This window comes from Streptomyces sp. NPDC088147 (assembly GCF_044741565.1).
Lineage (GTDB): Bacteria > Actinomycetota > Actinomycetes > Streptomycetales > Streptomycetaceae > Streptomyces.
Map to the genome: position 1 here is coordinate 57,672 of NZ_JBIUSY010000004.1, position 57,010 is coordinate 114,681.

At 72.0% G+C, this 57,010-nt stretch carries 49 protein-coding genes (2 of these 49 only partly in view); 24 read left to right on the forward strand and 25 right to left on the reverse strand.

What is annotated here, in order from left to right; genetic code table 11:
- Both ACIOGX_RS15430 and ACIOGX_RS15435 read left to right on the forward strand, forming a co-directional pair.
- Positions 1–1,403, forward strand: the 3' portion of a protein-coding gene (locus tag ACIOGX_RS15430) for an AMP-binding protein (RefSeq protein WP_356510041.1). Its footprint begins 421 nt before the window's first position; only the last 1,403 of its 1,824 coding nucleotides appear in the window; its start codon lies off the left edge, out of view; its stop codon occupies positions 1,401–1,403.
- Positions 1,404–1,496: 93 nt separating this feature from the next.
- Positions 1,497–2,327 (forward strand): aldo/keto reductase, encoded by an 831-nt coding sequence (locus ACIOGX_RS15435; RefSeq protein WP_356510043.1) that lies wholly within the window; start codon positions 1,497–1,499, stop codon positions 2,325–2,327.
- Between the two features lie 69 nt (positions 2,328–2,396).
- Here ACIOGX_RS15435 and ACIOGX_RS15440 read toward each other — a convergent pair whose 3' ends face one another.
- Both ACIOGX_RS15440 and ACIOGX_RS15445 read right to left on the reverse strand, forming a co-directional pair.
- Positions 2,397–3,350, reverse strand: a complete 954-nt coding sequence (locus tag ACIOGX_RS15440; protein ID WP_356510045.1) for an AraC family transcriptional regulator — start codon at positions 3,348–3,350, stop codon at positions 2,397–2,399.
- Positions 3,351–3,429: 79 nt separating this feature from the next.
- Positions 3,430–3,735 (reverse strand): 4a-hydroxytetrahydrobiopterin dehydratase, encoded by a 306-nt coding sequence (locus ACIOGX_RS15445; RefSeq protein WP_356510047.1) that lies wholly within the window; start codon positions 3,733–3,735, stop codon positions 3,430–3,432.
- A 142-nt stretch (positions 3,736–3,877) separates the two neighbouring features.
- Here ACIOGX_RS15445 and ACIOGX_RS15450 point away from each other — a divergent pair, with 142 nt between their 5' ends.
- Complete coding sequence (locus tag ACIOGX_RS15450) at positions 3,878–4,735, forward strand: helix-turn-helix domain-containing protein (RefSeq protein ID WP_401914202.1); 858 nt, start codon at positions 3,878–3,880, stop codon at positions 4,733–4,735.
- A gap of 66 nt (positions 4,736–4,801) precedes the next feature.
- On the forward strand, positions 4,802–5,950 hold the full coding sequence (locus tag ACIOGX_RS15455) for a serine hydrolase domain-containing protein (RefSeq protein ID WP_401913513.1): 1,149 nt from the start codon (positions 4,802–4,804) through the stop codon (positions 5,948–5,950).
- Positions 5,951–6,005: 55 nt separating this feature from the next.
- Here the strand turns inward: ACIOGX_RS15455 and ACIOGX_RS15460 are convergent, their stop codons facing one another.
- Positions 6,006–7,352 carry a hypothetical protein gene (locus tag ACIOGX_RS15460; RefSeq protein WP_401914205.1) on the reverse strand — a complete coding sequence of 449 codons (1,347 nt, stop codon included), beginning with the start codon at positions 7,350–7,352 and terminating at the stop codon, positions 6,006–6,008.
- Between the two features lie 326 nt (positions 7,353–7,678).
- Between ACIOGX_RS15460 and ACIOGX_RS15465 the strand changes: the two genes are divergently transcribed.
- The 3 genes from ACIOGX_RS15465 to ACIOGX_RS15475 are packed head-to-tail and all read left to right on the forward strand — an operon-like array spanning position 7,679 to position 9,826.
- On the forward strand, positions 7,679–8,956 hold the full coding sequence (locus ACIOGX_RS15465; protein WP_401766591.1) for a molybdopterin-dependent oxidoreductase: 1,278 nt from the start codon (positions 7,679–7,681) through the stop codon (positions 8,954–8,956).
- Positions 8,953–9,531, forward strand: a complete 579-nt coding sequence (locus tag ACIOGX_RS15470) for a hypothetical protein (protein WP_356510529.1) — start codon at positions 8,953–8,955, stop codon at positions 9,529–9,531. The genes ACIOGX_RS15465 and ACIOGX_RS15470 overlap by 4 nt, the downstream gene beginning before the upstream one ends.
- A gap of 43 nt (positions 9,532–9,574) precedes the next feature.
- On the forward strand, positions 9,575–9,826 hold the full coding sequence (locus ACIOGX_RS15475; protein ID WP_356510053.1) for a hypothetical protein: 252 nt from the start codon (positions 9,575–9,577) through the stop codon (positions 9,824–9,826).
- A 94-nt stretch (positions 9,827–9,920) separates the two neighbouring features.
- Here ACIOGX_RS15475 and ACIOGX_RS15480 read toward each other — a convergent pair whose 3' ends face one another.
- The 5 genes from ACIOGX_RS15480 to ACIOGX_RS15500 all read right to left on the reverse strand — a co-directional run bounded on the left by ACIOGX_RS15480 (position 9,921) and on the right by ACIOGX_RS15500 (position 17,697).
- Positions 9,921–12,977: an alpha-mannosidase gene (locus ACIOGX_RS15480; protein WP_401913516.1), complete on the reverse strand. Its 3,057-nt coding sequence runs from the start codon at positions 12,975–12,977 to the stop codon at positions 9,921–9,923.
- 174 nt (positions 12,978–13,151) lie between these two features.
- Positions 13,152–14,435: a glycosyl hydrolase gene (locus ACIOGX_RS15485; protein WP_401913519.1), complete on the reverse strand. Its 1,284-nt coding sequence runs from the start codon at positions 14,433–14,435 to the stop codon at positions 13,152–13,154.
- Between the two features lie 117 nt (positions 14,436–14,552).
- Entirely contained in the window at positions 14,553–15,413 is an 861-nt protein-coding gene (locus ACIOGX_RS15490; RefSeq protein WP_401913522.1) for a carbohydrate ABC transporter permease, read from the reverse strand.
- Entirely contained in the window at positions 15,410–16,387 is a 978-nt protein-coding gene (locus tag ACIOGX_RS15495) for a carbohydrate ABC transporter permease (protein ID WP_129768062.1), read from the reverse strand. Before ACIOGX_RS15495 ends, ACIOGX_RS15490 begins: the two co-directional genes overlap by 4 nt.
- Positions 16,388–16,404: 17 nt before the next feature.
- Complete coding sequence (locus ACIOGX_RS15500; protein WP_356510061.1) at positions 16,405–17,697, reverse strand: sugar ABC transporter substrate-binding protein; 1,293 nt, start codon at positions 17,695–17,697, stop codon at positions 16,405–16,407.
- Between the two features lie 457 nt (positions 17,698–18,154).
- On the opposite strand from ACIOGX_RS15500, the gene ACIOGX_RS15505 reads away from it, so the two are divergent.
- From ACIOGX_RS15505 to ACIOGX_RS15525, 5 genes are all read left to right on the forward strand, one after another.
- Complete coding sequence (locus ACIOGX_RS15505) at positions 18,155–19,171, forward strand: LacI family DNA-binding transcriptional regulator (RefSeq protein ID WP_383970651.1); 1,017 nt, start codon at positions 18,155–18,157, stop codon at positions 19,169–19,171.
- A gap of 65 nt (positions 19,172–19,236) precedes the next feature.
- A complete protein-coding gene (locus tag ACIOGX_RS15510) occupies positions 19,237–20,034 on the forward strand; it encodes a FadR/GntR family transcriptional regulator (protein ID WP_384765011.1) in 798 nt (265 codons plus the stop codon).
- Positions 20,031–20,804 (forward strand): creatininase family protein, encoded by a 774-nt coding sequence (locus ACIOGX_RS15515; protein WP_356510067.1) that lies wholly within the window; start codon positions 20,031–20,033, stop codon positions 20,802–20,804. The genes ACIOGX_RS15510 and ACIOGX_RS15515 overlap by 4 nt, the downstream gene beginning before the upstream one ends.
- 420 nt (positions 20,805–21,224) lie before the next feature.
- Positions 21,225–22,196: an alpha/beta hydrolase family esterase gene (locus ACIOGX_RS15520; protein ID WP_384765009.1), complete on the forward strand. Its 972-nt coding sequence runs from the start codon at positions 21,225–21,227 to the stop codon at positions 22,194–22,196.
- Positions 22,197–22,345: 149 nt separating this feature from the next.
- On the forward strand, positions 22,346–23,875 hold the full coding sequence (locus ACIOGX_RS15525; protein ID WP_240045457.1) for an AbgT family transporter: 1,530 nt from the start codon (positions 22,346–22,348) through the stop codon (positions 23,873–23,875).
- A gap of 110 nt (positions 23,876–23,985) precedes the next feature.
- Here ACIOGX_RS15525 and ACIOGX_RS15530 read toward each other — a convergent pair whose 3' ends face one another.
- The 5 genes from ACIOGX_RS15530 to ACIOGX_RS15550 all read right to left on the reverse strand — a co-directional run bounded on the left by ACIOGX_RS15530 (position 23,986) and on the right by ACIOGX_RS15550 (position 28,164).
- Complete coding sequence (locus ACIOGX_RS15530) at positions 23,986–24,186, reverse strand: hypothetical protein (protein WP_356510531.1); 201 nt, start codon at positions 24,184–24,186, stop codon at positions 23,986–23,988.
- Between the two features lie 368 nt (positions 24,187–24,554).
- Positions 24,555–24,797 carry a hypothetical protein gene (locus ACIOGX_RS15535; RefSeq protein WP_356510071.1) on the reverse strand — a complete coding sequence of 81 codons (243 nt, stop codon included), beginning with the start codon at positions 24,795–24,797 and terminating at the stop codon, positions 24,555–24,557.
- A 96-nt stretch (positions 24,798–24,893) separates the two neighbouring features.
- The gene (locus ACIOGX_RS15540; protein WP_356510073.1) at positions 24,894–25,277 is read right to left on the reverse strand and encodes a hypothetical protein; all 384 of its coding nucleotides are present in this window, start codon (positions 25,275–25,277) and stop codon (positions 24,894–24,896) included.
- Between the two features lie 91 nt (positions 25,278–25,368).
- Positions 25,369–27,657, reverse strand: a complete 2,289-nt coding sequence (locus tag ACIOGX_RS15545; protein ID WP_401913529.1) for a phage holin family protein — start codon at positions 27,655–27,657, stop codon at positions 25,369–25,371.
- A 102-nt stretch (positions 27,658–27,759) separates the two neighbouring features.
- Positions 27,760–28,164 carry a hypothetical protein gene (locus tag ACIOGX_RS15550; protein WP_401913532.1) on the reverse strand — a complete coding sequence of 135 codons (405 nt, stop codon included), beginning with the start codon at positions 28,162–28,164 and terminating at the stop codon, positions 27,760–27,762.
- Between the two features lie 204 nt (positions 28,165–28,368).
- On the opposite strand from ACIOGX_RS15550, the gene ACIOGX_RS15555 reads away from it, so the two are divergent.
- Both ACIOGX_RS15555 and ACIOGX_RS15560 read left to right on the forward strand, forming a co-directional pair.
- Entirely contained in the window at positions 28,369–29,160 is a 792-nt protein-coding gene (locus ACIOGX_RS15555) for an MBL fold metallo-hydrolase (protein WP_356510078.1), read from the forward strand.
- Positions 29,157–29,828: a VTT domain-containing protein gene (locus ACIOGX_RS15560; RefSeq protein WP_356510080.1), complete on the forward strand. Its 672-nt coding sequence runs from the start codon at positions 29,157–29,159 to the stop codon at positions 29,826–29,828. The genes ACIOGX_RS15555 and ACIOGX_RS15560 overlap by 4 nt, the downstream gene beginning before the upstream one ends.
- A gap of 107 nt (positions 29,829–29,935) precedes the next feature.
- On the opposite strand, the gene ACIOGX_RS15565 is transcribed toward ACIOGX_RS15560, so the two are convergent.
- Positions 29,936–31,153 carry an aminotransferase class I/II-fold pyridoxal phosphate-dependent enzyme gene (locus ACIOGX_RS15565; protein WP_356510082.1) on the reverse strand — a complete coding sequence of 406 codons (1,218 nt, stop codon included), beginning with the start codon at positions 31,151–31,153 and terminating at the stop codon, positions 29,936–29,938.
- A gap of 171 nt (positions 31,154–31,324) precedes the next feature.
- Between ACIOGX_RS15565 and ACIOGX_RS15570 the strand changes: the two genes are divergently transcribed.
- From ACIOGX_RS15570 to ACIOGX_RS15590, 5 genes are all read left to right on the forward strand, one after another.
- Positions 31,325–32,842 carry a bifunctional phosphatase PAP2/diacylglycerol kinase family protein gene (locus ACIOGX_RS15570; protein WP_401913537.1) on the forward strand — a complete coding sequence of 506 codons (1,518 nt, stop codon included), beginning with the start codon at positions 31,325–31,327 and terminating at the stop codon, positions 32,840–32,842.
- A 155-nt stretch (positions 32,843–32,997) separates the two neighbouring features.
- A complete protein-coding gene (locus ACIOGX_RS15575; protein ID WP_401766561.1) occupies positions 32,998–33,537 on the forward strand; it encodes a GNAT family N-acetyltransferase in 540 nt (179 codons plus the stop codon).
- 27 nt (positions 33,538–33,564) lie between these two features.
- A complete protein-coding gene (locus ACIOGX_RS15580; RefSeq protein WP_383970612.1) occupies positions 33,565–34,389 on the forward strand; it encodes a VOC family protein in 825 nt (274 codons plus the stop codon).
- A 151-nt stretch (positions 34,390–34,540) separates the two neighbouring features.
- Entirely contained in the window at positions 34,541–35,350 is an 810-nt protein-coding gene (locus tag ACIOGX_RS15585; protein ID WP_401766559.1) for a methyltransferase domain-containing protein, read from the forward strand.
- Between the two features lie 72 nt (positions 35,351–35,422).
- Positions 35,423–35,785, forward strand: coding sequence for a VOC family protein (locus ACIOGX_RS15590; RefSeq protein ID WP_356510092.1), 363 nt, complete (start codon positions 35,423–35,425; stop codon positions 35,783–35,785).
- A gap of 12 nt (positions 35,786–35,797) precedes the next feature.
- Here the strand turns inward: ACIOGX_RS15590 and ACIOGX_RS15595 are convergent, their stop codons facing one another.
- Positions 35,798–36,724 (reverse strand): arginase family protein, encoded by a 927-nt coding sequence (locus tag ACIOGX_RS15595; protein ID WP_401913542.1) that lies wholly within the window; start codon positions 36,722–36,724, stop codon positions 35,798–35,800.
- 80 nt (positions 36,725–36,804) lie between these two features.
- Between ACIOGX_RS15595 and ACIOGX_RS15600 the strand changes: the two genes are divergently transcribed.
- Both ACIOGX_RS15600 and ACIOGX_RS15605 read left to right on the forward strand, forming a co-directional pair.
- Positions 36,805–37,140 (forward strand): DUF6204 family protein, encoded by a 336-nt coding sequence (locus tag ACIOGX_RS15600; RefSeq protein ID WP_401913544.1) that lies wholly within the window; start codon positions 36,805–36,807, stop codon positions 37,138–37,140.
- Positions 37,141–37,363: 223 nt separating this feature from the next.
- Entirely contained in the window at positions 37,364–39,208 is a 1,845-nt protein-coding gene (locus tag ACIOGX_RS15605; protein WP_401914207.1) for an acyl-CoA dehydrogenase, read from the forward strand.
- Between the two features lie 55 nt (positions 39,209–39,263).
- Here ACIOGX_RS15605 and ACIOGX_RS15610 read toward each other — a convergent pair whose 3' ends face one another.
- From ACIOGX_RS15610 to ACIOGX_RS15650, 9 genes are all read right to left on the reverse strand, one after another.
- Positions 39,264–40,196, reverse strand: coding sequence for an LD-carboxypeptidase (locus ACIOGX_RS15610; RefSeq protein ID WP_356510100.1), 933 nt, complete (start codon positions 40,194–40,196; stop codon positions 39,264–39,266).
- Complete coding sequence (locus ACIOGX_RS15615) at positions 40,193–42,217, reverse strand: prolyl oligopeptidase family serine peptidase (protein WP_401913547.1); 2,025 nt, start codon at positions 42,215–42,217, stop codon at positions 40,193–40,195. Before ACIOGX_RS15615 ends, ACIOGX_RS15610 begins: the two co-directional genes overlap by 4 nt.
- Positions 42,218–42,228: 11 nt before the next feature.
- On the reverse strand, positions 42,229–43,569 hold the full coding sequence (locus ACIOGX_RS15620; RefSeq protein ID WP_401914210.1) for a M20/M25/M40 family metallo-hydrolase: 1,341 nt from the start codon (positions 43,567–43,569) through the stop codon (positions 42,229–42,231).
- Position 43,570: 1 nt separating this feature from the next.
- Positions 43,571–44,404 (reverse strand): M55 family metallopeptidase, encoded by an 834-nt coding sequence (locus tag ACIOGX_RS15625; RefSeq protein ID WP_129768085.1) that lies wholly within the window; start codon positions 44,402–44,404, stop codon positions 43,571–43,573.
- A 61-nt stretch (positions 44,405–44,465) separates the two neighbouring features.
- Positions 44,466–46,523, reverse strand: coding sequence for a GTP-binding protein (locus tag ACIOGX_RS15630; protein ID WP_401913550.1), 2,058 nt, complete (start codon positions 46,521–46,523; stop codon positions 44,466–44,468).
- A 244-nt stretch (positions 46,524–46,767) separates the two neighbouring features.
- On the reverse strand, positions 46,768–47,487 hold the full coding sequence (locus ACIOGX_RS15635; protein ID WP_383970587.1) for a class I SAM-dependent methyltransferase: 720 nt from the start codon (positions 47,485–47,487) through the stop codon (positions 46,768–46,770).
- Positions 47,488–47,635: 148 nt separating this feature from the next.
- A complete protein-coding gene (locus tag ACIOGX_RS15640) occupies positions 47,636–50,158 on the reverse strand; it encodes a SpoIIE family protein phosphatase (RefSeq protein ID WP_401913553.1) in 2,523 nt (840 codons plus the stop codon).
- 135 nt (positions 50,159–50,293) lie between these two features.
- Complete coding sequence (locus tag ACIOGX_RS15645; protein WP_401913556.1) at positions 50,294–52,801, reverse strand: MFS transporter; 2,508 nt, start codon at positions 52,799–52,801, stop codon at positions 50,294–50,296.
- 312 nt (positions 52,802–53,113) lie between these two features.
- Positions 53,114–53,569, reverse strand: coding sequence for an SRPBCC family protein (locus ACIOGX_RS15650; protein WP_129768089.1), 456 nt, complete (start codon positions 53,567–53,569; stop codon positions 53,114–53,116).
- A 136-nt stretch (positions 53,570–53,705) separates the two neighbouring features.
- On the opposite strand from ACIOGX_RS15650, the gene ACIOGX_RS15655 reads away from it, so the two are divergent.
- Both ACIOGX_RS15655 and ACIOGX_RS15660 read left to right on the forward strand, forming a co-directional pair.
- Positions 53,706–54,782 carry an Rv2578c family radical SAM protein gene (locus tag ACIOGX_RS15655; RefSeq protein WP_401913560.1) on the forward strand — a complete coding sequence of 359 codons (1,077 nt, stop codon included), beginning with the start codon at positions 53,706–53,708 and terminating at the stop codon, positions 54,780–54,782.
- A gap of 60 nt (positions 54,783–54,842) precedes the next feature.
- Positions 54,843–55,256: a RidA family protein gene (locus ACIOGX_RS15660; protein ID WP_356510118.1), complete on the forward strand. Its 414-nt coding sequence runs from the start codon at positions 54,843–54,845 to the stop codon at positions 55,254–55,256.
- An 81-nt stretch (positions 55,257–55,337) separates the two neighbouring features.
- On the opposite strand, the gene ACIOGX_RS15665 is transcribed toward ACIOGX_RS15660, so the two are convergent.
- Positions 55,338–55,904, reverse strand: a complete 567-nt coding sequence (locus tag ACIOGX_RS15665) for an adenylosuccinate lyase (protein ID WP_356510120.1) — start codon at positions 55,902–55,904, stop codon at positions 55,338–55,340.
- Between the two features lie 398 nt (positions 55,905–56,302).
- On the opposite strand from ACIOGX_RS15665, the gene ACIOGX_RS15670 reads away from it, so the two are divergent.
- A protein-coding gene (locus ACIOGX_RS15670) for a 3-hydroxyacyl-CoA dehydrogenase family protein (RefSeq protein ID WP_356510122.1) crosses the window boundary here: on the forward strand, positions 56,303–57,010 show its 5' end (the start). Its footprint extends 1,074 nt past the window's final position; only the first 708 of its 1,782 coding nucleotides appear in the window; the start codon lies at positions 56,303–56,305; its stop codon lies beyond the right edge, outside the window.

Below are 57,010 nucleotides of genomic sequence, written 5' to 3' on the forward strand. Positions count from 1 at the left end.
CCCGGCTCAAACGGCTCTGGCAGCTGGACGCCGACGCGGTGGGCGAGCTGTTCGCGGCGGGCGCCGGGATCGACGACGAGGTGGTGCACCGGCACCGCAGGGCGGTGACCCCGGACTCCGTGGCCACGGTCATCTACACCTCGGGCACCACCGGACGCCCCAAGGGCTGTGTGATCACCCACGCCTGTTTCATGTTCGAGGCGGACACGGTCCTCACACGCTGGGAGCCCGTCTTCCGCGCGAAGGCCGGTGGCGAGACATCGACCCTGCTCTTCCTGCCGCTCGCGCATGTCTTCGGGCGGATGATCGAGATCGCGGCGATCCGCGGCCGGGTGAAGCTGGGCCATCAGCCCGTCCTCCAGGCGAGCGCGCTGCTGCCCGATCTGGTGGCGTTCCGGCCGTCGTTCATCCTGGCCGTGCCGTACATCTTCGAGAAGGTCTACCACGCGGCGCGCCGCAAGGCCGAGACGGACGGCAGGGCCGGGCCCTTCGACAAGGCCGTGGAGGTGGCGGTGCGGTACGCGGAGGCGCTGGAACACCGCGCCTTCGGCCTCGGTCCCGGCCCCTCGGCGACGCTGCGGGTACAGCACCAGTTCTTCGAGAAGGCCGTCTACAGCAAGGTCCGTGAGGCGATGGGCGGCCGGGTACGGCACGCCATGTCGGGCGGTTCGGCGATGGACCGGCGGCTCGGGCTGTTCTTCGCGGGCGCGGGCGTCACCGTCTACGAGGGGTACGGGCTCACCGAGTCCTGCGCGGCGGCCACCGCCAACCCGCCGGAACGCACCCGCTACGGCACGGTCGGCCAGCCGATCCCCGGCACCTCGGTGCATATCGCGGCGGACGGCGAGGTGTGGCTGAGCGGCGACCAGCTCTTCTCGGGCTATCTCAACGACCCCAAGTCCACCGACGCCGTCCTGCACGACGGCTGGCTGGCCACCGGTGATCTCGGGTCGCTCGACGAGGACGGCTATCTGACCATCACCGGCCGGAAGAAGGAGATCCTGGTCACCTCCGGCGGCAAGAGCGTCTCGCCCGGCGCGCTGGAGGACCGGGTACGGGCGCATCCGCTGGTGTCCCAGTGCATCGTGGTCGGCAACGACCGGCCGTACATCGCGGCGCTGGTGACCGTGGACCGGGAGGCCGTCGACCACTGGCTGTCCATCCAGGGCAGGTCACCGCTCAAACCCACCGATCTCGTACGGGACAAGGACCTGGAGACGGAGATCCGGCGTGCGGTGGTGGCCGCGAACACGGCGGTGTCCCAGGCCGAGTCGATCCGTACGTTCCGGATCCTCGCGCATCCGTTCAGCGAGGAACAGGGGCTGCTGACACCGTCGCTGAAGCTCAAGCGCAAGGCGATCGAGGCCGCCTACGCGGTCGAGGTGGACGCGCTCTACCGATGAGGTGCCCAGCGACTCGGCACGCGCGGGAATCCGCCCGCCGCCGTGACCGTTGTCCTCAGGAGAAGCTACCGACGACGTTAGGATCGACCGCTCGTGAGCAAGGTCCCCACCCTCACTCTCCACAACGGCATCGAGATGCCCCAGCTCGGCTTCGGCGTCTGGCAGGTTCCGGACGACGAGGCGGCGAGGGCCGTCGGCACCGCACTGGAGGCCGGCTACCGCAGCATCGACACCGCCGCCATCTACGGCAACGAGGAGGGCACGGGCAAGGCCATCGAGTCCTCCGGCATCGCCCGTGAGGAACTCTTCGTCACCACCAAGCTGTGGAACAGCGAGCAGGGGTACGACACGACGCTGCGCGCCTTCGACGCCTCGCTGGAGAAGCTGGGCCTGGAGTACCTCGATCTCTATCTGATCCACTGGCCGAGGCCGGCCGTCGACGCCTACGTCGACACCTACAGGGCGTTCGAGAAGCTCCTGAGCGACGGCCGCGTCAGGGCCATCGGTGTCTCCAACTTCCTTCCGGAGCACCTGGAGCGGCTGCTCGGCGAGACCTCCGTGGTCCCCGCCGTCAACCAGATCGAGCTGCACCCGCAGCTCCAGCAGGCGGCGTCCCGCGCCGTGCACGCGAAGCACTCCATCGCCACCGAGGCGTGGTCGCCGCTCGGCCAGGGCAAGGGGCTGCTCGACGTCCCGACGGTGGTCGCCATCGCGCACAAGCACGACAGGACCCCGGCGCAGGTCGTGCTCCGCTGGCACATCCAGCTGGGGAACGTGGTGATCCCCAAGTCCGTGACCCCGTCCAGGATCCGGGAGAACATCGACGTCTTCGGCTTCGAGCTGGACGCCGACGATCTGGCGGCGTTCGCCGCGCTGGACGAGGGCAAGCGCCTCGGTTCCGACCCGGCGGAGGTCAACGACTGACCCCTCCCCCGGACTCCCTGGCGCCGTCGGCCGGTTCCGGCCGGCGGCGCCGTGGTGCGCGGGCTCTCTCTAGAACGAGCCGACCGGCAGCGCGCCCGTCCGGTACTCCTGGGGGCTGACGCCGCGTACCCGTTTGAACGCCGCGCTCAGCGCGAACGAACCGCTGTAGCCGACCTTCCTGGCCACCGACTCGACCGTCGCGTCCGAGCCGCGCAGCAGGTCCCCGGCGAGCGCGAGCCGCCAGCCGGTGAGATACGCCATCGGGGGCTCGCCGACCAGCTCGGTGAAGCGGCGGGCGAGCCCGGCCCGTGAGACACCGCAGGCGGTGGCGAGCGAGGCGACCGTCCAGGGACGGGCCGGCTCGCTCTGGAGCAGCCGCAGGGCGTTGCCGACCGCCGGATCGGCCATGGCGCGGTACCAGCCGGGTGCTTCCGCGCCGGGCCGCGAGAACCACGCCCTGAGCACGGCGATCAGCATCAGATCGAGCACCCGGTCGAGCACCACGCTCTGGCCCGGCTCGTCCCGGGAGATCTCGTCGTCGAGCACGGGCATCAGCGGGCAGTTCCAGACATCGGCCGGCAGATGGAGCAGCGGCGGCAGCGCGTCCAGCAGCCGTCTGCTGACCTCGCCGTCCATCTGGTACGTACCGATGAGGACGCTCGTCCCGCCGTCGGGGGCGTTGCCCCAGGTGCGTACGCCCAGGTGCATGGACTGCGCGAGCGGCTCGCCCGCCAGGGTGCGGCAGGCGCCGCCGGGGCCGATCAGCGCGCGCGGAGCGGTGCCGGGGCTGTCGGCGGTGATGTACGGCTCGGGGCCGCGGGCGATCGCGACATCCCCGGGGCGCAGCGGCACCGGATCACCGCCCCCGTCGGGGACGATCCAGGCCTCGCCGCGGGTGACACACATCAGACACAGCGGGGCCCGGTCCTCGATCCGGACGGACCACGGCGGCTCCATCACCATGCGCAGCAGAAAGGCCCCGCGCGCCCGCGGCCCGTCGAGGAGTCCCGCCAGTACGTCCATGGTCACCAGCGTAAATGGACCGGCCGGAGGGCCGGTCGCGGGACCTGCGAGGGACCGGCCACGGGACCGGCGGCGTGCGTCAGGAGGCGCCGTGCGCGGGGGCGAACGCCTCGACGCGCCGCGCCAGTTCGAAGTCCCGGCCGGTGAGCGCGCCGCCCGCGTCATGCGTACTCACCGCCAGGGTGACGGTGTGGTAGCCCAGGGTCAGAGCGGAGTGGTGGTTCAACTCGTCCTGGATCCCGGCGATATGGACGACCATCGCGGTCGCCGCGAAGTGCGTGCCCAGCCGGTAGGTACGGGTCAGCGGACCGTTCTCCACGGACCAGCCGGGAAGCTCCCGCAGCCGGTCCTCGATCTCGTTCTGCGACAGCGGCTCGGTGGCCATGGCCGGGCTCCTTACGGGAACGGGCAGCGACGCGGCCGACGATACGTCGTCTCCGCGCGCCCCCGGGTCCGCCGTGCCGCGCGCACCCCGTACGCCCCTGCCGGGACCGGTGCATTACGGTCCTCGTATGGCAGCTCACGGTATGACGGCACAGGTCACGGCACCCGGCGTCACGCCGGCTCGTGCCGCCGGGCCGGGCGTCGGCCCCCTGCTGCGCGACTGGCGCAAGCGGCGTCGGGTCAGCCAGCTGGAGCTGTCGCTCCGGGCGGATTCGTCCGCCCGGCACATCAGCTTCATCGAGACGGGCCGGGCCCGTCCCAGCGAGGAGATGGTGCTGCGGCTCGCCGACCGGCTCGACGTACCGGTACGGGAACGCAACACGCTGCTGCTGGCGGCGGGTTACGCGCCCCGGTTCACGGAGACGGCGCTGGACGACCCGGCCATGGACGCCGTACGTGAGGGCCTGGACCGGCTGCTCCGGGGGTACGAGCCGTATCCGGCGGTCGTCGTGGACGGCACGTACACCGTGGTGGCCGCCAACCAGGGCGTCGCCATGCTGCTGGAGGGGGTGCCCGAGAAGCTGCTCGCTCCGCCGCTCAACTCGATGCGGCTCACCCTCCATCCGGAGGGTCTCGCTCCGCGCATCCGCAATCTGCGGGAGTGGCGCGGGCATCTGCTCGACCAGATGGAGCGCCAGCTCGCGCTGCACCGCTCCCCCGCGCTGCGCGCGGTGTACGACGAGGTCGCCGCGTATCCGCCGCCGGGGTCCGGGGCGTGGCGGGACGAGCCGCCCGAGGACGCGAGCGCGCTCCGTTCCGTCGCGGGGCCGAGCTTCGCGCTGCCGATGATCATCGAGCACTACGGGCGGGTGCTCTCCTTCCTGTCGTCCATCTCCACCTTCAACACCCCGATGGACGTGACCGTCGCCGAACTGGCCATCGAGACGTTCGTCCCGGCGGATCCGGCCACGGTCGCCTATCTGACCTCGCGCGCCGCGTGACGCACCGCGATGAGTTCTTGCCGTGTCGGGAGTCTCCCCTCCGACCGCACACGGGAAGGTGGACCGATGACCACTCTGCACAACACCCTGGAGAAGCATGTCGCCGACGGCTCGATGCCGGGAGCCGTGGGCCTGGTGGCCCTCGACGACCGGGTCGAGGTGGCGGCCGTCGGCTCCACCGACTTCGGTGGCACGTCCCCGATGGCCAGGGACTCGATCTTCCGTATCGCCTCGATGACCAAGCCCGTCACGGCGGCGGCGGTCATGATGCTGGTCGACGACGGGCTGATCGCGCTGGACGACCCGGTCGCGCCCTGGCTCCCGGAGCTGGCCTCACCGACCGTCGTCCGTACGCCGGTCGGTCCGGTGGACGACGTGATCCCGGCCGTCCGGGCGATCACCCTGGCCGATCTGCTCACCTTCCGCGCCGGGTACGGGTTCCCGTCCGACTTCTCGCTGCCCGCCGTCGCGCTGCTGTTCAGCGAGCTGATGCAGGGAGCGCCGCAGCCGCAGCACGTGGCGGCGCCCGACGCGTGGATGGCGACGCTGTCCCGTATCCCCCTGCTGCACCAGCCGGGAGACGTCTGGCTGTACAACACCTGCTCCGACATCCTGGGCGTGCTGATCGCCAGGGTCGCGGGCCGTCCGCTGTCCGAGTTCCTGGCGGAGCGGCTGTTCGAACCGCTCTCCATGACCGACACGGGATTCGAGGTACCGGCGGGCAAGCTCGACCGGTTCACCGGCTACTACGGGGCGGGTCCGACGGGCGGCCCCGAGCTGGTCGACGCCCCCGACGGCCAGTGGAGCAGCCCGCCCGCGTTCCCGTCCGGCGCCGGCGGGCTGGTCTCGACCGCCGACGACTGGTACGCCTTCGCCCGCATGCTGCTCGCCGAGGGGACGTTCGACGGCCACCGGCTGCTGTCGCCCGCGTCGGTCCGGCGGATGACCACCGACCACCTCACCCCGGCCCAGCGCGCGGCGAGCACGCTGTTCCTGGAGGGCCAGGGCTGGGGTTTCGGCGGCTCGGTCGATGTCGCGGAGACCGATCCCTGGACTGTGCCGGGACGGTACGGCTGGGTCGGCGGTACGGGCACGGCGGGGCATCTCGTCCCGTCCACCGGGGCGGTCACGATCCTGCTCAGCCAGCGGGCGATGACCGGCCCGACCCCGCCGCCGCTGATGCGGGACTTCTGGCGGTACGCGGCCGGCGTCTGAGCCCACGCCGCCCCGCGAGCCCCGGCGCCGCCCCGCGAGCCCCCGCGCGGCGCGGTCACCAGAGCGTCAGCAGCAGATGGTTGACGAGGAGAGCCAGGCCGGCCTGGGCCGCGAGCCAGCCGCGGTGGTCACGGCCGGGCAGCAGCGCGGCGGCGGCCGGCAGCCAGAGCGTGAACGGCAGCCAGATGCGCTCCGTCTCGGCCTTGCTCATCCCGGACAGATCCGCGACCAGCAGCGCCAGGAGCACGGCGGCCACCACCAGGGCGACCGTCCGGTCGGCGCTCCGTGGCCCCCGGCCGGTGCTGCGGTGCCCTCGCCCCGGACCCCGGGCGCCCCGGACGGCGGCCGGCAGGCGCCGGATCCCGGCGACGGCGGCGAGTCCCGCCGTGATCACCACACCGGCTCCATTGGCCCAGACCCAGTAGCCGTAGGGGCGGTCCCTGGCCACGCCCTGGTAGTAGCGCTCCACCAGCAGTCCGTACGCCTCCCACCACCGGAACCCGGCCAGCAGGAACACCACCGCCACCATCGCGAACCCCAGGGCAGCGAAACCCAGCACGGGCAGCGGCCGTGCCCGCCGGGCGAGGACGAGCACCGCCACGGCCGGGACGACCATCAGCGTCAGCCCGTACGACAGATGGACCGTCACCCCGAACAGCAGGCCGGAGCCGAGCGCGGCGGCCCGGGGCGCGCGGACGGTACGGGTGGCCGCGAGCGCCAGCAGGGCGAGCGCCCAGGCGGCGACGGCCGCGAAGTACCCGTCGGCGGAGGCGCCCACCCATACGGCGCCCGGGGCGAGGACGAGGAAGGGGGCCGCCGCGCGTGCCGCACGCCCGGCGCCCAGCGCGCGCAGCGTGACAAGGACGGCGACGGCCGTCGAGGCGCCGGTGACCACGCAGAACGCGCCGGCCCACGCGCCGCCGCCGAGCCCGATCCGGTCGAGTCCGACGAACGTCAGGACGGCGCCCGGCGGATGGCCCGCGATATGGGTCGGCCAGTTGTCCGGCGGGCCGATCAGGATGTGCCGGGTGAAGTCGCGCAGGGTGGCGGGGATGTCGTCGAACCGGTCGACACCGCTGAGATACTCGTGCCGGGTGGTCAGCCGGCCGGCCACGCCGCGCTGCCAGCCGTCCACCAGCGCCAGTGACCAGGTCCAGGCCAGCGCGGCGGCCCAACTGGCCCAGGTCAGCCGTCGCCAGGACAGCCGGGCGGCGAGGGGCGGACCGTACGCGGTCACCGCGACGGCGGTCAGCAGCGCCGGGAGCGTGCCGGGTCCGAGGTGCGGCATCCACTGGGCCAGCAGGGGCGGCCAGCTGACGTGAAGGGTCCCGTCGTAGTGGTCGATCAGGGTGCCGGCCACGGCGGCGACGGCGAAGAGCAGCGCGCCCGCCCCGGCCGCCATCAGGTCGGGCCTGCGGCCGGAGCGGTCCCCGGGGGCGGGCGGGGCGCACGCGGCGTTCGCCAATTCTGGGGCTTCCGGCGTTCCTGGGGCTCCTGGGGCTCCGGAGCCCGCGCCGGGGCGGGGTAGCAGGGTCACGGCGTCACGTTAGGCACGCGGTCCCGCGTCCGGGGGCGACCGACAGGCCACGTCATCGAACCGTCAGACTCTCCCGCCGTCCCGTCCCCCGCCGTCCGGTCTCCCGCCGTCCGGGTCGACGAGGACGGCGTCAGGGTTTCGTCATGAGTCGAAACCGCCTCCGGCTCGTTCCGCGCCCTACGGTCGCCGGTATGAAAGTCCCCGCCCGCCTCCTCCCGTCGTGGCGCAGCCCGCTGCGCGGGCCCTGGCTGACCTCCGTCTTCGCCGTGGTGCTGCTGATCGGTATCCCGGTCCTCTTCCTGACGGGGCTGGTGTCCTATCTCGCGTACAACCCCGATCTGTCCCCGGTCAACGACAAGACTCCCGACAAGGGGCTGCTCGGCTTCTATCTCTTCGCCTGGCCGACCGATCCCTACTGGCTCTACCGCGTCACGCAGGGCGTGCATGTGACCCTCGGGATCGTGCTCGTGCCGGTGCTGCTCGCGAAGCTGTGGTCGGTCGTGCCGAAGCTGTTCGTGATGCCGCCGGTGCGCTCGCCCGGCCACGCGCTGGACCGGCTGTCGCTGCTGTTCCTCGTCGGCGGCGGGCTGTTCGAGTTCATCACCGGCGTGCTCAACGTCCAGTTGGAGTACCTCTTCCCGGGGTCGTTCTATCCGCTGCACTTCTACGGGGCGTGGGTGTTCATCGGGGCGTTCGTCGCCCATGCCGCCCTGCGGCTGCCGCGTACGGTACGGGCGCTGCGCGGCCGGGATCTCCGGGCCGAGCTGCGGACTCCGGTGGCGCGGACCGTACCCGAGCCGCTGGACGAGACCGGTCTCGTCTCCCGCGATCCGGCGCCGCCCACCCTCTCGCGGCGCGGCGCGCTCGGGATGGTCGGGCTGGGCTCGCTGGCGCTGCTCGTGGTGACGGCCGGTCAGAGCATCGGCGGCCCGCTGCGCGGTACGGCGCTGCTCGCCCCGCACGGCCGGAATCCCGGTCCCGGCCCGAACGGCTTCCAGATCAACAAGACGGCGAGGTCCGTCGGGATCCGGGCGCGGGACGTCGGTCCCGACTGGCGGCTGACCGTACGGGGCGGCGGCCGGGAGACCGTACTGACCCGGGCCGAGCTGGAGCGGCTCCCCCGGCACCGCTCCGCGCTGCCGATCGCCTGCGTGGAGGGCTGGTCCACCTCCGACCAGCGCTGGGAGGGGGTCCGGCTGACCGATCTCGCCGCCCTGGTGGGGCTGGGGGACGCGGCGCCGAGCGTGTTCGTGGAGTCGGTGCAGTCACACGGCTCCTTCCGCGCGGTGGCGCTGCGGGACAACCAGGTACGCGATCCGCGCTCGCTGCTCGCGCTCCGGGTCAACGGCGCGGAGCTGTCGGCGGATCACGGCTATCCGGCGAGGATCATCGTGCCGGGCGCGCCGGGTGTGATGAACACCAAGTGGGTCCGGCGGCTGAGCTTCGGGGAGTCGTCATGGCCCGTATGAGAATGCCGCGGGTGAGCCCGCGGGAGCTGCGGGAGCTGCGCCGCCATCTGAACGTGCGCCGGCGCTTCCGCCGGCTGTACGGCGAGTCGCCGGGCCAGCTGCTCCTTCTGCTGGCCTCGTTCGCGCTCTGCGGATACGCCGGGGTCCGACTGCTCGCCGGCGACTGGCCGCTGATCGTGCTCTGGTTCGTGGGCGCGGCGGTGCTGCACGATCTCGTCCTGGTGCCGCTGTACACGCTCGGCGACCGTGCCGTCAGGGCCGCCCTGGCCCGGCCTCGGCGGCCGGTGCCGCGCGCCGGCGTCAACCACGTACGGGTTCCGGCCTTCCTCTCTCTGCTGTTGCTGCTGGTGTACTGGCCGCTGGTGCTGCGGACCCCGGAGCCGTACGAGCCGGCCACGCGGCTCGATATCGATGTCTTCCTGGGCCGCTGGCTGCTGATCACCGCCGCGCTGTTCGCGGTGTCCGCGGGCTGGCTGCTGGTCCGGGCCTGGCCGGATCTGTGGTCCCGCCGCCCGAAGGCGCCATGGCGGCGGCCACGTCCGGCCCCGTCGCCGGGCCGGTTGTCAGACCCATGACCCAGACTTGAGGGTCCGACAGATCCATCGAGAGGAAGCCGCGATGACCACCACCACGTCCGTCACATCGAGTCCGTCGGGTGAGTGCACCGCCGCGCGGGCCTATCTGCGCCTCCTGTCGGCGGTGCGCGCGGTTCTGGACGACCCGTCGCGGGCATCCCTCGCGGCGCCGCTGCTCGCCGCCCCGATCGCCGAGGCGGACGAGGCGCTCACCGCGGCGGGCCTGGCGGGCAACGAACGGGAGTTCCTCCATCTGGTGGCCGCGCAGGCGCTGGACCACCGGCCCCACACATGACCGCACGGCGGCGGACGCCCCGTGTCCCCAGGGCGCCCGCCGCGTGTGCCGGCCGTGCCGTGTCGCTCAGGCCGTGTCGCTCAGGCCGGGCCGGTCAGCCGCGCGTCAGCCGCAGCGTGATCAGTTCGAACGGGCGCAGCGTCAGCTGGACCGACCCGTCGGCCGCCTCGGGCGGCGCCACGTCCGCCAGCGGGCGCTCCAGCAGATCGGTCACGGCCAGTCCGGTGGTCTCGAAGCCGATGCCGACCCGTGCCCTGGCCCGGCCGCCGGTCGACTCGTAGAGCCGTACGACCAGATCGCCGCTGCCGTCGTCGGCCAGCTTGACGGCGCTGACGACGACGGCGTCGTTGTCGACGGTCACCAGCGGGGCCACCTCCGCGTCGCCCGGAACGCGGCGCTCCGGCAGGTTCACGCGGTAGCCCTCGCGGACCGCGTCACCGATCGACGCGCCGGGCGCCAGGGCGTGCCGGAAGCGGTGGACGCCCTGGTCGGTCTCCGGGTCGGGGAAGCGCGGGGCGCGCAGCAGCGAGACCCGGACGGTCGTGGTCGTACCGGCGTCCGAGGTGCGGACCGTACGGGTCACGTCATGTCCGTACGTCGAGTCGTTGACCAGCGCGACGCCCCATCCCGGCTCCTCCAGATGCACGAAGCGGTGGTTGCACGCCTCGAACTTGGCCGCCTCCCAGCTGGTGTTGGTGTGGGTGGCCCGGTACACATGGCCGAACTGCGTCTCCGACGCGTACCGCTCGGCGTGGACATCCAGCGGGAAGGCCGCCTTGAGGAACTTCTCGGTCTCGTGCCAGTCCACCTCGGTGTCGATGTCGAGCCGCTTGACCCCGGGGGCGAGCGTCAGCAGCTGGGTGACCTTCGAGGAGCCGAAGCCGCGCACGACCCGGACACCGACCGCGCCGGCCGGCAGCGCGCCGGCCGAGGGGTCACCGTCCTCGACCGGGGTGAGCGCGTCGAGATCCGTCAGATCGGTGACGGTGTTCCGGTAGAACTCATCCACGTCCCAGGCGTCCCACTGGTTCGGGAAGTCGGGGTGGATCTGGAGGAGGTTGGCCGCCTCGCCCGGGGCGACGGCCTCGCGCTCCGCGCTCACGTCGTAGACCGACACGACCAGGCCGCGGCCGTCGATCTCCACCTCCAGCAGCCCGTTGCTGAGCACATATCCGCCGCCCTCGCGCGGCGAGAGCTGCGCGCTGCCGCTCCCGCCGACCGGTCCCGCCGCACCCGCCGGGACGCCGCCGCGCGCGTGCGGCGCGGAGTTGAAGAGCAGGGTCGTCCCGCCGGACGTGTCCCCGGCGAGGGCGCGCTGTGCCGTGTCCACGATCCCGTTCAGCTCGGCCGCGACGGCCGCGTACGTCTTCTCCGCCTCGCGGTGCACCCAGGCGATGGACGAGCCGGGCAGGATGTCATGGAACTGGTGCAGCAGGACGGTCTTCCAGATCCGGTCCAGCTGCTCGTACGGGTACGGCGCGCCGGTGCGTACGGCCGCGGTCGCGGCCCACAGCTCGGCCTCCCGCAGCAGATGCTCGCTGCGCCGGTTGCCCTGTTTGGTCTTCGCCTGGCTGGTGAGGGTGGCGCGGTGCAGCTCCAGATACAGCTCACCGACCCAGACCGGCGGGTTCGGGTATTCCGCCTCGGCCTTCGCGAAGAACGCGCCGGGTGCCTCCCACTCGACCGTCGCGGAGCCTTCGAGGCTGCGCAGCCGGGCCGCCTTGGCGATCATCTCGCGGGTGGTGCCGCCGCCTCCGTCGCCCCAGCCGGTCGGCGCGAGGGAGTGCCTGGCGACCCCCTTCTCCTTGAAGTTCTTCGCCGCGTGCGCGATCTGCTGGCCCGTCATCGAGCAGTTGTAGGTGTCGACGGGCGGGAAGTGGGTGAAGATGCGGGTGCCGTCGATGCCCTCCCAGCGGAAGGTGTGGTGCGGGAACGTGTTGATCGTGGACCAGCTGATCTTCTGGGTCAGCAGCCACTTGGACCCGGCGGCCTTGATGATCTGCGGCAGTCCCGCGGCGAAGCCGAAGGTGTCCGGCAGCCACGCCTCGTCGTTCTCGATGCCGAACTCGTCGAGGAAGAAGCGCTTGCCGTGCACGAACTGCCGGGCCATCGCCTCGGAGCCGGGCATGTTGGTGTCGGACTCCACCCACATGCCGCCGGCCGGTACGAACCTGCCGTCGGCCACGGCTTGCTTGACCTTGGCGTAGACCTCGGGCCGGTGCTCCTTGATCCAGGCGAACTGCTGCGCCTGCGACATCGCGAAGACGAACTCCGGCTCGTCCTCCAGCAGCGCGGTCATATTGGCGGTCGTACGGGCGACCTTGCGTACTGTCTCGCGCAGCGGCCACAGCCAGGCGGAGTCGATATGGGCGTGGCCGACCGCGCTGAGGCGGTGGGCGGTCGCCGGCGCGGGGGTCGCCAGGACCTCGGCGAGCCGTTCCCTGGCGGCGGCGGCGGTGCCGTTCACGTCCTGGAGGTCGACCGCGTCGAGCGCGCGGCTGATCGCGCGCAGGATCTCCCAGCGGCGGGCGCCGTCGACGGGCAGCTCGGCCATCAGCTCCCCCAGCACCTCCAGGTCCTGGATCAGCTGCCAGACGGTCTCGTCGAAGACCGCGAGATCCATCCGGGCCAGGGTGTACTGCGGCTCGCTGCCCGCGGTCTCCTTGTCGCCGAGCCGGGTCGGCAGGAAGGGGTGGTAGTCGAGGATCACCGGGTTGGACGCGGCCTCGACATGGAGGAGCACCTCTTCGCCGCCCGCGACGGGCGCTCCGATCCGTACCCACTGGTTGCGCGGGTTGAGGCCCTTCACCGGGGTGCCGTCGGGCCGGTAGACCAGGCCCTCGCACTGGAAGCCGGGCATGTTCTCGTCGAAGCCGAGGTCGAGGACCGCCTCGACCGTACGGCCCGCCCACTTCTCGGGGACGGTCCCGGAGACCCGGAACCAGCTGGTGCCCCAGGGGGCGCCCCACCGGTCACCGGCCTGGACCGGCTCGGCCGGGCCCGCCAGGCCCTCTTCGACGGGTACGGGTTCGCCCGGCGCGTTCCAGACGGCGACGTCCAGCGGTATCGATTCGGGGTATACGGCGGGCCGGATGCGCTCGTCGAGGACGCGCTTGAGGCGGGCCTCCACCAGGCTGCGGTCGTCGTGCATGAGGGGGTGCTCCTGAGGTGCGTGTGGGTGCGGGTTACCGGGAAGGGTCAGGGACTACACGTACACGGGTCACGGGATACTGGCCATGGGGAGGGACTACCCGTTTCCCTCGTTCCCTTGGCACGGCACTCACCGTTCCTGCCGGACTCACCGGTCTCACGGGGTTCACAGGTCTCACCGGACCTGGTCCGGGCGGACGACCTCGGTGATGTGGCGGCTCGTCAGATGCTCCGTGTCCTCGGCGCGGCTCGCGAGGACGGCGGTGGGGCGGACACCATCCTCGGTGAGCCGCGCGAAGGCCTCGAAGAACGCCCCGCCGGGACGGCAGGTGCTCCGGGGCGGCGCGTGCTCGCCGTCCCCTGCCGGGTGGTCCGCGGTCTCGTCGTCCCCGATGTCGACCACGAGCGCGGTGGTGCGTGGAGCCGGGCTGTACGTTCTGCCGCGCCACTCCTCGACGATCCGGGCGATGGACTCCCCGGCCGGCTTGACCTTCCGGTCGTTCGTCAGCAGGCCGAGGCTGTATTCCAGTTCGGGGAAGTCGGCGAGCGAGCGCGACACGTCGTGCGAACACCACCAGGTGACGCCCCAGACATCGGGGCAGTCCAGCGCGTTGGCGACGGTCGCCTCGGTGAACGCGGCGGCGTGCTCGGCCGGGATCAGCGGCGCCGGGGCGCCGACCTCCTGGAGCCAGACCGGCCGGTGCGGTTCCAGCGCCCACGCCTTGGACAGCTCGATCAGATAGGCGGCGTGGTGCTCGGTGGCGGTGCCTGTCCGGCCGTGCCGCTGCGCGGTGCCGTTGAAGACCCAGGAGTGCACGGCGGTGACGGCGCCGATCCTGGCTGCGTGCGCGGGGGTGAAGGCGTGCTCGTCCTGGTACCAGGCGGCGTCGTACTCCGCGTGCAGATGGAGCTTGCCGGGCGCCCCCTCCTCACAGGCGTCCAGCAGCCGGCGGAGCCAGTCGGCGGCCTGCGCCGGGGTGATGGGGTCGGGATCGGGGTGCGGTGGCCCGGAGAACTGGTTGATCTCGTTGCCGATGGTCATGCCGATGAAGTTCGGCCGGTCGGCGAGGGCGGCGGCGAGCGTACGGAGATACTCCGCCTGACCGGAGACGACATCGTTGTCAGTGAAGATGTTCCGCCGGTGCCAGGTCCGGGTCCAGGCGGGCAGGAAGTCGAAGCTCGACACGTGGCCCTGGAGTCCGTCGACATTGACGTCCAGACCGCGTTCGGCGGCGGCGTCGGCGAGCTGGACGAGCTGTTCGACGGCGCGGGGCCTGATCAGCGTGCGGTTGGGCTGGAAGAGCGGCCAGAGCGGGAAGACCCGGATGTGGTCCAGGCCGAGTCCCGCGATCGAGTCCAGGTCGGCGCGTACGTCGTCGAGATCGAAGTCCAGCCAGTGGTGGAACCAGCCCTGGCTGGGCGTGTAGTTGGCGCCGAAGCGCGGCGCGGGAGTACTCATACTGGCAACGTTGTCCTGGTTCTGTGGCGCGTTGGACAGCGGGCGGTGATACGGGGGGGGGGAGCGGTGGTGACGGGCGAGCGGGCGGATGTCCGGGGTCTCCGGCCGGGCCTGGGGTCAGCCCTTCACGGCGCCTTCGCCGACACCCCGGAAGAAGTATCGCTGGAGACAGGCGAAGAGCACGATGAGCGGCGCCACGGCGATGACCGTACCCGCCGCGACCAGCCGTGGATCCTGGGCGAAGGTGCCGTGCAGATAGTTCAGTCCGATGGTCAGGGTGAAGTTCTCCGGGTCGCTGAGGACGATCAGCGGCCAGAGGAAGTCGTCCCAGGCGCCCATGAAGGCGAAGATCGCCACCACCGCGAGGGTGCCCTTGACCGACGGCAGCGCGATCCGCAGGAACCGCTGCCAGGTGTTGGCCCCGTCGACGAAGGCCGCCTCCTCCACCTCGTGCGGCAGGTTGAGGAAGGCGTTGCGCATCAGCAGGACGTTCATCGCGCCGATGGATCCGGGCAGCAGCACCCCGATCAGGGTGTTGTTGAGACCGAGGTCACGCATGGTGGTGAACTGGGCGATGATGATGCCCTCGACGGGCACGAGCATGGCGAGGATGAACGCGAGGGTCGCCGCGCGGCGGCCTCGGTAGCGCATCCGGGCCAGCGCGTAGCCGGCCAGCGCGGCGCCGACGCAGTTGGTGATCACATTGGCGGAGGCGACCTTGAGGGAGTTCAACGCGTAGTCCCAGACCGGGATGATCTCGGCGACACGGCTGAAGTTGTCCAGCGTCGGCTCGCTCGGCAGGAACGTCGGCGGGGAGCTGTAGATGTCCTCGTGCATGCCCTTGAGCGAGGTGGACAGCTGCCACACGAACGGCCCGGTCATCACGGCCAGCATCACGAGCAGCAGGGCGTACCGCAGGGCGAGCTGCCAGGGTGCGAGGCGCCGGCCGTCGGCGTCGGTGGTCTTCGGGGAGCTCACGCGTCCTCCTTGCGGTCGGCGCGGAGCACCAGCAGCATCAGGGCGACCGTGACGACGAAGACGACCACGGAGATGGCGGAGGCGTAGCCGACCCGGCCGCTCAGCCCGGTCCCCACGCGCTGGACGAGCATCACCAGCGTGGTGTCCTCGCCCGCGGGGCCGCCGCTGGGCCCGGCCATCAGATAGACCTCGGAGAACACCTTGAAGGCGGCGACCGAGGACAGCGCGCCGACGAGGACCATGGTGGAACGGACCGCCGGTACGGTGACGGTGACGAAGCGCCGGATGGCGCCCGCCCCGTCCACGGCGGCGGCCTCGTGCAGTTCGCGCGGTACGTTGGCCAGCGCGGCCAGGTAAATGATCATGTAGTAGCCGAGGCCCTTCCAGACCGTGACGGCCATCGCGCTGAACAGCAGCAGCCACTGGTCGCTGAGGAAGCCGATCCTGCCGACCCCCACCGCTTCGAGCACCGCGTTGATCAGCCCCCGGTCGTCCAGCATCCACACCCAGATCAGCCCGACCACCACGATCGAGGCGACCACGGGGGTGTAGAAGGCGGAGCGGAAGAAGGTGATGCCGGGGATCTCGCGCTGCACGAGCATGGCGAGCAGCAGCGGCAGGATGATCAGCGCGGGGACGACCCCGACGACATACAGCGCGCTGTTGCGCAGGCCGATCCAGAACATCTCGTCATGGATCAGTTCCCGGAAGTTGGCCAGCCCCACGAACTCACCCGGGACCAGCGTCCGCCGGTCGGTGAAGGAGTTGACCAGTGTGCTGAAGAACGGGTACAGGCTGAAGGCGCCGACGATCAGCAGTCCCGGCGCGGCGAACAGCCAGGGGCTGGAGGGCAGTTGGCGCCTGATGCCGGTCGCGGGGCCGCGGGGCCCACGCCCGGAGCCGGGGCTCCGGAGCGTGGTTCCCGGCGCGGCCGCGTCCGAGGGGAGCGCCCTGGGGGCGGTGGTGCTTTTCATGGTGCGGGGCTCGGCTCTCAGCTCTTCTTGAGCAGGCTGTCACAGGCCACGACCGCGCGGTCGAGCGCCTCCTGGGGACTCTGCTTGCCCTGGAGCGCCTTGGCGACCTGGTTGCGCAGCTCGGTCTTCATCTGCTCGCTGAACAGGACGGGCGTGTAATTGACCGCCGTCTTCAGGGACTTGGCGGCGGCGATGCGCACGCGCGTCTCGTCGGTGCCGTCCTCCTTGGTGAAGTACGGGTCGTCCAGGGAGCCCTTGGTGCTCGGGAAGATGGCGACCTGCTTGGCGAACGACATCTGGCGGGTCGCGTCGGTCACGAAGTGGGCGAAGGCCACGGCGGCGGGCTTCTGCTTGGTCTGCGCGTTCACCATGACGCCCATGACGTACATGTTGACCTTGCCGGTGCTGGTGACCTGGTCGGTGATCCCGATGTTCTTGTAGAGGCTCGGGGCCTCCTTCTTGAACTTCTCCAGGTCCAGCGCGCTGCCCGGGTTCATCGCCACGGCCTCGGTGAGGAACTTGGTCCCCGAGGACTCGGGGGTGGCGGTGAGCGCCTGCGGGTCGAGCGCCTTCTTGTCGAACAACTCCTTGTAGCGGGTGAGCATTTCCACCCCCTTGGCGTCGTTGAACGCGAAGCCGTCGCCCTCCTTGTTCATCAGCTGGACGCCGTAGCGGCCGAAGTCCTCGATGGTGGGCACCTGCGCGAGGGTGGCGATCTCGCCGTCGCTCTGCTCGGCCAGCTTCAGCCCCTGGTCGAAGACCTCGTCGTAGGTCGTCGGCGGCTTCTCGGGGTCGAGTCCGGCGTCCTCGAAGAGCCGCTTGTTGTAGAACATCGGGCCGGTGTTGAGGTACCAGGGGAAACCGTACGTCCCGTCCGTGCCCGGGATCTGATGGCTCTGCCACGCGCCCGGCAGGTACTCGTCGCGGAACGAGGCCGCCGTGTCGTCCTTGTCGAGGTCGAGCGCGAGCCCGGCCTTCGCCAGCGGGGTCACCAGGTCGGGCGAGACATTGACGACGTCCGGCAGCGTGCCGCCGGCGGCGTCCGCGCTCAGCTTGTCGGCGTAGCCCTCGGCCGGCCGGTCGACCCACTTCACCTCGGTGTCGGGGTACTTCTTCTCGAAGTCCTCGATGACTCCGTTGAAGTAGTCCTTGAAGTTGGCCTGGAGGTTCCAGGTCTGGAAGGTGATCTTGCCCTTGACCGGGCCCGAGGCGTCGGAGGAGTCGTCGCCGGAACCTCCACTACAGGCGCTGAGCGGCAGAACGGTGGCGAGAACAGCGGCGACAGCGACTGTTCTTCGGGAGATGCGCACGGAGAACGGCTCCTTTGCTCGGACCAGGCGTGCGTACGGCCAGCCGGAGCTGCGGGCCACGGCTGCGAATTACCAGCAGACCTTGCAATGTGTGGGGGTGAAAGTCAACACATTCGTGCGACAAAGGCCCATCATCCGAGTGTCGTAGCAGCTCAGAGCGGTTCTTTTGCTTTCCTTGCGGTATGACACTAATGCGCTTTAGGATGCTCGGACTCAAGCGCATTAGTACGGGGTCCACATGGCTCGTCCGGTACGGCCGGAAGGCCCTGCGATGCCCCCGTTGCACACCCGGGTCCCGAAGCGCGGACGCACGCGGGAACGCGGACGCGACGGGGCGTGCCGGGAAGGCCGGGAAGGGTACGGGGACCGCGAGAAGAGAGGCACACGGGTGGCAGCGAACCCGCCGTCGGACAGGGACACGCCCACGGCCAGACGTACTCCCCCGCGCCGTCCGACCATGAAGGACATCGCGAAGCGCGCCGGGGTCTCGGAGAGCGCGGTCTCCTTCGCGCTCAACGACCGCCCCGGCGTCTCCGCGGTGACCCGCGACCGGGTGCGCCGGGTCGCGGAGCAGCTGGGCTGGCGGCCCAGCACCGCCGCCCGCGCGCTGTCGGGCGAGGGCTCGGCGACGGTCGGCCTGGTGCTGGCCCGTCCGGCGGCGACCCTCGGCGTCGACTCGTTCTTCCTCCAGCTCATCTCCGGCATCCAGGAGATCCTGTCAGAACGTCAACTCGGCCTCCTTTTCCAGGTGGTGGAGGACGTGCCCGCCGAGTGCGCGGTCTACCGGCGCTGGTGGGCGGAGCACCGCGTCGACGGCGTACTGGTCGTGGACCCCAGGACCGACGACCCGCGGCCCGATCTCCTGGCCGAGCTGGGACTCCCCGGCGTCGTCATCGGCGCGCTGCCCGCGGGCGAGACGGGCCGCCACCCCGGGCTGTCGCAGGTACGGGCCGACGACGCGGGCGCGATGGCCGCCATCGTGGGCCGGCTGCACGAGTTGGGGCACCGGCGCATCGTCCATATCGCGGGGCTGCCCTCGCTCGCCCACACCGAGCGGCGCATCCGGTCGCTGCGGATCGAGGCCGACCGGCGAGGGCTGCCCGAGGCGCGCTCGCTGACCACGGACTACTCCGACACCCAGGGCGCGGCGGCCACCCGCCGGGTACTGGAGGAGGACCGCCCGCCGACCGCCCTGATCTACGACAACGATGTGATGGCCGCGGCCGGGGCGGCCGTGACGACGGGGCTCGGCCTCTCCGTACCCGGCGATGTCTCGGTCATCTCCTGGGAGGACTCGGCGCTGTGCCGGCTGGTGCGCCCCTGGCTCACCGCCCTCTCCCGCGACTCGGTCGCCTTCGGCCGGATCGCCGCGACGGAACTGGCCGCGCTGCTCGACGGCGGCGGGGCCCGCACCGTGCAGGTGCCGCTCCCCCGGCTGATCGAGCGGGAGAGCCTGGACCGGGCACGGTCGTAACGCGCCGGAAATACATCCGTGCATGACCATTGACACCCCAAGAGATCAAGTGATCTATTCACTTCATGAGTCGCAGTGAACTGTCACTGTCCGAGCATCTGGCGGACAGCATCGTCGAGATCATCCGTACCGAACGGCTGGTCCCCGGGGACGCCTTGGCGTCCTCGCGTGACCTCGCCCGCCGGTTCGACGTCACCACGCCCACGGTCCGCGAGGCCCTGCGCAGGCTCGAGGCCACCAACGTGGTGGAGTTCCGGCACGGCTCGGGGACGTATGTGGGACCGGGCAGCGAACGGCGGCTGCTCGCCAATCCGCATCTTCCACGGGGCAGCCGGGAATCGGTGCTCGAACTCGTCGAGGCGCGACTGGTCCTGGAACCCGCCGTGGCCGCCGCCGCGGCGCGTGCCCGCGTACCGGAGGCAGTGGAGCAGTTGCGGACCGCGGCGGCCAACGCGCTGCATCCGCCGCGCGAGTCGCTGCTCGCCTCGATGCACTTCCACGTGGTGCTGGCGACCGCGAGCGGCAACGCGCTGCTGCGCGAGGCCGTCGAGGCGTTGCTCCAGGTCAGAGCGCGGGAGCAGGTCGAGATCCGGCATCGCTACAACGACCGCGCACGGGACCACGCGGAGCATGTGGAGATCTTCGAGGCGGTACGGGACGGGGACGCGGACGCGGCCGAGCGGCTGACCCGGGAGCATCTGGGCTGCATCCGCGAGGCGGTCCTCGCCGCCGATTTCCCGGACACCGGAACAGCCGGCGGCGGGACGGCGGACACCGGCACGACGGCGACCACGCACGGCGCGAACGGCGCGGAGGACAGCGCCGAGGACGGCGCGGAAACAGATCTGGAGGTCCGCCGATGAACGCCGCCCAGCCGCTGCGACTCGCCGAGATGACCACCGAGGAGGCGGCCACCGCCGTCACGGCGAGCCCCGTGGTGATCATCCCGGCCGGCGCGTTCGAGCAGCACGGTCCCGCGATGCCCCTGGCCACGGACACGATCCGGGCCGAGGGCGTGGCCGAACGCGTGGCCGCCGCACTGGCCGGCCGCGCGGTGATCGGGCCCCCGCTGCCGGTCGGGGTCTCCCCGCACCATCTCGCCTTCGCCGGTACGGTCACGCTCACCACCACGACCCTGGCCGCGGTGGTCCGTGAGTACGTGGAGAGCCTGTACCGGCACGGCTGGCGGAAGGTGCTCGTCATCACCGGCCACGGCGGCAACAACGCCACGCTGTCCACGGTGGCGCAGGACCTGCTCACCACCCACCCCGATCTCCAGTTCGCCTGGACCCCCGTCACCGCGCTCGCGGCCGATGTCGTGTCCGGGATGGGGGTCAGTGAGGTGCACGGTCACAGCGGCGAGGCCGAGACCGCGCAGATGCTCCATCTCGCCCCCGGACTGGTGCACACCGACCGGCTCACCGCCGGTACGACCTCCACCGCCCAACTCGACCCTCTCTCCCGGCTCTCGCGCCACGGCGCCCACCCCGCGCTCGCCGTGCGCTACGACCGGCTCAGCCCCAATGGCATCCTCGGAGACCCGCGCCGGGCGACCACCGAGGACGGACACGCGGTCGTCGACGCCGTCGTGGTCCGTGTGGTCGCCTTCGTCAAGGAGTGGCTGGACGCCTGAACCGGGCGCCCGCACCCGCCACTTCCCCGCAGACGGCACCGCGCCGCCACGCCGCCGCGACGGCGTGCGTGGTGCCGTAGGCAGCACCCGCCCGCACCGGCCCGCACCACCGGGCCCGTACGACACCCCCCGCGCACGACCCCGCGTGTGAGCGCGCCGCGTCAGCCCTGACGCGGTACGCATCGCACACACAGCACGGCACAGCACAACACGACACAACACAGCGCCACAACACACCACCGCACAACACAGCACCGCACGCGCACCACACACACGCGGCACCAGCACAGCACGCGCACCACACATCGCCTGTGTCACGCATCGCGCGCCAGAGCCGCGATCCCCGCCCCGGACGACGGGGCACTCCTGCCGAAATCCAGTGAGCCGTCCGCCCCAGGCGTCCGGCAGAAGGAGCTTGCCATGAACTCCCTCCAGCGGATGGCGACAGCCGCCGTGGGCCTCGCCCTGTGTCTCACCGCGACCGGAGCGACGACCGCGACGGCGACCGCCGACCCCGCGGCGCGGGGCACCTCGAAGACCGCCTGCCGGCCGCCCGCGCCGCAGCAGCCCGGCACCAGCGCGTCGCACACCATCAGCAGCGGCGGCCGGGAGCGCGCGTACCGGCTCCATCTCCCGGCCGACTACGCGAAGAAGCGTGACTGGCCGGTCGTCCTCGCCTACCACGGCCGGGGCAACACCGGCGCCGGGACGGAGGAGTTCTCCAAGCTCTCCACCCTGCCGGCCGTCGTGGTCTACCCCGAGGGGGTCATCGGCACCGGCGACGGGGACCGCCAGGCGTGGCAGGGCGCTCCGTACGCGGCGGCCGGGGTGGACGACGTCCGGTTCACCGAGGACCTGCTCGACCGGCTGGAGTCCACCCTCTGCGTGGACGAGCGGCGGGTGTACGCCACCGGGAAGTCCAACGGGGCGGGGTTCATATCCACCCTGCTCGCGTGCCGTCTGGCGGACCGGATCGCCGCCATCGCGCCCGTGGCCGCCGCGCTCTACCCCACCGGTGAGCCGTGCGAGCCGTCCCGTCCGGTGCCCGTCATCGAGTTCCACGGCACCGGCGACGTCACCATCCCGTACGCCGGGGACGCCGACCGCGGGCTCCCCGCCATCCAGGACTGGGTGGCGGAGTGGGCCACCAGGAACGGCTGCGACTCGCGCGCCCGTGACCAGGTGACCGAGCCCGACATCACCGTCTCGCACTGGCGCGGCTGTGACCGAGGCGCCGAGGTCCGGCACGTCGCGGTCACCGACGGCGGACACACGTGGCCCGGCGCCGACAGCTACAGCGGCGGCGGCTACACCACGCAGACCATCGAGGCGCACGAGGTCCTGTGGCGGTTCCTGCGCCCGTTCCGTACCCCCGCCTCCTCCCACCACTGAGACCCGCCCCCCGTCCCCGCCGATCACAGGAACCGAGCAAGGAGCCCGCTCCCATGTCCACCTCGCCACCCGCACCACCCGGCAGACCCTCCCCACCGCCCGACGGACCGTCCAAGGGAGCCGACGGACCCGGGTCCGCACCTCCCGCCGTGACCGACGACGGGACCCGGCTCCCGCGTATCGTCCGCGCGATGGCCGTCATCGAGCGGGCGGGCAACGCGCTGCCGCACCCGTTCTGGCTGTTCTGGATCCTCTCCGCACTGCTCGCGGTGATCAGCGCGATTCTGGCCGCCGCCGACGTCTCCGTCGTCTCCCCGAGCGACCACAAGACCGTCACGGTGCAGAACCTGCTCAGCGGTGACGGGCTGGCCATGGCCGTCTCGACGATGATCGAGAACTTCGCCACCTTCCCGCCGATGGCCACCATCGTGGTGGTGATCATGGGCGTCGCCGTGGCCGAGCGCACCGGCTTCCTCGCGGCGCTGATGCGGGTCGGCGTCTCGCGGGTACCGGCCTCGTGGGTGGTGTTCGCCGTCGCCTTCGCCGGCACCGTCTCCCATGTCGCCTCGGCCGCCGCGTACATCATCCTCGTACCCCTGGGCGGGCTGGCCTTCCGGGCCGTGGGGCGCTCCCCCATCCTCGGCATCGTCGTCGCGTACACCTCCATCGCCTCGGGGTACGACGCGAGCCCGATCCCCACGCCCAACGACGCCATCTTCGCGGGGATCACCACGGCCGCGGCGCGGATCGTGGGCGGCGACGACGCGTATGTGTCGCCGCTGAGCAACTGGTTCTTCAATATCGCCTCGTCGCTGCTGCTGGCCCTCGTCATCACGCTGGTGACGAAGTTCGTCCTGAGCAAGCGGCCCGATCTCGACGCGGACCCCGACGCCGATCTGGAGGACCTCGGCACACTCACCCTCAGCGCGCGGGAACGCTCGGCGCTGCGCGCGGCCGTACTCGCCCTGCTGGCGGCGCTCGTGGTGCTCGTCGTGGTCATGGTGCCCGAGTCGTCACCGCTGCGCGGTGAGGGCGGCAGCATCGTGGAGTCGCCGTTCCTGGACGGCATCGCGGCGGTCGTCGCGCTGGTCTTCGGGCTGGTGGGCATCGTCTACGGGTACCGCTCGGGCTCGGTGACCTCGGCCGGTGACATACCGAAGCTGATGGGCCGCGGCATCATGCAGATGGCGCCGGTGCTGGTGCTGTTCTTCGCGATCGCCCAGTTCCTCGCGTACTTCGACTGGACCCATATCGGTGATGTGCTCGCGGTCAGGGCGGCGGAGGCGCTGGAGCAGAGCGGGATGCCGATCGTCCTGGTGTTCCTGCTGATCCTCCTCCTGCTGACGCTGGTCAATGTCATGGTCACCAGCGGTTCGGCGATGTGGGCGATGTGCGCGCCCGTTCTGGTGCCGATGCTGATGCTGGTGAGCGTGCCCGCCGAGACGACCCAGGCGCTGTTCCGGATCGCCGACTCGGGATCGACCGCGATCACGCCGATGAGCCCGTACTTCGTGATGGCGCTGGGCTTCCTCCAGCGCTACCGCAAGAGTGCGGGGATCGGCACGCTGGCCTCGTACACGCTGCCGCTGGCCCTGGCCATGACGGTCGCGTGGACCGCGCTGTTCCTCGTGTGGTGGGCGGTGGGCATTCCGCTCGGCCCGGGGGCTCCGGTGCGCTGAGCCCGCGTGTGACGGGAGGGGAGGGCCCCGGGGCGGCCCTCCCCTCTCCGCGTCTCAACGTCCTTGCTGTGGTGGGTGGTTGCGCTGCGGCCCGACGGTTGTGCCGGGGGTCAGTTCCAGGCGTAACCGTCACCGAACAGCAGCGTGTGCTCCAGCACATCCTCCATCGGATCGTCGATCTGGCCGGTGTGGATCAGCGCGAACGTCGATCCGTTGTGGGAGTCGTGGTGCGTCTCGTCCGCGCTCGCCGCGCCGGCCGGCAGCCCTGTCACCGCCGCCGTCGCCGCGATGCCGACCGCCCACCGGGAAATGGTCCTCGTCGTGCCGTTCACCGTTGGCTCCTCACCCTCGTGTCCCTCGGACAGCGGCACTGTCCATCCCGTTCATCTGTTTGGCGGACCAAAAGGTCACGCGGATCATCGGAGAATTTCCCGCCCGCTCGCCCAGGACCCCGCGCCCGGGGCGGCCCCCGGCATCCCGAAGCCGCTGCCGTCCGGGGCGTTCACCATCCGGGGCGCCAACGCCGAGACCAACTGCGCGGCGGCGCCGTGGACTTCGGCCACTCCGTTCGACGCCGTGGTACGTCACCGGGTGACCGTGGTCCGGCCGGGAGCGCCGGACGGCCGGCCGCGCGCACGCGGCCGGCCGTCCTCAACAGCGCCCGCGGGCGCGGGGGATGTTACTTGACGGTGCCGCGCTCACCTCGTTCCTGGCCCTTCGCGTGGCGGTCGACGGAGCGTCGGTCCAGGGAGCGCCGCTCGGCGAGGCGCCGGTCGGCGGCGGCGATGGGTTCGGAGTCCCACCCGGGGTCGTCCGCGCCGCCGCCCGGACTCGGGGCCCGGCGACGGAGGTTCGACGCGTCGGAGCGTGCGGCCTCGGCGCGGATCATGGCGTTGAGCGCGGCGAAGGGGTCGATGGGCATGGCTGTGTCCTCACGGTGAGAAGGTGCTGGAACATGCGACTGCTGTGGCCCGAAAGGCACTTCAATGCCGGGCGGGGCACTGAAGGGCGGGGCCTGTCAGCAGCGCAGCACCTCACAGCGCGGCGTGACCGGCGCGCGCGGCGGCCAGACCGGAGCGCACCGTCCGGCGTACGGCACCGGTACCCGCTCGCCGAACAGTCCTGTCCGGGTCAGGGGCTGTTGGGGCTCCCTGCCCGTCCGCTCGGTCCTGGCCGGGGCGGACTGCTCGGACTCGGCGGTGTCCTGGTGTCCCTCGCCCGCCGGATCACGGGAACCGGACGCGGGCGGCAGGGACTCGGGGTCCCGCATCGCCGCCGAGGACGGCGCGATCGACATGCCCAGGAAGGCGATCAGCACCAGCAGCGCCACCAGGGCGGCCGGGCGCGCGGCGGCGACGCGGACAGCCGCGGCGCGGGTGGGAACGGACGTGGCACGCTTCATGGGCACGACCTCCTGGACAACGCACCTCTGCCCAGAAACACACCCGCGCCGTCCTGCTACCGGCGGAAACCGCTCACACGGGGTACCCGCCCTACGCCGAGTCCTTCTCCTCCTCGGCGGTTCGTGCTTCGTCGGAGCGTGCATTCGCCACGGGAACGGACACCGTTCCCAGCGGCACCTGCGGTCCGCTGCCCTCCCGCAGCCACCGTCTGAGCACCTGATGCACCCGCTCGGCGCCCACGAGTTCGCCGTTGTCGGGGACCGGCGCGGAGAGCGCCAGCGGTGACAGCAGGAAGGCGCTCGACTGCTCGCCGCCGAGTCCGCCGTGCGAGCCGATCTGTTCCTCGAAGGCGTGCACGCGGCCCGTCGCCGGGTCGTACATCGAGTTGACCATGATGTCCGCGACATGCGGGAAGGAGTCCGTGCGCCGTACGGCGTCGGCCGCGCCGGGTCCCATACCGGCGAGCGGACCGCTGTCGTCGAGCGCGTCGACCGGCACCTCGGCCCCGCCGGGGCCGAGCACCACCGAGCCGTGTTCCTCGCTCCGCACCAGCAGGAAGCCGATCCCCGGATGGCTCGCGAGGGTCCGCAGCAGCGCGGGATGGCGCCGGTCGATCCGCTCGCGGCTCATCCGCTCCGGCACATCGGGGAAGGAGATCAGGCCGAGATTCCCGGACGCGAGGACGACCGGGTCGGAGCCGTGCGCGGGCCGCTCGCCCGCGCCCTCGGGCTCGGGCCTGTGCAGCGCGCCGAGGACGGCGTGCCGGGCCGCCTCGCGGGCCTCCGCGCCGCTCCTCGTCCGCTCGGCCCTGCGGGACACGGGCAGTCCGCAGCCGGCCCTGACCAGGTCCTTGAGGGTGAGTCCGTAGGCGCTCTCGAAGGTCTCGCCGGGGCTCTGGCCGTGGTCGGAGAGCAGCACGATCCGGTACGTACGGGGCGCGTGCTCGGCGGCCCTGGCGATCAGTCCGACCGAGCGGTCGAGCCGGGCGAGGACCCGCTCGGCGTCCCGGCTGTGCGGTCCCGAGTGGTGGGCCACCTCGTCGTACGCGACGAGGTCGGCGTAGACGGCGGTGCGTCCCGCCAGCATGTCGCCGATCACGGCCGCGACCACCACGTCGCGCTCGACGACGGTCGCGAAGGCCCGGATGAACGGGTAGAGCCCGCCCCTGCCGACGCGTGGCCGGTCGCCGCGTATCCGCGCCCGGGTCGATTCGCCGATCTCGCGGCCGACGTCGGCGACGAACGAGACCACCGTACGGACGGCGTTGGCCGGATCGGAGAAGTAGGCGAAGTAGCCGGCGCGGGAGCGGTTGGCCCTGCCGCGCCGCGCGGCGATCGACAGCACCAGCGCGAGCTGGTCGGCGCCGCCGCTGAAGAGGTTGCCGCGGCTGGCGCCGTCGAGGGTGAGCAGGCCCCCGTCGTTGGTGCGGGCGATGGCGCGGCGCTGGAGTTCGGCGGCGCTGGAGGGCCGGTTGCTGACCATGATCCGGCCGGTGTCCTTCTCGTACCAGCGGAAGGCGGGGACGTCGTGGTTGGAGCCGTGCAGGATGCCGAGCTGGCTCGCGCCCGTCTGGCTGGACCAGTCGGTGCGCCAGGGCGTGAGCCGGTGGGTCGGCCGCGGGCCGCCCGCCACGCTGTCCGCCGGGCCCCCGCTGTCCGCACGGCCCGCGCCGTCGGCAGGGCCCGCGCTCTCCGCGAGGGCCGCGCCGTCCGTCAAGCCTCCCGGCGAGACGTGCGCGGGGTCGTCGGCCGTGCCGTACCCGCCGTCCGGATCCGGTGGGCGCACGCCCAGCCAGCCGGCGACATGCGGCATCACCCCGGCGGTGACCGCGTCGAGCAGCACCTGGTGCCCGACCCCGTCGAGTTGCAGGAACACCGTGCCGGGCGGTCCGCCGTGCCCGCCGCCCTCGCCGCTCCTGCGCCGCCGCCGGTCCGCGAGACGGAAGAGCCGGCGCCGGTACGCGTCGTCGTCACCGACCGCGAGCCCCGTCGAGGTCGCGGAGGCGACGGCGGACATCACGGCCGCGACCACCACGGCGGTCTCCGGATTGGCCGCCCCGCGCCCGTCGGGGATGAGCCAGAGCGCGATCAGCAGCAGCGAGCCGTTCAGGAAGAACACCAGCAGACCGAGGACCAGCGCGGGAACGAGCAGCAGCGCGCGGACGAGCAGGGGCCAGACCAGCGCGCTGAGGATGCCGAACGCGCCCGCGCCCCAGGCCGCGGTGACCGCGGTCCTGGTGATGCTGTCCTGGTTGTCCGACTGAAGCTTGAAGTCCGGCAGGATCCCCGCCAGCACCAGCATCGTCAGCGTGGAAACCGCCCATACGATGATCACCCGCAGCAGGGCTCCGCCCGTCGTACGCCACCGCCCCTTGAACACGTCGCTCCGTCACCTCACGTCCGGCCCGTACACAGTCACAGGCTCGGCCCAGCCTCGCACAGAGCGCGGCGGTCTCCCCCCGGGCCGCGGGGCCCGCGCGGGTCAGCAGCCGTCGTACCCGGCCGTGGGCATCGAGAGCCTGCGGTGCACGTCGGCCTTCATGGCCGCGTCGTACAGCGGTTCGTCCAGTCCGACGGTCTCCAGCGGTACGCCTCTGCGCGTGCACTCCGCCGAGAAGGCGGACGCCGAACGGAACGCCCGTTCGAGAACGCGCTCGTTCGCCGCGACGAAGAGATCCACCTGCCCCGCCTCGACATCCGACCACAGCGCGCAGTGGTCGGGGCGCATCCCGTAGAGCAGCAGCTGCCGCGTGACGAGATACCCCTTGTCCTCGGCCCAGCGCGCGCACATCGTGTGCTGGCCGCGGGTGTCCACGAGGAAGGGATCGCTGTCCAGCTCCTCCAGCGGTGTCAGGCTGGCGATCACGGCCACTCGTACCTCACGCATGCCTGCCCCCCGCTCCCCCGGCACTCGCCTCCGTCCGCAGACCCTACTCGGCGCACGCCTCCGCGAGGCAGGCGCGTGCCCGGCGGTCAACGGCGCGCGACCAGCGCATCCCGCTCCGCCCCCGCGGGTATCCGCCGTACGCTGAGTGCGGAGAGGGTCCCGGGGCGGGAGCGCGGTCCACGGGCGGACGGAGCTGAGGTCGGGTTGGGAACTGTCATCACGTGGTGGGGCCATGCCACCTGCACGGTCGAGGACTCCGGGGTACGTGTGCTGACGGACCCGGTCTTCGTCCGCCGGCTGGCCCATCTGCGCCGCCGGCGCGGTCAGGTACCACCGCCCCAGGCGTCCGTCGCCGATGCCGTGCTCGTTTCGCATCTGCACTCCGACCACCTCCATCTGCGCTCGCTGACCAGGCTCGCGCCCGGCACCCGGCTGATCGTGCCGCGCGGCGCCGAGCGGTCGGTGCCGGGGCTGCGCAGGCTGGACGCCCGCAGAAACCCGTCGGGCCTGCGGATCACCGAGGTCGAGCCGGGCGACGAGGTCGAGATCGGGGCGGTGCGGGTACGGGCCGTGCCCGCGCGCCACGACGGACGGCGGCTGCCGGTCGGACCGCACCGCTCCCCCGCCCTGGGCTTTGTGATCAGCGGCGCGTCACGGACGTACTTCGCCGGGGACACCGGCCTCTTCGACGGGATGGCGGACGCCGTGGGCCCGGTCGATGTGGCGCTGCTGCCGGTGGGCGGCTGGGGACCGCATCTGGGGCCGGAGCACCTGGACGCCGGGCGCGCGGCACAGGCGCTGGCCGAGCTGGCGCCGAGCGCGGCGGTACCGGTGCATTTCGGCACGTACTGGCCGATCGGTCTGGACGGGGTCCGCCCCCACGAGTTCTACGCGCCGGGCGACGAGTTCGTACGGCACGCGGCACGGCTCGCGCCGAAGGTCAGCGTCCATCTGCTGCGGCACGGCGAGAGTGTGCGGCCGGAGGCGGGCCTGTGATCGACCGGCTCCTGACGCAGCTCTCGGAGCTGCCCCCCGAGTCGACGCAGCAGGCCGTCGGCTATCCGTCCGTCTTCCTGCTGGTGGCGCTGGGCGCGCTGGTGCCGGTGGTGCCGACGGGGGCGGTGGTGAGTTCGGCGGCGGTGGTGGCCTTCCACCAGACCGCGCCGCTCTCCATGCTCTATGTCTTCCTGGTGGCGTCGTTCGCGGCCTTCCTCGGTGACATATCCCTCTACTGGCTGGGGCGGCGCGGTGTCGGCTCCAAGAACGGGTCCCGCTGGCTGGCGGCGATACGCAGGCACGCCCCGCCCGACCGGCTCGAACAGGCGCAGACGAAGCTGCGCGAGCACGGGGTGACGGTGCTGGTGCTCTCCCGGCTGGTGCCCGCCGGGCGGATTCCGGTGATGCTGGCCTGTCTGCTGGGGGACTGGCCACTGCGCCGCTTCGCCCGGGGCGATGTGCCCGCCTGTCTGGCCTGGGCGGCGACGTACCAGCTGATCGGGGTGCTCGGCGGCTCGCTCTTCGCGGAGCCCTGGGAGGGGGTGCTCGCCGCGGTGGCGCTGACGCTGGTGCTCAGCGGCGCCCCCGCGCTCTGGCGCCGACTGCGGCGGCCGGGCGGCGAGAGTCCGGGCTCGGAGAGTGCGGGCTCGGAGGGCCGCCCGACCTAGCCGAGTACGTCCGGACTCGGAGGGCCGCCCGACCTGGGCAAGTGCGTCCGGACTCGGAGGGCCGCCCGACCTGGGCAAGTAGGCCCGGCCCACAGGCCCGTTCCGGCTCATCGCAGTTCGTCGAAGACCGCTCCGAAATGGCCGAGCGCCCGCGCGACATGCGGCAGTTCCAGCGGCGCCGTCGCGGTGAGGGACTTCAGCCGCTGCTCCGGGGTCGCCCCGAGCAGCGGCCCGGTCGGCAGACGTACGCGCAGCGCGCCCAGTTCGTCCCCGAACCGGTGGCCGCCCGGTACGGGCACCTCCAGGCGCCGGCTCAGATGGTTCTCCAGCTCCATGGAGTCGGTGACGCCCAGCCGGGCCAGTTGTGCGCGCAGCGGCCCGAGGTCGGCGTAGAGATGGCGGCCTGCCGCCGGTACGACCGCGAGGGCGCCGGAGGCGAGGACCACGTGGTGGGCGGCGGCGGCCAGACACCCGTGCAGCGCGGCGGTGGCCCGCGCCCTGGCCGTGACGGCGTCCGGCTCGTCGAGCGCGTGGGCGGCGGCAGCGGCGACGGGTCCCGCGACCATCGCTCCGAGCGCGGTGAGGATGTCGAGCGTCCTGGCCCGCAGCGCGGTTCCGGCGTCGGTGGCCGGATAGCGGGCGACGGCCATCGGCCAGGCCGCCGGGAGCAGCGCGCCCGCCAGGTCGGAGAGGACGACGACCTCGTCGGGCCACATCTCGGCCGGGCTGAGCAGCACCGTCTCGTGCGGCCGGTGCACGGTGTCGCGCCATGTCTCGTCGCTGACGATGTGCAGCCCTTCGGCGACCGCGGCCTCGCAGGCCTCGCGGACCAGTTCCGGCGGGGCGACCGCGGCGGTCGGGTCGTCGGCGACGGAGAGCAGCAGCACCCGCGGCCGGCCGCCCTCGGCCCGGATCCGCCGTACCGTCTCCAGCAGGGCGAACGGATCGGGCACGCCGCCCGCGTCCGCCGGGGCGGGCACCTGGTAGGCGGGCCTGCCGAGCAGCCGGGCCTGCGGGGTCCAGGAGGCGGGGCACGGCCGGGGCATCAGGACGTCCCCGTCGTACGCGGCGAGCAGCGCGAACAGCAGCGGCTGCGCGCCGGGCGCGGCGGCCACGTCGTCGGGACCGGTGTGCAGGCCGCGCCGCGACCAGTAGCCGGCCGCAGCCTCGCGCAGGACCGCGTTCCCGCCGGGCGGCTGCGGTGAGGTGTGTCCGGCCGCCCCCGCGCACTCGCCGACCAGCTCGGGCAGCGCGGGCAGCCCGGCGTCGGGGGCGGCCGGGCCGAACCGTACGGGGCCCCGGCCCTCGGGAATCGTCCGCCGCATGCCGTCACCTCCCGCGGTCGCCGCTCGCCCGGGTATCTCGTTTTGACCCTTTATACGGAGGTTTGGCACGCATCGCCCCCCGGCTTCCCTCCGGCACGCGTTCCGGGGTCCAATCGCCCGGTCCCCCGGACGGTCTGCTTGGGGTGACCGCTCGCGGGGTACCCGCGTTCCATGTCAGACACCACTGCCACCTCCGCTCGTTACGGTCAGCCGGCCCCGGGCGCCCGCGCCCGGATCACGGCACTGCTCGACAGCTGGGACGAGCGGGCCTTCCGCTCCGTCGCCGACCGGCACTGGCCGGGCGCGGGGCCGGTGCTGCCCCGGCTGAGCCGGTCCGCCAACCACGGACTGCTCTGGTTCGGCGCCGCCGCGGGCATCGCCGTGCTGGGGCGCGGGGCCCGCTCGCGCCGGGCCGCCCTGCGGGGCGTGGTGTCGCTGGGGCTCGCCTCGGCCGCCATCAACACCGTCGGCAAGCGCGCGGTACGCCGGCAGCGCCCCCTGCTGGACGCCGTACCGGTGATACGGCGGCTGAAGCACCAGCCGTTCACGACGTCCTTCCCGTCCGGGCACGCGGCCTCGGCCGCCGCCTTCGCGACCGGGGTCGCGCTGGAGTCGAAGGGCTGGGGCGCCGTCGTGGCGCCGGTGGCCGCCGCCGTGGCCCTTTCCCGGGTCTATACGGGGGTGCACTATCCGAGCGATGTCCTGGCGGGCGCCGCGCTCGGGGTGGGGGCCGCCTACGCGGTACGCGGGATCGTACCGACCCGTTCCCAACTGCCCTCACCGGGACGGCCGTACGCCGAGGCCCCCGCGCTGCCCGACGGCCACGGGCTGGTGGTCGTGGTCAACCTGGCCTCCGGCTCCTCGGACACCGCCACGCTGGTACGGGACGCGCTGCCGGCCGCGGAGGTCGTGGAGTGCGCGCCGGAGGATGTGGAGACCGAGCTGGCGAAGGCGGCGGACCGCTGCGTGGCCCTCGGTGTCCTCGGCGGTGACGGTACGGTCAACCGGGCGGCGTCGATCGCCGCGCGGCACCGTCTGCCGCTGGCCGTCTTCCCCGGCGGCACCCTCAACCACTTCGCGTACGACCTGGGCATCGAGAGCGTCCAGGACACCTGCCGGGCGCTGGCGGCGGGTGACGCCGTCCGGGTCGACCTGGGGCGCTTCACTCCCGGGCCGGACGGGGCGGCGACGGGGTACTTCCTCAACACCTTCAGTCTGGGTGTCTATCCGGAGCTGGTACGGGTGCGCGAGCACTGGGCGCCGCGTATCGGCGGCTGGCCCGCCGGGATCCTGGCCGCGGCGAAGGTGCTGCGCGGCGGACACCAGCTGGAGGCCGAGTTCGAGGGCCGGCACCGGGCGCTGTGGCTGCTGTTCGCGGGGAACGGCATCTACCAGCCGATGGGTCCGACGCCGGGCCACCGGCTCGATCTGGCCGACGGCCTGCTGGACGTACGGATCGTGCACGGGGGCCGGGCCCCGGGGCCGCGGCTGATCGCCGCCGCGCTCGCCGGGCCGCTGAGCCGTTCGCCCGTGCACGCGGCGGAGCGGATGCGACGGGTACGGATCGCCCGGATCGCGCCGGGTACGCCGCTCGCGTTCGACGGTGAAGTGGCCGAGGCCCCCCGGGAATTGATCCTGGACAAGGCGGAGGAGGCGCTGACGGTCTACCGGCCGAAGGCGCTGCTCTAGGGCGTGTGAGTCCGGCCGATTCCCCGGGCACCGAACCACGCGCTGAACCGGGCGTTGAACCAGACGCCGGTCCCGGCGCGGGTCCCGGCGTCGCCGCGGGCCGTGTCCTGGAATCCCGGTGGACGGCCGGGATCCGCACGGCCGAGGATCACGCCATGGACTCGCGCTACTTCCTGGAGACCCCGCGGCTGCGGCTGCGTTCCCTCACCGAGGACGACCTCGACCGGGTGGTCGCCCTCGACAACGACCCCGGCGTACGGCGGTTCATCGACGGCGGCCGGCCGGTGTCCCGCGACACCGTACGGACCGAGACACTGCCGCGACTGCTCGGCCGGGGCTTCTGGGCCGCCGAGGAGAGCGCCACGGGCGCGTGGCTGGGGTGGTTCTGTCTGGCGCCGGAGAGCGAACCGGGCTGGCGGGTCGTCGAGCTGGGGTACCGGCTGCGCCGGGCGGCCTGGGGCCGGGGGTACGCCACCGAGGGGGCCCGTGCCCTGGTGCGCGCGGCGTTCACCGGCCTCGGCACGGAGCGGGTGACCGCGCAGACCATGACGGTCAACACGGGCTCGCGGCGCGTACTGGAGAAGGCGGGTCTGATGTACGTCCGTACCTTCTTCGAGGAGTGGCCCGAGACGATCGAGGGGTCGGAACAGGGCGATGTGGCCTATGCGCTCACCCGGGAGCAGTGGAAAGGTTAGGCTCGCCTAACCGACCTGGGAGGCATCTTGCGCGTACAACCCGCCACGGAATCGCCGGAGTTCGAGCAGTCCGGATCCGAGCTGCCCGGCTTCGGCCAACCGGGCTCCGAGCAACCGGAGTTCGACCATCTGGTGCACTGCGTACCGGACGTCGAGTCCGCCGTACGCGGCTACACCGAAGCCGGACTGCCCGCCCACGCCAACCCGGAGTATCTGGGGTACCGCAATGGCGCGTGGCGGCTGGACAGCCGGTACATCGAGCTGTCGAGCGTCGTCAACCGCCTGGTCTTCCTCGACTCGCCCTACGGCAGGGCCATGAGGGGCTGGCAGCCGCGGGCCGACGAACTCGTCGCGCGGGGCGGCGGCGCGCTCGTCTTCTGCGTCCATGTCACCGACGCGGGTGCCACGGCGGAACGGCTGCGCGCACGCGGGCACGGGGTGGAGCTGCTGACCTTCGCCCGCGAGGGCTCCCCCGTCTCGTTCCGCGAGGCGATACTGACGGACGGCCCGCCCTGGGCACCGTTCTTCGTCACCTACGAGCCCGACCGGCAGACGATTCTGGCCAAGTACAGCGCGGGCCGGGTCAACCGGGGCCCGCACGACCTCGCCGGGATCCTCGTCGAGACCCCCGATCCGCGCGCCTCGGCGCGCTGGCTGGGCGAGCTGCTCGGCATCCCGCCCGGGGCGTCGCCCACGGTGGTGCCGCTGCCCTTCGGCCAGGTGCACTTCACCGAGGGGCCCGCCGACGCGATCACCGCCCTGCTGCTCTCCGGGGGCGACCCGCCGACGACGGTGATCGAGGGACTCGCGGTGCGGCCGGTGGAATCGGTCACCGGACCCCCGCGGACCTGATCCACACCCACCGGACGCGTCCACATAACAAGACACAGGTCTCATCATGCGACATGGCGGCGTACCGTGGCCGGACCACGTCACGAACCGGGTCACGTCACGAGCCGGGTCACGTCACGCACCGGGCCACGTCGCGAGAGGGAGTCCCGCCATGCCGAAGGAGACCGCGGTCTACACCCACGGGCACCACGAGTCGGTGCTGCGTTCGCACCGCTGGCGCACCGCCGCCAACTCCGCCGCGTACCTCCTCGCCGAACTGCGGCCGGGCCAGGACCTGCTGGATGTCGGCTGCGGGCCCGGGACCATCACCGCCGACCTGGCCGCGCTCGTCGCCCCGGGCACGGTCACGGCCGTCGACGCCGCCGAGGACGTCCTCGACAAGGCGCGGGAGGCGGCGACCGCCGCCGGTGCGGACAACGTCCGCTTCGCGGTCGCCGATGTCCACGCACTGGACTTCCCCGACGACTCCTTCGACATCGTGCACGCGCATCAGGTCCTCCAGCATGTGGGCGATCCGGTGCGGGCGCTGAGCGAGCTGCGCCGGGTGTGCCGGCCCGGCGGGATCGTGGCGGCGCGTGACGCGGACTACGGCTCGTTCACCTGGTTCCCCGACGTACCGGCACTGGACGGCTGGCAGGAGCTGTACCGGCGGGTGGCGCGCGCCAACGGCGGGGAGCCCGACGCCGGCCGGCGGCTGCTGTCCTGGGCGCGGCGCGCCGGCTTCACCGACATCACCTCGACCGCCGGCACCTGGTGCTTCGCCGGCCCCGACGAGCGCGCCTGGTGGAGCGGTCTGTGGGCGGACCGTACGACCGCGTCGGGCTACGCGGGCCTGGCGGTCGGCGGCGGGCATACGACACCGGAGCGGCTGGACGAGATCGCCGGGGCGTGGCGGGAGTGGGGCGGCGCCGAGGACGGCTGGTTCATGGTCCCGCACGGGGAGATCCTCTGCCGCGTATGAACCGGGCTCACACCCGGTCCCGGCCGCCCGAATCGATCACACGTCCCCGCGCGGCCAACTAACCTGGTGCGCATGGAAATCCTGGGAACCACGCTGCGCATCTGCGTCGACGACCTGGAGACCTCGGTGGTGTTCTACGAACGCCTCACCGGAAGCCCCGCGCTCCGCTTCGAGCGCGGTGGGGTCTCCGTCGCCGCCGTCGGCTGCTTTCTCCTCATGAGCGGCCCCGCGTCGGAAATCGATGTCCTGCGCAAGGTCACGGCGACGATCGCCGTCAAGGACGTCGACGAGGCGATCACCGTCCTGACCGGCGTCGGGGCACATATCGTCGCGGGCCCGGTGCCGACGCCGGTGGGGCGCAATGTGATCGCGCTGCACCCGGACGGTTCGGTCTTCGAGTACGTCGACCGCAACGCCGTCCAGGCGCCGGGCTGATCACCGGGCTGATCACCGGGCCGGTCGGCCCGCGGCCGGGGGCCCTTCGCCGGTGAAGGCCCCTACCACCAGATCGGCGAGCAGCGCCCCGGCGGTCCCGTCCGGGTCGAGGTCCGGGTCGTAGATGGTCACGTTGAGCCCGACGCAGCGCTCGGAGCGCACCAAGGTCCGCAGCAGTACGGCGAGTTCGTCCGGCAGCAGACCGCCCGCGTCCGGGCTGTCGACCGCGGGCATCACCTCCGGGTCGAGCACATCCGCGTCCAGATGGACCCAGAACCCGTCGGTGACCGGCGCCTCCAGCGTCTGGAGCACGGCTCCCGCCAGCTCCGCCGCGCCCCATTCGCGCAGCTCGCCGACCGTCACGGTGGGGATCCTCAGCCGGGCGAGCTCCTCGCGGTCCTCGTCGTCGTCGCGGATCCCGAAGAGCCGTACGTCCTCGTCCCGCAGATACGGGCGCAGTCCCTCCAGGTCGCTCAGATCCCGCTGGCCCCGGCCGGTGCCGATCGCCAGCTCCTCGCCGCCGGCCGCGCCGATGTTGTCGGAGTTGCCCGTGTGCCGGAAGTCGGCCGAGCCGTCGATGGCGGCCAGTCCGTACCGTCCCATGCGGCGCAGCGCGAGCGAGGCGCCGAGCTGGATGGAGCAGTCGCCGCCCAGCACGAGCGGGAAGTCCCCGGCCCTGACATGGTGTTCGATCCGGTCGGCGAGCCGGGGTGTGTACGCGGCGATCGCCGCCGCGTTGAAGACCCCGTCACCCTCTTTCCAGTCGCCGCGGTCGTAGCGCGGCGGGACGACGACCCCGCCCTCGAACGCGCCGAGCCGCTGGACGATCCGCTGCTCGCGCAGGGCGCCCGCGAGTTTGTAGCACCCCGGTACGACACCGGGGGCGGGAGGCCGGAGGCCCAGGTTGGAGGGCGCGTCGATCACCACGATATTCCGCATGCGAACCATCCTCACCACCGTAGGGTTGTTCCTCAAATGGATTCACGGACAGCGAAGAACGGACAAGGACGGGCGGCGGGATGACCACTCAGCACACCTACCGGGTGATCGTGCGCGGCACATGGGACGGGCTGACGGACGACGACCGCGCCCGGCTGCTCGCGGACGTCGACCGGCACGGTCTGGCGCAGATGCGGTTCACCCCGGAAGGCTCGCTCACCTATGACACGACGCTGAAGCACTTCAGCTACCGCTTCGTGGTGGTCTCCGACGCGGCGGACGGCGAGGAGATGGCGGGCGCGCTCGCCGAGGACCGTGCGGAGACGGCGCTGAAGGCCCTGGGCTGCGGCCATCGCGAGCTGCGCTCCACGGTGACCGACATGGACACCATGAAGATCAACCGCAAGGGCCGCTGAGCCAGTGCGGCGAGGGGCGGACCGGACCGCAGGCCCGGCCGTCCCGCCTTCGGCGAGCCGTTCGGGAAGGTCGGGCATCGCGCCACCCTACGTGATCTTGAGCCGAGTGGACCAGGGTGGCTCGGAACCGACTCCGTCAAACGTCCCCGGCGCCTCCGGACGAGGTGTTGATCATCACACTGGGACGTGACTGGTCGTTGGGTTAGCGTTCCGCCCTGTGACTATGGTGACTTCCCCTTCCCCTTCCGCTTCCGCGCTTCCCTCTGTCCAGGACTCCCCGGCCGCCGCGGCGCTGACCACGGTCCTCTTCGGCGAACGGTTCGAAGAGGTCCACCAGCCCTGGCGGAAGCTCTTCAGCACCGGGCCGTTCCGCTTTCGCGAGGGGCTGACACCGCAGGAGCGTGCCGCGCTGTCCTACGAGCGGCTGCGGCTGGTCAATGACGTACTCGACAGCCCGGAGGACCTCGTCGCCGACGTGGAGCGCCTCAGCGCCCTCCACGAGTGGTCCGGGCCGGTGGACCCGGGATTAACGACAGTCGCCAGCATCCACTACAACCTCTTCCTGGGAAGTCTCCTGGATCACAGAGGCGGCGGGGAACGTGACCTGCGCGCGTTCACCGAACTGCGGCGTACGGGTACGTTCCTGTGCACCGAGGCCGGGCACGGCAACAGCGCCTCCCAGTTGGAGACGACCGCCACGTTCGACCCGGCGACCGGCGGCTTCGTCCTGCACACGCCGTCCCCGTCCGCGGGCAAGTTCATGCCCAACACCAGCTCCACCGGCGGCCCCAAGACCGCCGTCGTGGCGGCCCGGCTGATCACGGACGGCACGGACCGGGGCGTCTTCCTGTTCCTCACCCCGCTCAGCGACGACACGGGAGGCCCGCTGCCGGGGGTGGAGATACGCAGACTGCCGCAGACGGCCACCAGCCCGGTGGACCACTGCGTCACCTCCTTCGAGAACGTCCGGCTGCCCCATGACGCGCTCCTCCAGTCCGGCCACGGGCGGCTCACCCCCGACGGCGTCTTCAGCAGCACGATCGACAGCCGCCGCAAGCGTTTCCTGCACTCCATAGGCCGGGTCACCGCCGGCAAGCTCTGCATGAGCGCCTACAGCCTCGGAGTCACCCGCCACGCCCTGGCGGTCGCCGTACGCCACGCCCACACCCGGCACACCTCGGGCGTCACCGCCGGGGGGAGCGTGCCGCTGTTCGCCCATCGCAGCCATCACACGCCGCTGCTCGACGCCCTCGCCACCACCTACGCCGCGACCCTGCTGCACCGCACCGCCGTGCGGCAGTGGACCGGGGCGACGGAGGCGGAGCGCGAGGACGGCGAGCGCCTGGCGGCCGTCGCCAAGGGCTGGATCACCTGGCGGGCCCGCGCCGTCATGACGGAGTGCCGCGAACGGTGCGGCGCCCAGGGGCTGTTCCTCGCCAACGGCATCGCCGCCCAGCTGACGGCCAACGAGGGCACCATCACCGCGGAAGGTGACAACCTTGTCATCTGGGTGAAGGCGGCCGGGGAGATGCTTCTCGGACACTTCACCCCGAAGCGGCCGAGCGCCGTCGCGCCCGAGGACCGCGATCTCACCGATCCGGCCTTCCTCCAGGACCTCCTGGCGGACATCGAGAGCGTCTGGCACCAGCGGGCCAGGACCCGGCTGCGCGCGGGCAAGGCCGGCAACCCGCTCAACCGGTGGAACGCGGCGGTCACGCCCGCCCTCGAACTGGTCGACGCCCACGCCCACCGCCGGGCCGCCGAGGCCCTGCTGACCGCCGCCGACGCGACCGCCGAGCCCGGGGCACGGCAGGTCCTGCACACGCTGCACCGGCTCTTCGCGCTGCGCCGTGTCGCCGCCCACAGCGGAGACCTCCTCGCCGGAGGACGGCTGACCGCCGATCAGGTGAGGCTGCTCCCCGACGCGGCGGAGGACGCCGTCGTCGCGCTGGCCCCCCACGCACCGGCCCTCACGCGTGGTTTCGCCATCGCCGACGAGATCCTTCTCGACCACCCCATCAGCCATCCGGAGGCCATGGGCCACGCCCCGGAAGGCCGTAGGGACTGAGACGGGTACGTCCGAGCGCCGCCACCCTCCCTCCGGACCGGCCGGCCCCGCCACCTCAGACGAGGGCGGGCAGGTCCAGGGTGAGGGTGGCGCTCTCCGCGTCCAGTACGGCGGAGACACCCAGCGGCACGGTCAGGTTCGACTCGCCGTGGCCGAAGCCCAGTTCCTCCACGACCGGTACGCCCAGCCCGCCGAGCCGGTCGAGCAGCAGCGCCCTGACGTCCTCGTACGGCCCGCACTCCGCCCAGGAACCGAGGCCGATCCCCGCGACGCCGTCCAGCCGGCCGGAGCGCAGCAGCTGGGTGAGGATGCGGTCGAGACGGTACGGCTCCTCGCCGACGTCCTCGATCAGCAGCAGCCCTCCCGCCGCCGAGGTCCGCGCGTACGGGGTGCCGAGTTCGGCGGCGAGCAGGCTGACGCAGCCGCCGAACGTGACGCCCGCGGCCCGCCCCGGCACCAGTCCTCGCGCGGTGGCCGGGCCGAGGGTGCGCACCGACTCGGGCTCGAAGAGCGTGGCACGCAGCGACTCCTGTGTGGCGGCGTCCTTGAGGAAGGTGAGCGCGGCGGTCATCGGACCGTGCAGGGTGACCAGTCCGAGGCGCCGGGCGAACGCCTCGTGCAGCGCGGTGATGTCGCTGTAGCCGACGAGGACCTTGGGGCCCGCGGCCCGCATCGCCGTCCAGTCGAGCAGGTCGGCCATCCGCTGCGCGCCGTAGCCGCCCCGGGCGCAGAGCACCGCCGAGACGGCCGGGTCGCACCAGGCGTCCTGGAGGTCGCGGGCGCGGTCCTGGTCCGTTCCCGCGAGATAGCCGAGCCGGGGATGGACGTCCAGGACATGGGGCGCGACGACGGGATCGAGGTCCCAGCCGCGCAGGATGTCCAGACCCGCTTCGAGGCGCTCGGCCGGCACGGGGCCGCTCGGTGCCACGACGGCGACGCGGGCCCCGGGCCGCAGTCGTGCGGGCCGGGTCAGTGGGGTGAGCGTCATCGGCGGAACTCCAGCCGGGGGATGTCGGTACGGTCGATACCGAAGGTCTGCGCGTACAGGGACAGTTCGGCCTCCAGCACGCGGACCAGCGTGTCGGCCCTGCGGAAGCCGTGGCCCTCGCCCTCGAAGGCGAGGTACGCGTGCGGTACGCCGCGTCCGGCCATCCGCTCCAGGAACCGTTCGCACTGCGCGGGCGGGCAGATCACGTCGTCGAGCCCCTGGAGCAGCAGGAACGGCGCGCTGACCCGGTCGGCGTGGTTCAGGGGCGAGCGGTCCCGGTAGCGGCCGGGGACCTCGGCGAGCGGGCCGATGAGCGATTCGAGGTACTGGGACTCGAAGTCATGGGTCTCGTCGGTGGCCCAGCCCAGCAGATCGAGGATCGGATAGCTGATGGTGCCGCAGGCGTAGACGTCGGTGGAGGTGAGGGAGGCGGCGGTGGTCCAGCCGCCCGCGCTGCCGCCGCGTACGGCGAGTCTGGCCGGGTCGGCGGTGCCCTCGGCGGCGAGCGCGGAGGCGACGGCCGCGCAGTCCTCCACATCGACCACGCCCCACTGCTCGCGCAGCCGGTCGCGGTAGGCCCGGCCGTAGCCGGTGGAGCCGCCGTAGTTGACCTCGGCGACGCCGATGCCGCGCGAGGTGAAGTAGGCGATCTCCAGGTCGAGTACGAGCGGGGCATGGCTGGTGGGTCCGCCATGGGCCCACACCACATAGGGCGGTAGTTCGTCGTGGGGCGCGCTGTGATCGGGGCTGTGCGGCGGGTAGATATGGGCGTGGATCTCGCGGTGGTCGGGCCCGGTGAAGGTACGGATCCGGGGCTCGGGGTAGTAGGCGGGGTCCACCGGGTCCCGGTGCGCCGCGCCGATCACCCGGGCGTGTCCGGTACCGGTGTCCAGCTCCACGATCTCGTACGCGCTGCGCGGGCTGGCCGCGACGCCGGTCACGCGGTCGCCCTGGACGGCGAGGGTGGCGGCCCATTCGGTCCAGGGCCCGGCGGCGTCGACCACTTCTCCGGTCGCCGGGTCGAGTACGCCGAGCGCGGTGGAGCCCTTGCCGTGGATGACGGCGATCAGTCCGTTGTCCATGGGGTGGAACCACTGGAGGCCGATCTTCCAGAGCGGTCCGCCGAACTCCTCCCCGCGGCCGGGGCAGAGGCCGGCGCTCCGGATGACGCCGGGGGCCCTGTCCGGGCCTATGGCCTGGTCCAGGGCCTCGGGGCGGATGCGCCTGATCTCCCACCAGCCGTCGCTGTCGGAGACGAAGAGCAGTGAGCCGTCCGGCGCCCAGTCGGCCTGCGGGACCGATTCGCCGGTGCCCCCGACGAGGACCCTGACGCCGGTGAACGGGCCGCTCTCCGCCACGTCACCGAGCATCACGACCGTGCCGTCCCAGGGCATCCGCGGGTGGTCCCAGGCGATCCAGGCGGCCCGGCGCCCGTCGGGCGAGAGCCGGGGCCCGGTGACGAAGCGGTGCCGGTCGTCGGAGAGTTCGCGCACGGCCGTACGGTCCTCGGCGGCCGAGCCGTCGAGCGGGACCGCCGCGATGACCCGCCGTACGTCGGTGGGCGCCTCGCCGGTGAACTCCTCCAGCACGCACCAGACCTCGCCGCGGTCGAGGAGGAGCCGCGGGTCGGCCCAGCGCAGTCCGCCACCGGTCGCGGACACCGGGGTGAGCGGCCTGGGCGCACCGCCGCCGTCCGGCTCGTACGCGTACAGCCGCTGGTCGGGGAAGTGGACGAAGACGACGAGCGGGCCGCCCTCGGGGCGGGTGACTCCGGCCCAGGGCACCCCGCCGTATTCGATGACCCGGCTGCGGACGTTCCACGGGGCCGGCAGCGGCGACTCCTCGCGGCCGTCCGCCCGCCGCCGTACGAGCGCGCGCCGGCCGGCCTCCGCGGGACGCGGCTCCGTCCACCACACCTCGTCGCCGACCACGCCCACATACTCGGGGCGCCCGTCGTGCGAGGCGGCCAGCGCGGCGTCGATCGGTGACGCCCACGTTCCGTAGGCCCCCATGGACAGCATGAACCACGCTCCTAAGCGGACTTCAGATAGTGGTCGAGAACGCGGACGCCGAAGTGCAGTGCCGAGACGGGCACCCGCTCGTCCACGCCGTGGAAGAGCGCCTGGTAGTCGAAGCCGGGGGGCAGTTTGAGCGGCGAGAAGCCGTAGCCGGTGATGCCGAGCCGGGAGAACTGCTTGGCGTCCGTACCGCCCGACATGCAGTACGGCACGACATGCCCGGACGGGTCGAAGCGCTCGACGGCGGCGCGCAGCTTGGCGAACGTCGGCGAGTCGACCGGCGCCTGGAGGGCCACCTCCCGGTGGTGGAACTCCCACTCCACATCCGGTCCTGTGAGCTGGTCCAGGGTGGTACGGAACTCCTCCTCGCCGCCGGGCACCGTGCGCCCGTCGACATAGGCGACGGCCTGGCCCGGGATGACATTGACCTTGTAACCGGCCTCCAGGACCGTCGGGTTGGCGCTGTTCCTTATGGTCGGCTCGACCAGCGCGGCGGCCGCGCCGAGCTTGCCGAGCAGCCCTTCCGTGTCGAAGTGCTCGGCGTGGACATCGGTGTCGATGCCGTGGAGCGCGGCGAGTTCGGCGAGGGCGGCCCGCACGGTCGGGGTGAGCCGGACCGGCCAGGGGTGGCTGCCGATCCTGGCGACGGCGGCGGCGAGCCTGCTGACCGCGTTGGCGCGGTTCACCTTGGAGCCGTGCCCCGCCCTGCCGTGGGCGGTGAGCTTCAGCCAGCCGGTGCCGCGCTCCCCGGCGGCGATCGGGTAGAGCGCCATGCCGGGCCCGGCGTGGAAGGTGAAGGCCCCGGATTCGCTGATGCCCTCCGTACACCCCTCGAACAGCTCGGGGTGCTGGTCGGCGAGGAATCCGGAGCCGTCCTCGGCGCTGGCCTCCTCGTCGGCGGTGTACGCGAGCACGATGTCCCGGCGTGGCCGGATCCCGTCCCTGGCCCAGGCGCGGACGACCGACAGCACCATCGCGTCCATGTTCTTCATGTCGACCGCGCCGCGGCCCCACACCACTCCGTCGCTGACCTCGCCGGAGAAGGGGTGCAGGGTCCAGTCGGCGGGCTCGGCGGGCACCACGTCCAGATGGCCGTGGACGAGGAGCGCGTCGGCCGAGGGGTCGGTGCCCTCGATCCTGGCCACCACGTTGGTGCGCCCGGGGGTCCGCTCCAGCAGCGTGGGTTCGATCCCCGCGTCCGCGAGCCGCTCCGCGACGTATTCGGCCGCCGGCCGCTCGCGGCAGTCCCCGCTCCCCCGGTTGGTGGTGTCGATACGGATGAGTTCCGAGGTGAACGCGACCACCTCGTCGAGCGCGGCCGGGTCGGGGCCACCACTCGTGTCGCTGGGTGTCATGTCAGCCATACTGCTCCTCCACGGCGGCCGAAACGATCGTCGTGACCGCTTTGAAGGTACGAATGGCCTCATACATCGTCCCGCTGGTGTAGGCGGCCCGGCGCTCCCCGCTGGGGGCCACGCCCGGTACGACCGTGGCGACGTCGGAGAGATGGGCGGCGTCGAACTCCATCTCCACGGTGAACGGGCCGCCCGCGACCGGTTCGTACCGTCCGGCGAGGGCCGTGGCCTCCTTGGCGGCGGCGCGGATGTCGGCGGCGGTACGGGCCGGGGTCCGGCAGACGGCCGCGTACCGCGAGACATGGTCCTTGACGGCGACCTTGCGCGCGTCCGGCGCGTAACCCTCCGCGTCCACGCAGGTCAGGTCGTCGCCGGTGACCAGCACCACCGGGACGCCGTACTCCGCGACGACGCGCGCGTTCAGCAGCCCCTCGCTGGCCCGGGTGCCGTTCAGCCATACGCCGGTGAGGGAGTTGGCGAGATAGGTGTGCGCGAGCACGCCTTCCGTACCGGCGCCGGTGTGGTAGCCGACGAAGGCGATGCCGTCGACGTCACCGTGCTGGACGCCCTCGACCATGGACAGCGACTTGTGGCGGCCGGTCAGCATCTCGGCGCGCTCGTCGAGCCGCTCCAGCAGCAGATTGCGCATGGTCCAGTGCGCCTCGTTGATGAGCACCTCATCGGCCCCGCCGTCGAGGAAGCCGAGCACGGCGGCGTTGACATCGGAGGTGAACAGGGAGCGGCAGCGTTCCCACTGGGGCGTGCCGGGCAGGACGTCGGCCGGCCAGGTCACCCCCGTGGCACCCTCCATGTCGGCGCTGATGAGGATCTTCACAGGTGCTCCGTTCTCCAGGGGAAGGGGGTTCGTCGGCATCGGCATGGGCGTCGGCGGGACGTTACACCCGTCGTACGACATGCAGCAGATACTCCTTGCGGTTGAGCGGATTGTGGTCCGTTCTGGACCGGGACGGGATCGTGTCGCGGACCACTTCATAGTGGTCGAAGGACGCTTCCAGCACACCTTCTCCACTGGTCAGCGTAGGCAGCCGCTGCTCCAGCTCATGGACCCGGGCCGCCGGAATCTCCCCTTCCAGCAGATACGCGTGGCCGTTCGCCGACGAGGTGCGCGGGACGGCGCGCAGACGCCCCAGGACGGGCAGTACGGCGCCGAGCGCGTCCGCCGGGAGGTCGAGCCGGAAGCGGTGCATCGGCTCGTACACCGTGGTGCCCGCCCGCTCCAGGGCGCTCATCAGCACCAGCGGGGTGAGATGGCGGAAGTCGCTGCCGGTGCTCGACATGCTCTTGTCGAAGACGCCGTGGGAGTGGCTCTGCCGGGGTGCGTAGCCGGAGTGCGTCATGGTGACCACGCAGTCGGTGACCTGCCAGCCGTGGATCCCCTGCCGCAGCGACTCCTTCACGGTGTCCTCCACGGCTTTCATGAACGCGTACGGCATCGACCCCAGCTCGACCTCCAGCCGGAATTCCACGCCCGCGCCGACGGGAGCGGGATCGACGCGCAGTCCGACGGTCGCGAGAAAGGGATTGGGTTCCTTTCCCATGATCTCGACGGCGGCTCCGCTGCCCGCGGGCCGTTCCACACAGATCGTCGTGGTCTCGCGGAAGGTGACGTCGACCCCGAATTCGTCCAGCAGCGTCGCCTGGATGACCTCTTTCTGCACCTCGCCATAGAGGGAGACGGAGATCTCCCGCCGGATCCGGTCCTGCCGCAGATTGATCAGCGGGTCCTGTTCGGCGAGTTGGGTGAGCGCGGCGTACATCGCGCCCTTGTCGGCGGCGCGGCGGGGAACGACGACGGTTTCGAGAGTCGGCGGGGAGAAGAACCGGCGCTCCGCGGGGACGGCGGGCGGAATTCCGATCTCGTCGCCGATGCGGATATCGCCGAGGCCCCAGAGCTTTCCGATCCGCCCGGCGGAGACCGACGCGCGCCGGACGGCGGACCCGCGGTCGAACACGCTGATCGCGGTGACCTTGTCCTCCATGTCCCGCACCTCGTTCACCGGATCGCCCCCAGCATGGCCGGCCGTATCGCTCTGCGTGTCGGTCCGCGGATCGCGGTGGTATCGCAGCAGGTCCCGCGTCCTTACCGTGCCCGAGAACATCCGTACGTATGCGATCTTCTCCCCGGCCGGGCCCCGTTCCATCTTGAAGACCGTGCCGGCGACGGGCCCTTCGGGATCGCCTCCGGCCCTGGGCAGCAGTTCCCTGATGCCGGTGAGGAGCGCGTCCACACCCGCGCCGGTGATCGCCGAGCCGAAGTAGACCGGGTGCACGAGCGCCCGCCGGGTCTGGCCGGCCAGCTCTTCGCGGAGCCGGTGGTACGGGAGCGCCGCCGGGTCGTCCACGTACGCGGCCAGCAGCGCGTCGTCGTGCTCGGCGAGCAGTTCGGCGAGCCCGGAGGCGAACGCGGCGTCGTCGGCGCCGTACGGCACGGGCAGCGCCGCGCGGGTGCCCAGACCGGTGGCCGCCCCCATCGCGATCACCGACGGGGAGAGTTTTTCGGACATGGCCCGCAGTACCTCGTCGTATCGCGCGCCGGTGCGGTCGATCTTGTTGACGAAGATCAGGGTGGGAATGCGCAGCCGCCGCAGCGTCCGCATGAGCACCCGGGTCTGCGCCTGCACGCCCTCGACCGCGGAAACGACCAGCACGGCGCCGTCGAGCACGCCGAGGACCCGTTCCACTTCGGCGATGAAATCCGGGTGGCCGGGGGTGTCGATCAGATTGACCGTGGTGTGGCCGACGACGAACGAGACGACCGCGGATTTGATGGTGATGCCGCGCTGTCGTTCCAGCGTCAGGGAATCCGTCTGGGTGCTGCCGTCATCGACACTTCCGATCTCGTCGATGACACCGGCGGTGAAGAGCAGCCGCTCGGTCAGACTTGTCTTACCGGCGTCGACATGCGCCAGAATTCCCAGGTTCAACGTACTCATGGAGCGTCATGTCCTCTAGATAGGCGGTGGTGACCTTCTGGATGGGCATTGACGCTCCGCGCATAATCTTCTCCTTGATCAAGAGGCTGTCGCGGGGAGTACAGCAGAGGCCGCACCCGGCGGCAACTCATTTCCGGGGCGGATCGGGGACTGGGAGGTTCGGGGACTGGGGGGTTCGGATGACGCGGCCGGACCGGGGACCCGGGTGACGCGACGGGACCACGGGCTCAGGGCCGGGTGCGGTTCACTCGCGGGCGAGGATGTACCACCGGGCCGGCAGATCGATACGGGTGCCGTCCGGCAGCCGTTCCGTCTGGACCAGCGCGGTGTCCCCGTCCGCCAGGATCCGCAGCCCCGCCGCGCGCAGCAGCTCGGGCACTTCCTCGTCCCCGGCACCGGCCGGCTTCAGCCCGTGGTCGAAGACCCGCCGCAGCTTCGCGGGCGGGCCGCCCGGCCCCGCCGCGGCCTGCTGGAGCACGGCCTTGGAGGCGCTGGTCAGCTCGGCGACGAACGCCCTGCCGCGCTCCCCCAGCAGCTCCGCGACCGCGCCCGCCACCGCCGGCCGGTCCTGGGGCTCGCTCTGGTGGATGACCGCGCGCATATAGACGTTGGTGTCGCCCGTACGCTCCCGCAGCGCGCGCACTGCGTCGTGGTCGACCAGGTCGAGCTGCTGGAACTCCGCGGACTTCTCGGTGTCGGCGCGCAGCGCGTGCGCGATCGCCGCGTGCGACAGGTCCACCCCGATCGCCCGCGCGAAGCGGGTGGCCAGATAGCGGGTCTGAGTGCCGTTGCCACAGCCGAGGTCGGCCACGGGCAGGGTGGTGTCGGCGTACGGCAGCAGCAGTTCGCTGTCCGGTACGGAGGTGAAGGACGGGTCCGAGTCCCAGATCGCCTCGCCGGGCGCGTCGGAGGTCTCCGCCCAGAATCCTTCCCATGCCTCGCGGTACCGCTGCGACACGTCCATGTACGGTCTCCCCTGTTCCGGCCCGCCGAAGGCGGGCTGTAGAGGACCGGACTACCGTCCGCGCAGGTCGGGGGACAAGAGGAAGGACGGTTCTTTCGCCCTCCGTTGGACCGCGCCCGTCGTTTCACGCCGGGCCGGGGGTCGGCTCTTACGTGCGCAGCAGAGCCTGTTCGAACCAGACCGTCTTGCCGCGCGCCGAGCTGCTGGTGCCCCACTCCCTGGCCAGGGTACTCACCACGCGCAGTCCGCGCCCGAACTCGTCGTCCCGGCCCGCGTCCAGCAGCGCGGCGGGGGCCGGCTCGTCGTCGAGGACCTCGCACAGCAGCGCGTCCGTACGGACGAGACGCAGCCCGACCCGCCGAGACCGCGCGTGCTTCACGGCGTTGGTGACCAGTTCGCTGACCATCAGCTGGGCCGTCTCCACCGCGGCCGGCAGCTCCCAGTGGAGCAGCTGTCCGCGCACCAGCCGTCTGGCCCTGGCCACCTCGCGCGGATCCAGGGCGAGGTGGAACTCCGCGACGTCCCTGTCCGGGATGCCGTTCAGCCTGGCCATCAGGAGCGCCACGTCGTCCTTGCGCCCCTCCCGGGTGTTGAACGCGCGGATGATGGTGTCGCAGGCGTCGTCCATCGAGGCGGCGGGGTGCGCGGCGGAGGCGCAGAGCGCGGCCAGACCGTCCCCGACGTCCGCCCCGCGCACCTCGACGAGACCGTCGGTGCAGAGCACCAGCCGGTCGCCGGGCACCACTTTCACGGTCGCGGTCTCGAAGGCCACTCCGCCCACCCCTATGGGCGCGCCGGTCGGCAGATCAAGCACCTCGGCCTCGCCGTTTTCCGCGCGGACGAGCACCGGCGGGATGTGTCCGGCGTTGGCGATCTGGAGCTCGGACCTGATCGGGTCGTACACCGCGTACAGACAGGTCGCCAGATACAGTTCGCCGAGCCGCTGCGCCACGTCGTCGAGATTGCGCAGCAGTTGGGCGGGCGGCAGCTCCATGGTCGCCATGGTCCGCACGGCGGTGCGCAACTGGCCCATCATCGCGGCCGAGTTGAGCCCGTGCCCCATCACGTCGCCGACGACCAGCGCGGTGCGCGAGCCGGGCAGTTTGACGGCGTCGAACCAGTCGCCGCCGATCCTGCCGAGCCGGGCGCCCGGCAGATAGCGGGTCGCGATGTCACACCCCGCCATGTGCGGCGGGACCCGTGGCAGCATGCTGTCCTGGAGGGTGTCGGCGACATTCTCCTGGTACGTGTACATCCGGGCGTTGTCGAGGACGAGCCCGGCGCGGGCGGCGAGTTCCGCGCCGGTCGTGCGGTCCATGTCGTCGAACGGCTGCCGGTCGGGGCGCCGCATCAGCACCATGAAGCCGAGCACCACGTCACGCGCCTTCAGCGGGACGAGGAGCATCGACCGGTGGTTGATGAGAGGGCGCAGATCGCGCTTCTCGAACTCGCCCGAGATCCGGTCGCCCGCCTCCTCGCTGAGGCGCGGGATGAGCACCGGCTCGCCGGTGCTCATGCACTGGAAGAACGGGGTGTGTTCGGGAAAGGCCATGGCCTCGCCGATGGGCACGGTGTCGTCCCAGCGGCCCGGTTCGTCGTTGTGCTCGACCCAGACCCGGTGCCAGACGGTGGTCGCGTCGGGCGGTCCGTCCGGGAACTCCTCCCCGGCGAGTACGGCGGCGCGCAGATGCGTACCCGCGAAGTCGGTGAAGCGGGGCACGGCCGCGCTGGTGACCTCGCGGATGGTGTGGGCCAGATCGAGGGACGAGCCGATCCGGCCGCTGACCTCGTTCAGGAACTCCAGCCGCTCGCGTACCGCCGCGTATTCGAGGTCCAGCTCGGGACGGGGCGCCGGCCGCCGGGAATCCCCGTCCCCGCCGCCGTCCAGCGGCTCCGTCCGGCCGCTCCGGCCCGCGGGCCGCTTCGGCACACCCCAGTCGGGGGTGACGGGCACCCGGTCGTGGTAGCTGAACTCCAGTACCGGGTAACCGAGTTCGAGGACCTGCGCGATGATGCGACCGGATTCGGCGGGACCCATGTTCGGCAGGATGTCCGGCAGCCGCCGGGCCAGCGCCTCGGCGTCGGGGAACTCGGTGTGCAGGGCGAAGGCCGGGGAGATCCGCCGGTCACCGGCCCGGCCGTCCGCGCCTGCCCGGCTCTCCGCGCCGTCCGGGCCGTCGGCGCCGTCACGTGTGAACGGGGCGGCGTCCGCGGCGAGTACGAGATGGCGCCCCGTTCCCGGGCCGACGAGCGGATACACCCACCACACCACGTCGAGCCGGTCGCGGCCCCGCTCGGAGAGCGTCGCGTACCCCGAGGTCGGGTAGGAGCCGCGGCGGTGCAGCCCCGGTCCGCCCTCGCCACCGGTACCGAGGACGGTGTCGATGCCGAGGACGGTGTCGATGCCGGTGGCGATGTCGGTGGCGGTGTCGATGTCGTACATGCCGTGCGCCACGCCGCGTTCCTCCGCGGCGAGGGCGCCGGCGACCGGCATCAGATCGGTGGCCGGCTGCCCCACCGCCTCGTCCTTCGCATGGCCGAAAAGTCGCCGTGCGCCGGTCGACCAGTGCGAGACCAGGCCGTCCCCGTCCACGACGACCACGGCGAGCGGAATCCGGCCGGCCGCGGCGGGCCGCTGCCGCGACGCTCCCGGCGGAACACCACTGTCCATGGGTGGGAGGCTCCTTCCCTGCCGCCAGGATCCGCGGCTCCGCCCTCCACGGTACGGCCCTGTAAGGGGGTTGCGCGGGGCAATGAACTAATCAGTAGTGCGCCCGCGCACAACCCCCTATTGACTGAAATTCAGTCAGTCTTCGTGGCCGAGCTGGAGATCGCGTTCGGTACGTCCGCCGCCCGCCACCTGGAGCACCGTGGCGACCGGCGGATAGCCCGCGGCGATCACCGTGTACTCACCCGACGAGAGATCCACGAACCGGAACGTGCCGTCGGCGCCGGTGGTGAGGGTGTCCACCACATTGCCCGCCGCGTCGAGCAGGGTGACCCGCGCGTCCTCGACGGGACGCCCGCCCCCGGCGCGCACGGTGCCGCGCAGTACCGCCCCGCCGGCCAGCTCGATGTCCTGCCGGGTCTCCCGGGACGCCTGCACACTGACCGGCAGCGCGGCGGGCCGGAAGGCGGGGGCGCTCGCGGCCAGCGTGTACTCGCCCGCCACCAACTCCGAGATCACATAGGCGCCCTCGCGTCCGCTGCGGGTGCTCGCCACCACCTCTCCGCGTACGTCCGTGAGGGTCACGGCGGCGTCCCGCACCGGCGTGCCGTCCGCGGTGAGCACGGCCCCGGCGAGCCGCCCGGCGCCGCCGAGAACCACGTCCAGTTCGACGGGGCGTTCGCCGACGGTGACGGTGACGGCCTGGGGCTGGTGCCCGCCGGCCGCCGCGATCATCACGTACGAACCGGAGCCGGGCACGCTCAGCGCGTACCGTCCGTCCTCGCCGCTCGCGCCGCGCCCGATCTGCTTGCCGTGGACGTCGATGAGGGTGAGGGCGGCGCGGGGCACGGTGGAGCCGTCGTAGTGCTGCACGGTGCCGCAGACCGCGACACCCGAGATGTACGGGGCGGGTGCCGGTGCGGCGGGGATGCCGGGGTCGGACGCGCTGCGCGCGGCGGGGACGGTGCCGGACTCGGCGGCCGAGACGTTCTGGGACACCAGCGGTTTCTCCTTGAGGAAGAAGGCGATCAACAGGCCGAGGACGAGCACCGGCACGAGATAGAGGAAGACCCGCGGCATCGCGTCCGCGTATGCCTGGACATAGCCCTCGCGCAGCGCGGGCGGCAGCGCGTGGACCGCCTGCGGGGTGATGGACTCGATGTCGGGGAGGCCGGCGTCCGCGGGGACGCGGTCGGCGAGGGCGTCGGCGAGCCGGTTGGCGAAGAGCGTGCCGAAGATGGCGGCGCCGACACTGCCGCCGATCTGCCGGAAGTAGTTGTGGGCGCTGGTGGCGGTGCCGAGGTCGGCGGACGGTACGGCGTTCTGCACGGCGACGATCAGTACGGGCATCACCATCCCCGTCCCGAGACCGAGGGCGCCCTGCGCGATACCGCACTCCAGCAGGGACGTGTCGGCGTCCAGCCTGGACAGCAGCAGCATGCCGGCCACCGAGAGGGCCCCGCCGAGCACCGGATAGATCTTGTAGCGGCCGGTGCGGCTGATGAGATGGCCGGAGACGATGGAGGCGAGGACGACGCCGCCCATCATGGGCAGCATCTGCAGACCGGACTCGGTGGCGCTGGCCCCTTCGACCATCTGGAGATAGGTCGGCAGATAGCTGGCGGCGCCGAACAGCGCCACGCCGACCACCGCCCCGACCAGGCTGGTGATGTTGAAGACGGAGTCGCGGAACAGCCGCAGCGGGATGAGGGGTTCGGCGGCGAAGTGCTCAACGACCAGGAAGAGCAGGGCCGTTCCGACGGCTCCCGCGGTCAGCCCGAGGATGACGCGTGAGCCCCAGGCGTACTCCGTTCCGCCCCAACTGGTCAGCAGCATCAGGCAGATGGACGAGGCGGTGAGCAGCAGCGCGCCCAGGACGTCGAGCCGGGCGCGGGCGGTCGGTTTGGGGAGCTTGAGCACGACGGCGACGACGGCGAGCGTGACCAGGCCGAAGGGCACGTTGATGTAGAAGCACCAGCGCCAGGAGACATGGTCGGTGAAGAATCCGCCGAGCAGCGGGCCGGCCACGGACGCGAGACCGAAGGCCGCGCCGATCAGCCCCATGAAGCGCCCGCGCTCCCGGGGCGGCACGATGTCCGCGATGATCGCCTGGACACCGATCATGAGCCCGCCCGCGCCGATGCCCTGGATGGCGCGGAAGGCGATGAGTTCGTTCATGGTGCGCGACCAGCCGGCCAGCGCGGACCCGATGACGAAGACGACGATGGCGAACTGGAAGACGCCCTTGCGGCCGAAGAGGTCGCCGAGCTTGCCGTAGATCGGCAGTCCGACCGTGGCGGTGAGCAGATACGCGGTGATCGCCCACGACATCCGGTCCAGGCCCTGGAGTTCACCGACGATCTTCGGCAGCGCGGTGGCCACGATCATCTGTTCCAGCGCGGACAGCAGCAGGGCGAGCATCAGCCCGACGAAGACCAGCCGTACCCGGCGGGGGCTGAGGGCTTCCGCGGGGGCCGCGTCGTCGGCGGGCGGGGGCGGCGGACGATCGGCCGCGGCGGGTGCGGGCGGTGACGCGGCCCGTGCGGCCCCGTCGCCGTTCCCGGCGCCGTCGGCACTGTTCCCGACGCCGTCGGCGTCTTTCCCGGGGCCGTTCCCGACGTCCTTCACCAGAGTGGTCCCGCCCACGTACTGCTCCCCTCGTCACACCTGCGCGGCGTCATTGTTCGCATTGCGCGCCAAGCAGGAGCAAGCGGGTTGCTCTCCCCTGAACGGGGTTGTGACGGGGGCGGGTTGACCAGTTGAGCTGACGCCGAGGCGCTCATCAGGAGCTTTCCCGCGACGCGTCGTGCGGGGGCACGCTACGGCGCCGCGGGGAAAACCACTCGAAACGGTGACCCCGGCAACTATCTGCCGGGAGGCGCCCTCAAACCGCCCGAAGGCGGCCCGGGGGCAGGGGCACTCGGCCGATCCTGTCCGACGGACAGTAACGGACGGGTATCAGTCCGTGCTGCCCTTCTCGGTCTCCTTGGCGAGCCGCGCGAGCACCTCGTCGTAGATGCGGCTCAGGCCCTTGGGGGCGAAGGTCCGCTCGAAGAAGCCGCCGATGCCGCCCGCGCCGTCCCAGACGGTGGTGACAACAGCCTTCGAGCTGCCCTCACCGGCGGGGGTGACGGTCCAGGTGGTGACCATGGAGGAGTTGCGGTCCTTCTCCACGAGCCGGCCGTCGCTGGGCTCGGTCACCTCCAGCAGACAGTCACGGACGCGCTTGCTGGTGGCCTGGAGCCTCCAGTGGACGAGGGTGCCCTCGCCGTCGCCGCCCTCCCGCACCTCGTACTCGCTGAAGTGTCCGGGCAGAAGCTTCGCGCGGGTGTTCTCGTAGTCGGCCAGAGTGTCGAACACCGTCTCCGGGTCCGCCGCGATGATTCGCTCCGTCGTGGCCTCGACCTGCGCCATGGCTTTCCTCCAGCACTCGTTTTCCGGTGGGGTGCGGCCAGCCAACCACCCTCCGGTACGCCCGCCCAAATCGCGGTTGCGGCGATCAAGGGAACATGTGTTCTATTCTGTCGTCAGTGCTACCGAGGAGGCACCCATGCGCTGGGACAATCTGGTCGAGAACGCCTCGACGACCGGGCCGACCGGGGACATCGCGCTCTTCGGCACGGACGCCGTGACCACCCGAACCTTCGACACACCCGAATTCCGCGGCATCACCTTCCACGAGATCCGCGCCCGTTCGATCGTGAACCGGGTGCCGGGCGCGTCCCGTATGCCGTTCGAATGGACGGTGAACCCGTACCGCGGCTGCACACACGCCTGCGTGTACTGCTTCGCCCGCAAGACCCACAGCTATCTGGACCTCGACACGGGGCTCGGCTTCGACTCCCAGATCGTGGTCAAGATCAACGCGCCGGAGCTGGTGCGCCGCCAGCTCGCCTCCCGCCAGTGGCACGGGGCCCATATCGCGATGGGTACGAATGTCGACTGCTACCAGCGCGCGGAGGGCCGCTACCGGCTGATGCCGGGCATCATCACGGCCCTGCGCGACCGCGCGAACCCCTTCTCCATCCTCACCAAGGGCACCCTGATCCTGCGCGATCTCGAACTGCTCCGGGAGGCGGCGGCCGTCACGGACGTGGGCATATCCGTCTCCGTCGGCTTCGTCGACCAGGAGCTGTGGCGCACGGTCGAACCGGGCACGCCCTCGCCCGAGCGCCGCCTCGACGTCGTACGGGCGATAAGCGACAACGGCATCGGCTGCGGGGTGCTGATGGCACCCGTGATCCCCTTCCTGGGCGACGGGCCCGACCAGCTGCGGGCGACGGTACGCGCGATCGCCGGGGCCGGCGCGACCTCCGTGACCCCGCTCGTCCTGCATCTGCGGCCCGGCGCGCGCGAGTGGTTCATGGCCTGGCTGACCCGGCACCATCCCCATCTGGTGGCGCGGTACGAGCGGCTGTACGCGGAGGGGGCGTACGCACCCAAGTGGTACCAGCGGCGGATCACCCGGCAGGTGCATGAGCTGGCCGACGAGTTCGGCATCGGCCCGGCGAGCCGGGGCGAGGCCCGGCGGATCACCGTGCCACGGGATCCGGACCTCCCGGGCCTGCCGGTCAGGCCGGTGGCGGCGGACCCGGGGCCGGCCGCCACGCAGCTCACACTGCTGTAGAGCCGCCGGTCAGGGCACCCGCGTGGGTCCGTTGTCAGTGCCGTCGGCGAGGATGGGGCCATGACGGAACTCACGCATCTGCACTCCCCCGCCGGTGTCGCGCCGGGCAACGGCTACAGCCATGTCGTCTGGGGCACCGGCCGGTTCGTCGCGGTCTCCGGCCAGTGCGCGTTCGACGAGGAGGGCGCGCTCGTGGGCGAAGGCGATCCGGCCGCCCAGGCGCGCCAGGTGTTCGAGAATCTGCGCCGCTGTCTCGCCGCGGCCGGCGCCTCGTTCGACGACGTGGTCAAGCTGACGTATTTCGTCACCGATGTCGCCCATCTCCCGGCGATACGGGAGGCACGGGACGCGGTGATCGACACGGCGCGTCCGCCGGCCAGCTCGGCGGTCCAGGTCTCCGCGCTGTTCCGGCCCGAACTGCTCCTGGAGATAGAGGCGTTCGCGATCGTCCCGGATTCCGGACCCGTTTCCTGAGGGCGCGGTTCGCCTCCGGAGAGACCGCGCCCGGAACACACCGGCACCCGGTCCGCATCCGTGCGTCGGGCCGCAGGTGCGCTACGCGAGGCGGCTGAGCGCGGCGGCCGCGGCGGCGGTCAGTCTCGGGTGACGCCCGGCGGCTTCCAGGGCGGGGCGCGCCCGGTCGTCGCCGAGCCGCCCCAGCCCTTCCACGCAGGCGAGCGCCACCCGCCAGTGCGGTTCCCCGGGCGCCAGCAGCCGCTCCAGCGTGCTGATCAGCGCCGGTACGGACTCGGGCGCGCGCAGTTCGGTGAGCAGCCGTACGGGGTGGAGCGCGTAGGCCGTGCGCAGCCCGTTGGTGGCGAGCGCGGCGGCGGCTCTGGGGGTGCGCGGGTCGCCGAGCCGTGCCAAGGCGTACGAGGCGGAGACGCAGCGCTCGGGATCCCGGTGGTTGAGGAGCAGCACCAGCGTCTCGAAGGCCCGCCGGTCCCCCGCGCAGCCGAGCCGGAAGGCCGCGATCTCCCGTGCCCACAGGGGCTGTTCCGGCGCCACGAGGACGCCGGCCAGCGCCTCGGGATCCTCGGTGGCGATCAGCCGCTCGCAGACGGCGGAGCCCCGGGACTCGTCCCGCACCCGGTCCGCGAGCGAGCGGAAGTCCTCGTCCATCGGTCCAGCGTAGCGATCCGGCGGATCGCTGTGGGCTCCAAATAGCGTGCTCCACCGGCCACTTCACGCCCGGACGAACGATTCCGGCCGTCCGTGACACGGCGCACAGTGTCCCCGCTATGGCGCGCTCGTTACTCGTCGGTTAGCCTCAGATGAGCGGATAACCTCCGCGGCTTTCGACGGCCTGGTGACGCAGCCGTCGTGAGTGCTGTCGGTTCAGCACGGCCGTGTGCGGCCACGTACGGCCACGTACGGCCTTCCACGGCGATGTACGGCGTGACTCCGGAACAGAGTCCGCCGGCCACACCGCCGCCGCATCTCCGCACGCGCTCGCGCGTCCGGCGCCCGGCGTTCGCCGCGCGCCCTCAGCCGTCACTCTCATCCCCTGGAGTCCCGTGATGGACATCCCTCTCTCCACCATCGCCGTCGTCGGCCTCGGCACGATGGGCACCGGTATCGCCGAGATCCTCACCCGGGCCGGGCACGAGGTCATCGGTATCGACATCAGCGACGCCGCCGCGCTCCGCGCCGCCGCGGCGCTCGACGCCTCCACCGCGCGGGCCGTGGAACGGGGGCGGCTCGGCGAGGAGGAGCGGCGCACCGTGCTCGCCCGGTTCCGTACCTTCTCCGATCTCCGGGCCGCCGCCGACGCCGGGCTGGTGATCGAGGTCGTGCCGGAGTCGTACGAGACGAAGCAGCGGGTCTTCCGCGAGCTGGACACGATCGTCGGTCCCACCGCGATCCTGGCGACCGGCACCAACGCGCTGTCGGTGACCCGGCTGGCCGCCGACTCGGCGCATCCCGAGCGCGTGCTCGGCCTGCACTTCTTCAACCCCGCGCCGGCGATGAAGCTCGTCGAGGTGGTCTCGTCGGTCCTCACCTCGCCGCAGGCGGTCGCGGCCGTCACAGCGCTCGCCCGGGAGCTGGGCAAGGAGCCGGTCGCGGTGGGCGACCGGCCCGGTTTCGTGGCGGACGGGCTGCTCTTCGGCTACCTCAACCAGGCGGCGGCGATGTTCGAGGCGAGGTACGCCTCCCGCGAGGACATCGACGCCGCGATGCGGCTGGGCTGCGGGCTGCCGATGGGGCCGCTCGCCCTGATCGACCTG

Bases quoted from the DNA above. Each gene is read 5' to 3' on its own strand.
- ACIOGX_RS15440 (WP_356510045.1), bottom strand. From the start codon at position 3,350: ATGGACGTACTGGCGGGACTCCTCGACGGGCCGCGGGCGCGCGGGGCC.
- ACIOGX_RS15445 (WP_356510047.1), bottom strand. From the start codon at position 3,735: ATGGCCACCGAGCCGCTGTCGCAGAACGAGATCGAGGACCGGCTGCGG.
- ACIOGX_RS15450 (WP_401914202.1), top strand. From the start codon at position 3,878: ATGACGGCACAGGTCACGGCACCCGGCGTCACGCCGGCTCGTGCCGCC.
- ACIOGX_RS15455 (WP_401913513.1), top strand. From the start codon at position 4,802: ATGACCACTCTGCACAACACCCTGGAGAAGCATGTCGCCGACGGCTCG.
- ACIOGX_RS15460 (WP_401914205.1), bottom strand. From the start codon at position 7,352: ATGGCGGCCGGGGCGGGCGCGCTGCTCTTCGCCGTCGCCGCCGTGGCC.
- ACIOGX_RS15465 (WP_401766591.1), top strand. From the start codon at position 7,679: ATGAAAGTCCCCGCCCGCCTCCTCCCGTCGTGGCGCAGCCCGCTGCGC.
- ACIOGX_RS15470 (WP_356510529.1), top strand. From the start codon at position 8,953: ATGAGAATGCCGCGGGTGAGCCCGCGGGAGCTGCGGGAGCTGCGCCGC.
- ACIOGX_RS15475 (WP_356510053.1), top strand. From the start codon at position 9,575: ATGACCACCACCACGTCCGTCACATCGAGTCCGTCGGGTGAGTGCACC.
- ACIOGX_RS15480 (WP_401913516.1), bottom strand. From the start codon at position 12,977: ATGCACGACGACCGCAGCCTGGTGGAGGCCCGCCTCAAGCGCGTCCTC.
- ACIOGX_RS15485 (WP_401913519.1), bottom strand. From the start codon at position 14,435: ATGAGTACTCCCGCGCCGCGCTTCGGCGCCAACTACACGCCCAGCCAG.
- ACIOGX_RS15495 (WP_129768062.1), bottom strand. From the start codon at position 16,387: ATGAAAAGCACCACCGCCCCCAGGGCGCTCCCCTCGGACGCGGCCGCG.
- ACIOGX_RS15505 (WP_383970651.1), top strand. From the start codon at position 18,155: ATGAAGGACATCGCGAAGCGCGCCGGGGTCTCGGAGAGCGCGGTCTCC.
- ACIOGX_RS15510 (WP_384765011.1), top strand. From the start codon at position 19,237: ATGAGTCGCAGTGAACTGTCACTGTCCGAGCATCTGGCGGACAGCATC.
- ACIOGX_RS15515 (WP_356510067.1), top strand. From the start codon at position 20,031: ATGAACGCCGCCCAGCCGCTGCGACTCGCCGAGATGACCACCGAGGAG.
- ACIOGX_RS15520 (WP_384765009.1), top strand. From the start codon at position 21,225: ATGAACTCCCTCCAGCGGATGGCGACAGCCGCCGTGGGCCTCGCCCTG.
- ACIOGX_RS15535 (WP_356510071.1), bottom strand. From the start codon at position 24,797: ATGCCCATCGACCCCTTCGCCGCGCTCAACGCCATGATCCGCGCCGAG.
- ACIOGX_RS15540 (WP_356510073.1), bottom strand. From the start codon at position 25,277: ATGAAGCGTGCCACGTCCGTTCCCACCCGCGCCGCGGCTGTCCGCGTC.
- ACIOGX_RS15550 (WP_401913532.1), bottom strand. From the start codon at position 28,164: ATGCGTGAGGTACGAGTGGCCGTGATCGCCAGCCTGACACCGCTGGAG.
- ACIOGX_RS15565 (WP_356510082.1), bottom strand. From the start codon at position 31,153: ATGCGGCGGACGATTCCCGAGGGCCGGGGCCCCGTACGGTTCGGCCCG.
- ACIOGX_RS15570 (WP_401913537.1), top strand. From the start codon at position 31,325: ATGTCAGACACCACTGCCACCTCCGCTCGTTACGGTCAGCCGGCCCCG.
- ACIOGX_RS15575 (WP_401766561.1), top strand. From the start codon at position 32,998: ATGGACTCGCGCTACTTCCTGGAGACCCCGCGGCTGCGGCTGCGTTCC.
- ACIOGX_RS15585 (WP_401766559.1), top strand. From the start codon at position 34,541: ATGCCGAAGGAGACCGCGGTCTACACCCACGGGCACCACGAGTCGGTG.
- ACIOGX_RS15590 (WP_356510092.1), top strand. From the start codon at position 35,423: ATGGAAATCCTGGGAACCACGCTGCGCATCTGCGTCGACGACCTGGAG.
- ACIOGX_RS15595 (WP_401913542.1), bottom strand. From the start codon at position 36,724: ATGCGGAATATCGTGGTGATCGACGCGCCCTCCAACCTGGGCCTCCGG.
- ACIOGX_RS15600 (WP_401913544.1), top strand. From the start codon at position 36,805: ATGACCACTCAGCACACCTACCGGGTGATCGTGCGCGGCACATGGGAC.
- ACIOGX_RS15605 (WP_401914207.1), top strand. From the start codon at position 37,364: ATGGTGACTTCCCCTTCCCCTTCCGCTTCCGCGCTTCCCTCTGTCCAG.
- ACIOGX_RS15610 (WP_356510100.1), bottom strand. From the start codon at position 40,196: ATGACGCTCACCCCACTGACCCGGCCCGCACGACTGCGGCCCGGGGCC.
- ACIOGX_RS15615 (WP_401913547.1), bottom strand. From the start codon at position 42,217: ATGCTGTCCATGGGGGCCTACGGAACGTGGGCGTCACCGATCGACGCC.
- ACIOGX_RS15620 (WP_401914210.1), bottom strand. From the start codon at position 43,569: ATGACACCCAGCGACACGAGTGGTGGCCCCGACCCGGCCGCGCTCGAC.
- ACIOGX_RS15630 (WP_401913550.1), bottom strand. From the start codon at position 46,523: ATGAGTACGTTGAACCTGGGAATTCTGGCGCATGTCGACGCCGGTAAG.
- ACIOGX_RS15635 (WP_383970587.1), bottom strand. From the start codon at position 47,487: ATGGACGTGTCGCAGCGGTACCGCGAGGCATGGGAAGGATTCTGGGCG.
- ACIOGX_RS15640 (WP_401913553.1), bottom strand. From the start codon at position 50,158: ATGGACAGTGGTGTTCCGCCGGGAGCGTCGCGGCAGCGGCCCGCCGCG.
- ACIOGX_RS15650 (WP_129768089.1), bottom strand. From the start codon at position 53,569: ATGGCGCAGGTCGAGGCCACGACGGAGCGAATCATCGCGGCGGACCCG.
- ACIOGX_RS15655 (WP_401913560.1), top strand. From the start codon at position 53,706: ATGCGCTGGGACAATCTGGTCGAGAACGCCTCGACGACCGGGCCGACC.
- ACIOGX_RS15660 (WP_356510118.1), top strand. From the start codon at position 54,843: ATGACGGAACTCACGCATCTGCACTCCCCCGCCGGTGTCGCGCCGGGC.
- ACIOGX_RS15665 (WP_356510120.1), bottom strand. From the start codon at position 55,904: ATGGACGAGGACTTCCGCTCGCTCGCGGACCGGGTGCGGGACGAGTCC.